55 protein-coding genes and 2 tRNA genes (2 of these 57 cut by a window edge) are annotated in these 55,706 nt (G+C 63.3%); 25 read left to right on the forward strand and 32 right to left on the reverse strand.

Annotation, left to right across the window (positions count from 1 at the left end; genetic code table 11):
• Positions 1-640, reverse strand: the 5' portion of a protein-coding gene (alr, locus tag LH20_RS12555; RefSeq protein WP_053554489.1) for an alanine racemase. Its footprint begins 404 nt before the window's first position; the window shows 640 of its 1,044 coding nt (coding positions 1-640); its start codon is at positions 638-640; its stop codon lies beyond the left edge, outside the window.
• 46 nt (positions 641-686) lie between these two features.
• On the reverse strand, positions 687-2,294 hold the full coding sequence (locus LH20_RS12560; protein ID WP_053554490.1) for an MFS transporter: 1,608 nt from the start codon (positions 2,292-2,294) through the stop codon (positions 687-689).
• 126 nt (positions 2,295-2,420) lie between these two features.
• Between LH20_RS12560 and LH20_RS12565 the strand changes: the two genes are divergently transcribed.
• Positions 2,421-3,200 carry a cyclase family protein gene (locus LH20_RS12565; protein WP_053554491.1) on the forward strand — a complete coding sequence of 260 codons (780 nt, stop codon included), beginning with the start codon at positions 2,421-2,423 and terminating at the stop codon, positions 3,198-3,200.
• A 19-nt stretch (positions 3,201-3,219) separates the two neighbouring features.
• Here LH20_RS12565 and LH20_RS12570 read toward each other — a convergent pair whose 3' ends face one another.
• Positions 3,220-3,660, reverse strand: coding sequence for a type II toxin-antitoxin system RatA family toxin (locus LH20_RS12570; RefSeq protein WP_053554492.1), 441 nt, complete (start codon positions 3,658-3,660; stop codon positions 3,220-3,222).
• Positions 3,661-3,671: 11 nt separating this feature from the next.
• Positions 3,672-4,637 (reverse strand): lipoyl synthase, encoded by a 966-nt coding sequence (lipA, locus tag LH20_RS12575; protein WP_053554493.1) that lies wholly within the window; start codon positions 4,635-4,637, stop codon positions 3,672-3,674.
• Between the two features lie 39 nt (positions 4,638-4,676).
• Here lipA and LH20_RS12580 point away from each other — a divergent pair, with 39 nt between their 5' ends.
• From LH20_RS12580 to LH20_RS12590, 3 genes are read left to right on the forward strand one after another with little or no spacing between them, the layout of a single operon-like run.
• Positions 4,677-5,315, forward strand: a complete 639-nt coding sequence (locus tag LH20_RS12580; RefSeq protein ID WP_053554494.1) for a carbonic anhydrase — start codon at positions 4,677-4,679, stop codon at positions 5,313-5,315.
• Positions 5,316-5,365: 50 nt separating this feature from the next.
• Positions 5,366-6,808 (forward strand): sodium/proline symporter PutP, encoded by a 1,443-nt coding sequence (putP, locus tag LH20_RS12585; protein WP_053554495.1) that lies wholly within the window; start codon positions 5,366-5,368, stop codon positions 6,806-6,808.
• Positions 6,801-7,511 (forward strand): NYN domain-containing protein, encoded by a 711-nt coding sequence (locus tag LH20_RS12590; RefSeq protein WP_053554496.1) that lies wholly within the window; start codon positions 6,801-6,803, stop codon positions 7,509-7,511. Before putP ends, LH20_RS12590 begins: the two co-directional genes overlap by 8 nt.
• Before the next feature lie 10 nt (positions 7,512-7,521).
• Here LH20_RS12590 and LH20_RS12595 read toward each other — a convergent pair whose 3' ends face one another.
• Complete coding sequence (locus LH20_RS12595) at positions 7,522-7,956, reverse strand: PaaI family thioesterase (RefSeq protein ID WP_235526970.1); 435 nt, start codon at positions 7,954-7,956, stop codon at positions 7,522-7,524.
• Positions 7,957-7,973: 17 nt separating this feature from the next.
• Positions 7,974-9,653: an energy-dependent translational throttle protein EttA gene (gene ettA, locus LH20_RS12600; protein ID WP_053554498.1), complete on the reverse strand. Its 1,680-nt coding sequence runs from the start codon at positions 9,651-9,653 to the stop codon at positions 7,974-7,976.
• A 142-nt stretch (positions 9,654-9,795) separates the two neighbouring features.
• Between ettA and LH20_RS12605 the strand changes: the two genes are divergently transcribed.
• The 3 genes from LH20_RS12605 to LH20_RS12615 all read left to right on the forward strand — a co-directional run bounded on the left by LH20_RS12605 (position 9,796) and on the right by LH20_RS12615 (position 11,863).
• Positions 9,796-11,169 (forward strand): M28 family peptidase, encoded by a 1,374-nt coding sequence (locus LH20_RS12605; RefSeq protein ID WP_053554499.1) that lies wholly within the window; start codon positions 9,796-9,798, stop codon positions 11,167-11,169.
• A gap of 212 nt (positions 11,170-11,381) precedes the next feature.
• Entirely contained in the window at positions 11,382-11,615 is a 234-nt protein-coding gene (locus LH20_RS23540) for a hypothetical protein (protein WP_158501135.1), read from the forward strand.
• A complete protein-coding gene (locus tag LH20_RS12615; RefSeq protein ID WP_053554501.1) occupies positions 11,612-11,863 on the forward strand; it encodes a hypothetical protein in 252 nt (83 codons plus the stop codon). The genes LH20_RS23540 and LH20_RS12615 overlap by 4 nt, the downstream gene beginning before the upstream one ends.
• Here the strand turns inward: LH20_RS12615 and LH20_RS12620 are convergent.
• A complete protein-coding gene (locus LH20_RS12620) occupies positions 11,848-12,066 on the reverse strand; it encodes a hypothetical protein (RefSeq protein ID WP_200905372.1) in 219 nt (72 codons plus the stop codon). The two genes, LH20_RS12615 and LH20_RS12620, sit on opposite strands and share 16 nt — an antisense overlap.
• Before the next feature lie 68 nt (positions 12,067-12,134).
• On the opposite strand from LH20_RS12620, the gene LH20_RS12625 reads away from it, so the two are divergent.
• The gene (locus tag LH20_RS12625) at positions 12,135-13,340 is read left to right on the forward strand and encodes an ISL3 family transposase (protein ID WP_083455397.1); all 1,206 of its coding nucleotides are present in this window, start codon (positions 12,135-12,137) and stop codon (positions 13,338-13,340) included.
• Positions 13,341-13,358: 18 nt separating this feature from the next.
• On the opposite strand, the gene LH20_RS12630 is transcribed toward LH20_RS12625, so the two are convergent.
• The 4 genes from LH20_RS12630 to mutL all read right to left on the reverse strand — a co-directional run bounded on the left by LH20_RS12630 (position 13,359) and on the right by mutL (position 16,217).
• On the reverse strand, positions 13,359-13,532 hold the full coding sequence (locus LH20_RS12630; protein WP_083455398.1) for a PRC-barrel domain-containing protein: 174 nt from the start codon (positions 13,530-13,532) through the stop codon (positions 13,359-13,361).
• Positions 13,533-13,692: 160 nt separating this feature from the next.
• A tRNA-Pro gene (locus tag LH20_RS12635) sits at positions 13,693-13,769 on the reverse strand.
• 108 nt (positions 13,770-13,877) lie between these two features.
• A complete protein-coding gene (locus LH20_RS12640; RefSeq protein WP_083455591.1) occupies positions 13,878-14,243 on the reverse strand; it encodes a glycine zipper 2TM domain-containing protein in 366 nt (121 codons plus the stop codon).
• Between the two features lie 156 nt (positions 14,244-14,399).
• Positions 14,400-16,217 carry a DNA mismatch repair endonuclease MutL gene (gene mutL, locus LH20_RS12645; RefSeq protein WP_053554502.1) on the reverse strand — a complete coding sequence of 606 codons (1,818 nt, stop codon included), beginning with the start codon at positions 16,215-16,217 and terminating at the stop codon, positions 14,400-14,402.
• 195 nt (positions 16,218-16,412) lie between these two features.
• Between mutL and LH20_RS12650 the strand changes: the two genes are divergently transcribed.
• Genes LH20_RS12650 through rodA form a run of 5 tightly spaced genes read left to right on the forward strand, consistent with a single transcriptional unit; the run spans position 16,413 to position 21,902 of the window.
• Positions 16,413-17,459, forward strand: a complete 1,047-nt coding sequence (locus tag LH20_RS12650) for a rod shape-determining protein (RefSeq protein WP_053554503.1) — start codon at positions 16,413-16,415, stop codon at positions 17,457-17,459.
• Positions 17,460-17,470: 11 nt separating this feature from the next.
• Positions 17,471-18,358, forward strand: a complete 888-nt coding sequence (gene mreC, locus LH20_RS12655; RefSeq protein ID WP_053554504.1) for a rod shape-determining protein MreC — start codon at positions 17,471-17,473, stop codon at positions 18,356-18,358.
• Entirely contained in the window at positions 18,355-18,876 is a 522-nt protein-coding gene (locus LH20_RS12660) for a rod shape-determining protein MreD (RefSeq protein WP_053554505.1), read from the forward strand. The genes mreC and LH20_RS12660 overlap by 4 nt, the downstream gene beginning before the upstream one ends.
• Positions 18,877-18,894: 18 nt before the next feature.
• On the forward strand, positions 18,895-20,799 hold the full coding sequence (mrdA, locus tag LH20_RS12665; protein WP_053554506.1) for a penicillin-binding protein 2: 1,905 nt from the start codon (positions 18,895-18,897) through the stop codon (positions 20,797-20,799).
• Complete coding sequence (gene rodA / locus LH20_RS12670) at positions 20,796-21,902, forward strand: rod shape-determining protein RodA (RefSeq protein WP_053554507.1); 1,107 nt, start codon at positions 20,796-20,798, stop codon at positions 21,900-21,902. Before mrdA ends, rodA begins: the two co-directional genes overlap by 4 nt.
• A gap of 57 nt (positions 21,903-21,959) precedes the next feature.
• On the opposite strand, the gene hemN is transcribed toward rodA, so the two are convergent.
• The 13 genes from hemN to LH20_RS12735 all read right to left on the reverse strand — a co-directional run bounded on the left by hemN (position 21,960) and on the right by LH20_RS12735 (position 35,686).
• A complete protein-coding gene (gene hemN / locus LH20_RS12675) occupies positions 21,960-23,264 on the reverse strand; it encodes an oxygen-independent coproporphyrinogen III oxidase (protein ID WP_053554508.1) in 1,305 nt (434 codons plus the stop codon).
• A 59-nt stretch (positions 23,265-23,323) separates the two neighbouring features.
• Positions 23,324-23,551 carry a hypothetical protein gene (locus tag LH20_RS12680; protein ID WP_053554509.1) on the reverse strand — a complete coding sequence of 76 codons (228 nt, stop codon included), beginning with the start codon at positions 23,549-23,551 and terminating at the stop codon, positions 23,324-23,326.
• Positions 23,548-23,700: a cbb3-type cytochrome oxidase assembly protein CcoS gene (gene ccoS, locus LH20_RS12685; protein WP_053554510.1), complete on the reverse strand. Its 153-nt coding sequence runs from the start codon at positions 23,698-23,700 to the stop codon at positions 23,548-23,550. Before ccoS ends, LH20_RS12680 begins: the two co-directional genes overlap by 4 nt.
• Entirely contained in the window at positions 23,697-25,817 is a 2,121-nt protein-coding gene (locus tag LH20_RS12690; RefSeq protein WP_053554511.1) for a heavy metal translocating P-type ATPase, read from the reverse strand. The genes ccoS and LH20_RS12690 overlap by 4 nt, the downstream gene beginning before the upstream one ends.
• Positions 25,814-26,284, reverse strand: coding sequence for a FixH family protein (locus LH20_RS12695; protein ID WP_053554512.1), 471 nt, complete (start codon positions 26,282-26,284; stop codon positions 25,814-25,816). The genes LH20_RS12690 and LH20_RS12695 overlap by 4 nt, the downstream gene beginning before the upstream one ends.
• Positions 26,281-27,738: a cytochrome c oxidase accessory protein CcoG gene (gene ccoG / locus LH20_RS12700; protein WP_053554513.1), complete on the reverse strand. Its 1,458-nt coding sequence runs from the start codon at positions 27,736-27,738 to the stop codon at positions 26,281-26,283. Before ccoG ends, LH20_RS12695 begins: the two co-directional genes overlap by 4 nt.
• On the reverse strand, positions 27,725-28,660 hold the full coding sequence (gene ccoP / locus LH20_RS12705) for a cytochrome-c oxidase, cbb3-type subunit III (protein WP_053554514.1): 936 nt from the start codon (positions 28,658-28,660) through the stop codon (positions 27,725-27,727). The genes ccoG and ccoP overlap by 14 nt, the downstream gene beginning before the upstream one ends.
• The gene (locus LH20_RS12710; RefSeq protein WP_053554515.1) at positions 28,647-28,811 is read right to left on the reverse strand and encodes a cbb3-type cytochrome c oxidase subunit 3; all 165 of its coding nucleotides are present in this window, start codon (positions 28,809-28,811) and stop codon (positions 28,647-28,649) included. The genes ccoP and LH20_RS12710 overlap by 14 nt, the downstream gene beginning before the upstream one ends.
• Positions 28,808-29,584, reverse strand: a complete 777-nt coding sequence (gene ccoO / locus LH20_RS12715) for a cytochrome-c oxidase, cbb3-type subunit II (RefSeq protein ID WP_053554516.1) — start codon at positions 29,582-29,584, stop codon at positions 28,808-28,810. Before ccoO ends, LH20_RS12710 begins: the two co-directional genes overlap by 4 nt.
• Before the next feature lie 13 nt (positions 29,585-29,597).
• Positions 29,598-31,256, reverse strand: a complete 1,659-nt coding sequence (gene ccoN, locus LH20_RS12720; RefSeq protein WP_053554517.1) for a cytochrome-c oxidase, cbb3-type subunit I — start codon at positions 31,254-31,256, stop codon at positions 29,598-29,600.
• A gap of 217 nt (positions 31,257-31,473) precedes the next feature.
• Positions 31,474-32,163, reverse strand: coding sequence for a Crp/Fnr family transcriptional regulator (locus LH20_RS12725; RefSeq protein ID WP_200905496.1), 690 nt, complete (start codon positions 32,161-32,163; stop codon positions 31,474-31,476).
• A 62-nt stretch (positions 32,164-32,225) separates the two neighbouring features.
• Positions 32,226-33,425 (reverse strand): NnrS family protein, encoded by a 1,200-nt coding sequence (locus LH20_RS12730; protein ID WP_083455399.1) that lies wholly within the window; start codon positions 33,423-33,425, stop codon positions 32,226-32,228.
• Positions 33,425-35,686 carry a nitric-oxide reductase large subunit gene (locus LH20_RS12735; protein WP_053554519.1) on the reverse strand — a complete coding sequence of 754 codons (2,262 nt, stop codon included), beginning with the start codon at positions 35,684-35,686 and terminating at the stop codon, positions 33,425-33,427. The genes LH20_RS12730 and LH20_RS12735 overlap by 1 nt, the downstream gene beginning before the upstream one ends.
• 327 nt (positions 35,687-36,013) lie before the next feature.
• Here LH20_RS12735 and LH20_RS12740 point away from each other — a divergent pair, with 327 nt between their 5' ends.
• Together LH20_RS12740 and LH20_RS12745 are read left to right on the forward strand one after the other, a co-directional pair.
• Positions 36,014-36,715, forward strand: a complete 702-nt coding sequence (locus LH20_RS12740; RefSeq protein WP_053554520.1) for a Crp/Fnr family transcriptional regulator — start codon at positions 36,014-36,016, stop codon at positions 36,713-36,715.
• Between the two features lie 169 nt (positions 36,716-36,884).
• Positions 36,885-36,960, forward strand: a tRNA-Lys gene (locus LH20_RS12745).
• Between the two features lie 289 nt (positions 36,961-37,249).
• Here LH20_RS12745 and LH20_RS12750 read toward each other — a convergent pair.
• Together LH20_RS12750 and LH20_RS12755 are read right to left on the reverse strand one after the other, a co-directional pair.
• Positions 37,250-37,792 carry a hypothetical protein gene (locus LH20_RS12750; RefSeq protein ID WP_053554521.1) on the reverse strand — a complete coding sequence of 181 codons (543 nt, stop codon included), beginning with the start codon at positions 37,790-37,792 and terminating at the stop codon, positions 37,250-37,252.
• 168 nt (positions 37,793-37,960) lie between these two features.
• Complete coding sequence (locus LH20_RS12755) at positions 37,961-39,445, reverse strand: acyl-CoA synthetase (protein ID WP_235526971.1); 1,485 nt, start codon at positions 39,443-39,445, stop codon at positions 37,961-37,963.
• Positions 39,446-39,621: 176 nt separating this feature from the next.
• Here LH20_RS12755 and LH20_RS12760 point away from each other — a divergent pair, with 176 nt between their 5' ends.
• From LH20_RS12760 to LH20_RS12780, 5 genes are read left to right on the forward strand one after another with little or no spacing between them, the layout of a single operon-like run.
• Positions 39,622-39,930, forward strand: coding sequence for a hypothetical protein (locus LH20_RS12760; RefSeq protein WP_083455400.1), 309 nt, complete (start codon positions 39,622-39,624; stop codon positions 39,928-39,930).
• A gap of 8 nt (positions 39,931-39,938) precedes the next feature.
• Complete coding sequence (locus LH20_RS12765) at positions 39,939-41,444, forward strand: class I adenylate-forming enzyme family protein (RefSeq protein ID WP_053554524.1); 1,506 nt, start codon at positions 39,939-39,941, stop codon at positions 41,442-41,444.
• A gap of 9 nt (positions 41,445-41,453) precedes the next feature.
• Positions 41,454-42,446: an enoyl-CoA hydratase/isomerase family protein gene (locus LH20_RS12770; protein ID WP_053554525.1), complete on the forward strand. Its 993-nt coding sequence runs from the start codon at positions 41,454-41,456 to the stop codon at positions 42,444-42,446.
• On the forward strand, positions 42,443-43,408 hold the full coding sequence (locus LH20_RS12775) for a CoA transferase (protein WP_053554526.1): 966 nt from the start codon (positions 42,443-42,445) through the stop codon (positions 43,406-43,408). Before LH20_RS12770 ends, LH20_RS12775 begins: the two co-directional genes overlap by 4 nt.
• Entirely contained in the window at positions 43,405-44,742 is a 1,338-nt protein-coding gene (locus tag LH20_RS12780) for an amidohydrolase (RefSeq protein ID WP_053554527.1), read from the forward strand. The genes LH20_RS12775 and LH20_RS12780 overlap by 4 nt, the downstream gene beginning before the upstream one ends.
• Here the strand turns inward: LH20_RS12780 and LH20_RS12785 are convergent.
• Both LH20_RS12785 and LH20_RS12790 read right to left on the reverse strand, forming a co-directional pair.
• Positions 44,739-45,923: a thiolase family protein gene (locus LH20_RS12785; protein WP_053554528.1), complete on the reverse strand. Its 1,185-nt coding sequence runs from the start codon at positions 45,921-45,923 to the stop codon at positions 44,739-44,741. The genes LH20_RS12780 and LH20_RS12785 overlap by 4 nt on opposite strands.
• Entirely contained in the window at positions 45,920-46,324 is a 405-nt protein-coding gene (locus LH20_RS12790; RefSeq protein WP_053554529.1) for a Zn-ribbon domain-containing OB-fold protein, read from the reverse strand. Before LH20_RS12790 ends, LH20_RS12785 begins: the two co-directional genes overlap by 4 nt.
• Before the next feature lie 103 nt (positions 46,325-46,427).
• Between LH20_RS12790 and LH20_RS12795 the strand changes: the two genes are divergently transcribed.
• The 5 genes from LH20_RS12795 to LH20_RS12815 are packed head-to-tail and all read left to right on the forward strand — an operon-like array spanning position 46,428 to position 52,921.
• Entirely contained in the window at positions 46,428-47,741 is a 1,314-nt protein-coding gene (locus tag LH20_RS12795; protein ID WP_053554530.1) for an amidohydrolase family protein, read from the forward strand.
• 3 nt (positions 47,742-47,744) lie between these two features.
• Positions 47,745-49,025, forward strand: coding sequence for a cytochrome P450 (locus LH20_RS12800; RefSeq protein ID WP_053554531.1), 1,281 nt, complete (start codon positions 47,745-47,747; stop codon positions 49,023-49,025).
• 10 nt (positions 49,026-49,035) lie between these two features.
• Positions 49,036-50,511: an aldehyde dehydrogenase family protein gene (locus LH20_RS12805; protein WP_053554532.1), complete on the forward strand. Its 1,476-nt coding sequence runs from the start codon at positions 49,036-49,038 to the stop codon at positions 50,509-50,511.
• Between the two features lie 21 nt (positions 50,512-50,532).
• The gene (locus tag LH20_RS12810; protein WP_200905373.1) at positions 50,533-51,765 is read left to right on the forward strand and encodes a CaiB/BaiF CoA transferase family protein; all 1,233 of its coding nucleotides are present in this window, start codon (positions 50,533-50,535) and stop codon (positions 51,763-51,765) included.
• A gap of 13 nt (positions 51,766-51,778) precedes the next feature.
• On the forward strand, positions 51,779-52,921 hold the full coding sequence (locus LH20_RS12815; RefSeq protein WP_053554533.1) for a Gfo/Idh/MocA family protein: 1,143 nt from the start codon (positions 51,779-51,781) through the stop codon (positions 52,919-52,921).
• 92 nt (positions 52,922-53,013) lie between these two features.
• On the opposite strand, the gene LH20_RS12820 is transcribed toward LH20_RS12815, so the two are convergent.
• The 4 genes in view from LH20_RS12820 to LH20_RS12835 are tightly spaced (at most 10 nt apart) and all read right to left on the reverse strand, a layout consistent with a single transcriptional unit that may run on beyond the window.
• A complete protein-coding gene (locus tag LH20_RS12820; protein WP_053554534.1) occupies positions 53,014-54,183 on the reverse strand; it encodes a thiolase family protein in 1,170 nt (389 codons plus the stop codon).
• Positions 54,180-54,575, reverse strand: coding sequence for a Zn-ribbon domain-containing OB-fold protein (locus LH20_RS12825; RefSeq protein WP_053554535.1), 396 nt, complete (start codon positions 54,573-54,575; stop codon positions 54,180-54,182). Before LH20_RS12825 ends, LH20_RS12820 begins: the two co-directional genes overlap by 4 nt.
• A gap of 10 nt (positions 54,576-54,585) precedes the next feature.
• Positions 54,586-55,335: an SDR family NAD(P)-dependent oxidoreductase gene (locus LH20_RS12830; RefSeq protein WP_053554536.1), complete on the reverse strand. Its 750-nt coding sequence runs from the start codon at positions 55,333-55,335 to the stop codon at positions 54,586-54,588.
• A gap of 1 nt (position 55,336) precedes the next feature.
• Positions 55,337-55,706 carry the end of an MFS transporter gene (locus LH20_RS12835; RefSeq protein WP_053554537.1) on the reverse strand. The gene runs 1,052 nt beyond the window's last position, so 370 of the gene's 1,422 nt are visible here — the last part of the coding sequence; its start codon lies beyond the right edge, outside the window — the gene reads right to left on this strand; its stop codon occupies positions 55,337-55,339.

A 55,706-nucleotide genomic window follows, 5' to 3' on the forward strand; every position in this document is an offset into this window, starting at 1 on the left:
CCCCGCCATAGAGCGCCAATCCGGGGCGCGTCAGGTCAAAACCATAGTCGGAGCCGAGGCAAATGCCCGCACTGTTTGCCAGGCTATACCGGCGCGCAGGGATCGCATCGCGGATCGCTGCAAAGGCTTCAAGCTGGCGCTCGGTTTGCGGACTATCCTCGTCGGCCGACGCGAGATGACTGAGCAGGGTTTCGACCATGATTCCATTGAGCGCGCCGCCGCGCGCCTCCTCGACACGCACGCCGAGCCGGTTCATTCCGGTGTCGATCATCACGTCGCACGCTCGCCCCTCTCCGGCCGCGCGCCAGCGAGCGACCTGTTCGACGCTGATCAATACAGGGCGGACCGGCAAGGTCCGCGCCGCGATCATGTCTGCATCGCCCACGCCGTGAAGTACCGAGAGGGACACGCCGGCGGGCAACGGCATGAGCGCCGCCGCCTCCACCCAGTTGGCGACAAAGAAGAAGCGGCAGCCTGCGTCGGCCAGATGGCTCATCACCTCGCGCGCACCGAGCCCGTAACCATCGGCCTTGATCGCGGCGCCCGCTTCTGCGCCGCCCGCCTTCGCCAGCCAGCGCCAATTGTGAAGAAGCGCTGCAGAATCGAGACGAAGCCGGAGGGGGGATGCGATGTCGATCATTTCCCCTGCCCTAGCTGCGAACGCGAGCAAGGCCAATGCCCGTGCATCAGGCGGGAGGTGCCTTGCCCCACTGCCCCTCGACCGGTTCCTTGAGCATGAAGACGGTGACGAGGAAAGCGGCGAGCACCACCCCCCATGTATACCAGAGGCCCGCATATGCATTGCCCGTCTTCGCAACGATGAAGCTCGCGATGAGCGGAAGAAAACCGCCAAAATAGCCGGTGCCGAGATGATAAGGGATCGACAGGGACGAATAGCGGACATGCGGCGGGAACATTTCCGCCAGCAGCGCAGCGACGGGGCCATAAGTGAACCCCGAAAGCGCGCTCAGCCCCAGCAGCGCAAGAAGGATGACGATGACACCCAGCGGGCCAGGAATCTGCTTTTCGAAACTGTAGCCCATCGCCTCGAGGGCGGGCTGGAGAAGCGCGGGATCCTCGCTCGCGACAGCGCGGCCACCGATGTGAATCTGGACGCTATCAAAGCTGCGATCGCTCGCCGCCACCTTGTACGGCACGCCCAGCCTGGTGAGCTCGCCAAGGGTCTTGCCGCAGGCAGTGGGCTGCTCCTTGGCGAAGGGGTCGAAGCTGCATTGCGACCCAGTGACGACAACGGGTGCGCGCGCGGCCGCGGCCTCGAGGGCGGGATTGGCCACGCTGCCCATCCACCAGAAAAGCGGAAAGAGCAAAGCGAGCGTGGCGGCATAGCCCCAGACGATCGGCTTCTTGCGCCCGATCCGATCCGATAGGCGTCCCGCAATCACGAAGAAAGCCATGCCGAGCGCCGCCGCCACGCCCACGATGATTTCGGCGGCGGTGTCGTCCACCTTCATCGGCCCCTTGAGGAAGGAAAGCCCGGAGAACATCGCGGTGTACCATATCACCGTCAGCCCTGCCGCAATCCCGATCATCGCGACGAAGATGCGGCGGCCATTGCCTGGATAGGTGAAGCTTTCCTTGAGCGGATTGCGCGCAATCTCACCTTCGGCCTTCATCGCCTGGAAGACCGGACTTTCGGACAGCTTCAATCGCATCCACAGCGAAATCGCGAGGAGCAGGAGCGACAGGAGGAAGGGGACGCGCCATCCCCAGGCGTTCCAAAGATCCTCGGACATCACCGCCTTGCAGGACAGGACAACGATGAGGCTGAGGACGAAACCGCCGACGACACTCGCCTGGATGAAGCTCGTGTAATAGCCGCGCTTTTCCGGCGGCGAATGCTCCGCGACATAAATGGCTGCACCGCCATATTCGCCGCCGAGCGCGAGCCCCTGCAGGATGCGAAGCCCGATAACGATGATTGGCGCCGCGATGCCGATCGTCGCCGCAGGCGGAATCATTCCGACGCCCGCGGTCGCAATTCCCATCAGCGTGACCGTGACAAGAAAGGTGTATTTGCGCCCCAGGCGGTCGCCGAGAAAGCCGAAAAGGACCGCTCCAAGCGGCCGGAAGCCGAAGCCGACCGCGAACCCGGCCCAGACGAGCAAAACTTCCAGCGTGGTATTGTCGCTAGGAAAAAACGCCTTGCCTATGATCGCCGCAAGCGTGCCGTAGATGAAAAAATCATACCATTCGAAGATGGTACCCGCCGACGAAGCGGCGATGACCATGCGGATATCCTTCGCGGTCGGCTGATAGGTCGCAGCGTTGCTCATCCGTGCCTTTCCCCCAACTCCATTCTGTTCTGAGCAAACCCAGGCCCATGGGCTGTTTTGCGGCGTTCGTCATAAACGCTCTTCACCCTTGCACAAGCGACGACGTAAAGGCAGCATCCCCGGGCCATGACCCGCTTCATCGATCTCTCGATCCCGATCACCAACCATGTCGTGTCAGATCCGCCCGTGATGCGGCCGCAGATCAGCTACATGACCCACGAAAACACGTGGGAACAGATCGCGATGTTCTTTCCTGGACTGACCCGCGAGGACCTTCCCGATGGCGAAGGCTGGGCGGTCGAGAGCATTACTCTTTCGACGCACAACGGCACGCATATGGACGCGCCTTGGCATTTCCATTCGACCACTGACAGCGGTGCGAGCGCGGCGCCAAGCATCGATGAAGCCCCGCTCGACCTTTTCTTTCGACCGGGTGTGAAGCTCGACTTTTCCGACCGTCCGGCAGGCCATGTCGTGAGCGGCGCCGAAGTCGAGGCGGAGCTAGCGCGCATCGGACACGCGCTGAAGCCGCTCGACATCGTCCTCGTCCAGTCGGGCGCGGTCTACGGCACCGACAATTTCACCGACCAGGGCTGCGGCATGGGCGCTGAGGCCACGCTCTATCTGACCGAGCACGGTGTCAAAGTGGTCGGTACCGACGCCTGGAGCTGGGACGCCCCCTTCAGCCATACGGCAAAGCGGTGGGAGGAGACGCGCGATCCTTCGATTATCTGGGAAGGACACAAGGCCGGACGGATCCGGCCCTACTACCAGATCGAAAAGTTGACCAACCTTGCCGCCCTACCCCCCACGGGGTGGACGCTGAGCTGCTTTCCCGTGAAGATCGAGCGCGCAAGTGCCGGATGGATCCGCGCGGTGGCGCTCCTCGATTGCTCCTCCGACTGACCGTCCGCCCGCGCAGCCTCTAGGCTGCGACCCCATAGAGTGCGGCCGCGCGTTCCTCGAACGCTGCGATCATTCGGCGGAGCGCCTTGTCGAACATCTGCCCCGCAAGCGTCTCGAACAACCGGTTGCGAAACGAGAAGTCGACCATGAAATCGACCCGGCATCCGCCGCCTTCGAGCGGGGTGAAATGCCACTCATTGTCGAGGTGGCGCATCGGCCCATCGATATAATGGACCGCCACGTGGCTCGGGCGGCGCTTTTCGACCCGACACGAAAAGCTTTCGCGCAGTCCCTTGAATCCGACGATCATGTCGGCCACCGCCTCGCTCTCATCCTCACTGCGGACCCGCAGGGCAACGACCCACGGCAGAAATTCGGGATAGCGCGCGATATCGGTTACGAGCGCGAACATCTGCTCGGCGCTGTAGGGCAGCTCGCGGGTCTCGTGGTGCCGGGGCACGGCGTCTTGGGTCAGCTAGCGGCCGCGCGGGCGAGCTGCGCCTCGCGCGCCGCGCGCATCCGCTCGAAATCGTCACCGGCGTGATAGCTCGAACGGGTCAAGGGCGAGGAGGCGACTTGAAGGAAGCCCTTCGCGCGGGCGATCTGCGCATAGGCGTCGAAGGCCTGCGGGGTGACGAAATCGATCACCTTGGCATGCTTCGGCGTCGGTTGAAGATACTGGCCCATCGTCATGAAGTCGATGTCGGCGCTGCGCATGTCATCCATCACCTGATGGACTTCCATCCGCTCTTCTCCCAGTCCGAGCATTATGCCCGATTTGGTGAAGATCGAGGGATCGCGGCGCTTGACCTGCTCGAGAAGGCGCAGCGACGCGTAATAGCGCGCGCCGGGGCGGATCGTCGGATAAAGCCGCGGGACGGTTTCAAGATTATGGTTGTAGACGTCCGGGCGCGCATCGACGATCGAAGCCACTGCGCTTTCGGGCTTGTTGCGGAAATCGGGGGTCAGGATCTCGATCGTCGTCGACGGGGTCTCGCGGCGCAGCGCCTCAATAACCCTGACGAACTGACTCGCGCCGCCGTCGGGCAGGTCGTCGCGGTCGACCGAGGTGATGACGATATGCGTCAGGCCCATCTTCGCCGCCGCGAGCGCTACATGCTCAGGCTCCAGCGGGTCGACCGGGCGGGGCATCCCCGTCTTGACGTTGCAGAAGGCGCAGGCGCGCGTGCAGGTATCGCCAAGGATCATCACCGTTGCATGTTTTTTCGTCCAGCATTCGCCGATGTTCGGACAGGCCGCTTCCTCGCATACCGTGTTGAGGCTGAGATCGCGCATCAGCTTGCGGGTTTCGGCATAGCCAGGGCTGGTCGGCGCCTTGACGCGGATCCAGTCAGGTTTGCGGACACGGTCGGACGGCTTGAGTGCGGGAGCGTTCATCGGGCCCACATAGGCAAGCGCGCGCGGCTTCTCAACCATGCTGTTGTGCAAGGAACAGGATCAGCGTAGGTCGCCGCGATGACTCACTTCGATGACCTGCTCGCCGGCTATGCCCGTTTCCGCGCCAATGGCTGGAAGCAGCAGCGCGAGCGCTGGGAGGAGCTGGCGGAAGGCCAGTCACCCAAGGTGATGATCATCGCCTGTTCCGACAGCCGCTCCGAGCCGGCAGACATATTCGATACCAACCCGGGCGAAATCTTCGTCGTGCGCAACGTCGCAGCGCTCGTCCCCCCGTTCGAGACCAGCCCCGGCCGTCACGGCGTTTCGGCGGCACTCGAATTTGCCGTGCAATTTCTAAACGTCGAGGAAATCGTCGTCATGGGGCACGGCATGTGCGGCGGATGCCACGCGGCTCTCCACCGCACGATGGAGGGCGCCGAGCCCGGTCGCGGCGGCTTTATCGCTGACTGGATCGCAGTGCTGGACGAGGCAAGCGCAGAAGTGCGGGCGAATTTTCCTGACCACGCCAGCCGCGAAGCGGGTCGCGCAATGGAACTGGCGGGCGTGAAGGTCAGCCTCGCGAACTTGCGCACCTTCCCTTGCATCCAGGAACGCGAGAAGCGCGGAAGGCTGACGCTGCGAGGCGCCTTTTTTGCGATCAACGAAGGGGTACTGCACCTCCTCGACGAAGCGACCGGCGCGTTCGCACCCGCCTGATCGTCCATTCGAGCTTCCCCTTGCGCTGAAAGCCGCTACACCCGGCGGCCATGAACAACGCGACCCTTTTTGCCATCGGCGCTTATTTCGTGCTGATGCTGGCTATCGGCGTTTACGCTTGGCGCAAGTCGACTTCTGACAGCAGCGAATATCTTTTGAGCGGACGCAGCCTCGGTCCCGCAGTGACCGCATTGGCTGCAGGCGCGTCGGACATGTCGGGCTGGCTGATGCTGGGGCTTCCAGGCGCCCTCTATGCCTCGGGCCTCGTTGAAAGCTGGATCGCAATCGGGCTGTTCATTGGCGCCTGGGTCAACTGGCTGGTCGTCGCGCCGCGGCTGCGCGCGCAAACCGAAAGCTACGGCAACGCGCTGACGATACCTGAATATCTCGGCAATCGCTTTGGGGACCAACGCCACCGGCTGCGCCTCGTCGCGAGCCTCGTCATCGTCATCTTCTTCGCCGTCTACAGTGCCTCGGGCCTCGTGGCGGGGGGGAAACTCTTCGAGACCGCCTTCGGGTTCGACTATCAGGCTGGGCTTTGGATCACGGCGACGGTCGTCGTTGCCTATGTTGTCCTTGGCGGTTTCCTTGCTGTGAGCCTTACCGATTTTGTGCAGGGCACCATCATGATGGTCGCGCTGATCGTGGTGCCGGCCGCAGCGCTTCTCGGATTGCCCGAGGGAAGCAGTGCCCGCGCGACGCTTGACGCGATCGACCCCGACATGACGAGCCTGCTGGGCGGCACCACGGCGCTCGCCATTGCCTCAGCGGCCGCCTGGGGACTCGGCTATTTCGGGCAGCCGCACATCATCGTGCGCTTCATGGCGATCCGGTCGGTGAAGGATATACCCACCGCCCGGCGCATCGGGATGAGCTGGATGGGAATATCACTCCTCGGCGCGATCGCGGTCGGGCTCATCGGGCGCGCCTTTGCCGAGAGCAACGGAATGGCGGTCGCCGACCCCGAGACGATTTTCATCCTGCTTGGCGAAACGCTGTTTCACCCACTCCTCTTCGGCTTCCTGCTCTCCGCCATCCTCGCCGCGGTCATGAGCACGATTTCGGCGCAGCTTCTCGTCACCGGTTCCTCACTGACCGAGGACTTTTACCGCCTCTTCATTCGCCGCGCGGCGAGTGAGCGCGAAATCGTCACGGTCGGCCGCCTGTCGGTCGTGGGCGTGGCGGCCATAGCGATGCTGCTCGCTCAAGACCCCGACGGCAGCGTCCTCAAGCTCGTCAGCCACGCCTGGGCGGGTTTCGGCGCCGCCTTTGGCCCGCTGATACTGTTCGCGCTGACGTGGCGGCGAATGACGCTCGCGGGCGCGCTCGCGGGGATGATAACCGGGGCGGCGGTAGTGATGATCTGGATTCGACTCGGCTGGGATAGTAGCCTCTACGAACTGCTTCCCGGCTTCATCGCGGCAGCGCTTGCCATCCTGGTCGTCAGCCTGGTGACAAAGCCCCCGCTCGCGGAGACGACACCCCATGGTTGATGGCAATGTTGCACTGTTGATTGACGCCGACAATGCGCGCCCGGCCGGGCTCGATCCGGTGCTGACCGCGCTCGCTGAGCTCGGCACGGTGAATATCCGCCGTGCCTATGGCAATTGGCGCAAGCCGGCGCTGAAAGGATGGGTCGACCAGCTCCATCGCTTCGGGATCGAGCCGCAGCAGCAGTTTGATCTCACCAAGGGCAAGAACGCCACCGACATGAAGCTCACGATCGATGCGATGGACCTCCTCTATCGCGGACGCCTCGACGGGCTGGGCATCATGTCGAGTGACAGCGATTTCATGCCGCTAGCGATGCGGGTCCGGCAGGACGGTATTCCGGTCTATGGCTTTGGTAGCGCCAAGACGCCCGAGGGTTTCCAGGGCGCGTGCACGCGCTTCATCGACGTCGATGTGCTGATTGACGCTGAACGCCAGCCTGCAGGTGCCGCGGTGAAGGCAAGCCTGAAAAAGGACATCGATCCCGCGGTCGTCGAACTGCTCGGCAACGCATGGAAGGCGGCCAAGCGTGACGAGCAAGGCTTTGCGCCGCTGAGCGAAGTGGGACAGATCGCAGGCAACCGCTCAAGCTTTGATGTTCGCAACTATGGCTATGCCCGCCTGTCGGACATGATTGCCGACATCCCCAATTTCGTCACCGAACGTCCAGGCGGCGGGCCGATGCGCGTGAAGCGGGTTCGATAGTCGCCGCTGATCACGGGATCGCGTAGGTTACATTGGCCTGACCCACGGGCCTTTCGGCATCGTCGGTAAAGATTCGGATATCCATGACCGCGAGCCGCTTGCCGAGGCGCAGCATGTGCGCATCGGCGAAAAGCGGCCCCGGGCGGCACGGGCGCAGGAACTGATAGTTGAGCGCGCTCGTCACGGCCATCGCGACCGGGCCGATATGCGCCAGAACGAGCGCATAGGCGGCCATGTCGGCAAAACCCATCTGGACCGGACCCGATATCAGGCCGCCGGGACGCAGCGCCTTGTCGTTCGGGTCCATCCGCGCCTGCACATGACCCGGGGCAGCCGAGACGACATAGCCGCGCGAACCCGGTTCGGCGTGCGGGAAAGCCGATTTCATGAAGGCGTTGAGCGCATCCGCGTCCATGCGGATCGCGTTCGACGAAACCGGAGCCACCTCCTCCGCCATAGCGGTCAGCGCGACAACTTCTTGTAGGTCGTCGCGTGCGGGCGGGTCGCTCCCTCGCCGAGACGGCGGATCTTGTCCTCCTCATAGGATTCGAAATTGCCCTCGAACCACTCGACGTGGCTATCGCCCTCAAACGCGAGGATGTGCGTCGCGAGGCGGTCGAGAAAGAAGCGGTCGTGGCTGATGACCACCGCACAGCCTGCAAAATTCTCGAGCGCTTCCTCAAGCGCGGCAAGCGTTTCGGTGTCGAGGTCGTTGGTCGGCTCGTCGAGCAGGAGGACGTTGCCTCCCGCCTTCAGCATCTTGGCCATATGGACACGGTTGCGTTCGCCCCCCGACAGCTGGCCGACCTTCTTCTGCTGGTCGGTGCCTTTGAAGTTGAACGCCCCGACATAGGCGCGGGTCTGCATCTCATGCTTGCCGATCGTCATCATGTCGTGACCGCCCGAAATTTCCTCCCAGACATTCTTGTTGGGATCGAGGGCGTCTCGGCTCTGGTCGACATAGCCGAGGCGGACGGTGTCACCGATACTGATCGTGCCGCTGTCGGGCTCCTCCTGCCCCGTGATGAGCTTGAACAATGTCGACTTGCCCGCACCGTTCGGCCCGATAACGCCGACGATACCGCCCGGCGGCAGCGTGAAGGAAAGGTTCTCGAACAACAGCTTGTCGCCATAGGCCTTCGAGATATTGTTGACCTCGATGACCTTTCCGCCCAGGCGCTCGGGGACCTGAATGACAATCTGCGCCTTGCCGGGAGCCCGGTTTTCCTGCGCCTCGACAAGCTGGTCGAAGGATTTGATACGCGCCTTCGACTTGGCTTGGCGGGCCTTTGGCGACTGCCGGATCCATTCAAGCTCGTCCTTGATCGCCTTCTGACGCCCGGCATCCTCGCGTGCTTCCTGCTCGAGACGCTTGCCCTTCTTCTCGAGATAGGTCGAATAATTGCCTTCGTAGACAAAATAGCGGCCGCGATCGAGCTCGAGGATCCAGTTTACGACATTGTCGAGAAAATAGCGGTCGTGGGTGACCAGGATGACATTGCCCGGATAGTCGACGAGATGCTTTTCGAGCCACGCGACGCTTTCAGCGTCGAGATGGTTGGTCGGTTCATCGAGCAGCAGGATCGACGGTTTTTCAAGCAGAAGGCGGGTGAGCGCGATACGGCGGCGCTCGCCGCCCGACAAATTCTCGACGCTCCAGTCGCCCGGAGGGCAGCGCAGCGCTTCCATCGCAATTTCAAGCTGGTTGTCGAGCGTCCAGCCGTCGACCGCGTCGATCTTCTCCTGAAGCTCTCCCATTTCGGTCATCAGCGCATCGAAATCGGCGTCCTCCGGCGGGTCGGCCATCAGCGCGCTGATCTCGTTGAAGCGGTCGAGCATGTCAGCGACGGGGCGAACGCCGTCCATGACATTCTCCTTCACCGTCTTCGCAGGGTCGAGATGCGGCTCCTGCGCCAGATAGCCCACACTAATCCCCTCGCCCGGCCAGGCTTCGCCCGTGAAATCCTTGTCGATGCCGGCCATGACCTTCATCAGCGTCGACTTGCCCGTACCGTTTGGGCCGACGATGCCGATCTTGGCGTCGGGATAGAATTGCAGATTGATATTGTTCAGCGTCGGCTTCTGCGCGCCGGGATAGGTCTTGCTCAGACCCTTCATGACGAAACTATATTGGGCGGCCATGAAAATGCTCCGAAAGCTGGCGGACCGCGCAGGCTCGCGGCGGTCGGGAAAGAAGAGGGAATCGAGGGCCGGTTAGCGAATGGGCGCTCGCTTGGCAATCGACGCTTGCCCCGCGCAAGGCTTGCTGGCTAGGACAGCGCCCATGACACAGCACCCTACTCTTGCCCGCCTCGCGGTCTTCGCCGCTGCGAGTCTCGCCGCTACCAGCGCCTTTGCGCTTCAACAGACGAGCGCCGTCGATCTGGCCCAGCAGGGCGACGACCCCGCTTGGACCATTACCGAGGGGCTCACGACCGAAATCGGCCCGCGCCCCGCGGGCAGCGACCGCGAGGCTGCAGCGCGCAAGTGGGCGGTGGCCACGCTGCAGAATATGGGCTTCGCCAATGTGCGCGACGAGCCCTATCAAATGCCCGTCTGGCAGCGCGGGGAAGAAAAGGCGTGGCTGACCAGCCCCTTCCTGCCGCAGCCGCTTGCGATCACTGCGCTTGGCAACAGCGGTTCGACGGGCCCCAAGGGGATCGAGGGCGAGGTCGCCTATTTCGCGAGCTTCGACGCGCTCGCTGCCGCACCCGACAGCGCCGTGAAGGGCAAGATCGTTTTCATCGACCATCAGATGGAGCCGACACAGGACGGCAGTGGCTATGGACTTTACGGGCGCGGCCGTTTCATGGGACCGACTGTGGCGGCCCAGAAGGGGGCGATCGGCATTGTCATTCGCTCGATCGGCACCGACAACCATCGCAACCCTCACGCGGGAGTGACCAACTTCGCCGAGGGCGTCGCGCCGATCCCGGCGGGCGCGATTTCCAATCCCGATGCCGACCAGCTTGTCCGTCAACGCAGCCGAGCGACGGCCCCCCTCAAACTCAAGCTTATGCTCACCCCCAAGATGATCGGCGAGCAAACCTCGGGCAATGTCATCGCGGAAGTTCCGGGTCGCGACCCGGCAGCCAGCCCGGTGATCATCGCCTGCCATCTCGATAGCTGGGACCTTGCAACCGGCGCGATCGATGACGCGGCGGGCTGCGGCATCATCACCGCCGCGGCGAAGCATGTCATGACCGCGGGGCAGCCGCGCCGCACCATCCGCCTCCTATGGGCAGGAGCCGAAGAAGTTGGCGTATTTGGCGGCCAGGCCTATTTCGACGCGCACGGCAAGGAAAAGCACGCGGTCGCGCTCGAGTCCGACTTCGGCGCCGATCGTGTCTGGCGAGTCGACTTCAAATTGCCCGAAAGCGCCGCGGATCTTCAAAAGCGCATTGGCGGAGCCCTCGCTCCATTCGGGGTTGTGACCGGACGCGGCGAAGCGCACGGCGGCGCGGATGTGGGCGCTCTCATCCAAGCCGGGGTTCCGGCGGTCGATCTGCAGCAGGACGGCAGCCGCTATTTTGATCTCCACCACACGCCCGACGACACGCTCGACAAGATTGACCCCGCACAATTGCGTCAAAATGTGGTTGTGTGGGCCGCGACTCTGTCGTTGCTCGCGAACTCCAGTGACAGCGAATTGCCGTAGAGGAGAAGCCGCGAGCGGAAACCTCCGATTCCTGCCGCACTGCACCATCTCAATTATTTTTGTTGACGATCCACGCGGAAGAGCTAAATCCCGCGGCTCGCGGGACGGGAAAGTTTCCCCAGCGCGGAAAGGCATTTTAGGGAGCCCACACATCATGAAGAAGTTTGCTGCTATCGCCGTTGCTGCCAGCATGTTCGCCCTCGCCGCTTGCGGTGAGAAGGCTGCTGACGAAGCCACCACCACCGAAGCTCCGGCTGCTGACGCAGCTGCTGAAGCTGGTGCCGATGCCGCCGCTGCTGGCGCTGACGCCGCCGCTGCTGGCGCTGAAGCTGCTGCCACCGGCGCTGACGCCGCTGCTGCTCCGGCCGACGCTGCCGCTGCTCCGGCTGATGCCGCTGCTGCTCCGGCTGAAGAAACGAAGTAAGTCGCAGCCCTTCGGGGCATGACTGAAACGAAAAGAGGCGGCTTTCCATCGGAAAGCCGCCTTTTTCGCGTTGTCTATCAGAGCGGGCTGCTAAGGGCGAACCATGCTGCGATCAGCCCCAATAGCGCCGATGCGACGAGCCCGCGCGAGGAAGGTACGGCTCCGGCGGCGCATCTCAAGAATGATCTCTGCGCCGCCAACGTCGCGCGGCTGATGGACGGTATCCGCCCGGTGTTTCTCGCGGCTTTTCATCGTCAAAGAATCGGGTAGCTCAGACCGTAATATCCGTAGATTGTCCGGCCATAATCGTCGGTATACTCGGGCGACTCTTCGCGCGCATAACGCGGCGCTTCAGTCAATTGCTCCTTCGTAAGATGGACGACATAGCCCCCCTGGTCGGTGTCGTAGGTCAGCATGTCCCACGGAATGGGATAATGATCGGTTCCGAGCCCGAACAGGCCGCCGAATTCCATCAGGCTCTTCCTCGTGAACGGGGGATGAGGGAAATTGGGTTAGACTTGTCATAGGAAGGACAAGTCTGATGAAGAAGAAGGCTGATCAGGGAATCGACGGCATATTAGGGCTGTCGGATGTTGAGATTGTCCGTGTCGAGCGGCGACGCGACATTCGTGTGTGGGCGCGGCCAACGAAGCGGCCTGTTTGCCTTTATTGCGGCCACGGGGGGCTGCGGATCAAGGCGACTTATGAGCGCGATCTCAAGCACACGCGTCAAGGCAACCAGATCCTGATCGTGCACCTTGCGGTGCCCAAATATCATTGTGCCGGTTGCGGCCGCTATTTCCGTCATCGCTTTTCGGGCATCCGTCCGCGCTATCGCGCGACGGAGACGTACCGTCTTGAGGTCTTCGACGGTCACCACGGAGGCATCAGCCAAAGCCAGTTGACGAGCACCCATGCGATCGGCAGTGCAACCATCGAGCGCTGGTATCATCATTTCATCGAACAGCGCGTCTCGGAGCTGTCCGGTCGGCCCTGCCCGCAGGTCCTGGGGATCGACGAGCATTTTTTCTCGCGCAAGAGAGGCTATGCGACGACATTTGTCGATCTGAAGAATCACAAGGTCTACGATGTCGTCCCGGGACGCTCGGAAGACAGTTTACGAAGCTATTTGCGAAGGTTGCCAGGGCGCGACAAGGTCAAGGTCATCGTGATGGACCTGTCGGAAACCTATCGCGCAATCGCCCGCAAATATTTTCCGAACGCGAAGATCGTCGCCGATCGCTTCCATGTCATTCGGCTGCTCAACCAGCATTTCCTCGAAGGATGGAAGCGCTTCGATCCCGAGGGCCGAAAGAATCGCGGGCTGCTCAGTTTGATGCGGCGCCATCGATGGAAGCTAAGCGAAGAACAGCGCAAAAGGCTGGCCGTCTACCTGAAAGCCAATCCGGTGCTCGAAGCCCTCTACACTGCCAAGCAGGACATGGCCCTCCTGCTGACGCAAAAATCCCTCAATGCCAAAAAGGCCAGCCAGCTTATCCCCGACCTGCTCAGGCTGATCGATCAGTTCGCCGCCAGCCCCCTCAAGTCCCTCGCCGATACCCTGACCAGCTGGCTCGAGCCCGTCGCCCGCATGTGGCGCTTTTCCAGGAACAATGGAATCACCGAGGGCTTTCACACAAAGATGGAGATGATCTCGCGCCGCGCGTTCGGCTTCCGCAACTTTCACAACTACCGCTTGCGCGTGCTCGCTCTTTGCGGTTGGAATGGCGTCATCAATCGGGTCTGATCCACCCTCATCCCCCGTTCACGGGGAAGAGCCTTCCATCACGGCATATTCGCTTTTGCCCGACCTTTTATCGATCATGACATTCGCGATCGTGCCGAGCCGATCGCCTTCGGGGTTGTAAACCGCGGTTCCTTCCACCTTGTCAGAGGCGATGAGGCGGTTCGTTTCGGTTGTTTCGAGAGTGTCGGTCATGGCTCCGTCTCCTTATGGGCAAGAGGACGGCGACACAGGAGGCGGCACCGCCCCTGCTTGAGCAACGAGCGATGATCGCGCTTGTTCCGTAACCCGCCTCGAATAGCCGCGCTCTTCAGCTTCGATGCGCCGCCATCAGGCGGCTCTTCCGGCGGAGAAGTGGTCGGGGAGACAGGATTCGAACCTGCGACATCCTGCTCCCAAAGCAGGCGCGCTACCGGGCTGCGCTACTCCCCGAGCCGCTGCAGCCATTAGGTTTCACGCCCGCCGAGAGCAAGCAGAAAGCGTGCGACGCCCAAATTGGGCGAACGCACGGGGGCATGGCCCCCCCGCGCGCTCCCCTATTTACCGGCAGCGCCCGCCGCGGTCGATCTCGCGGCCCAGAAGCGCACCTGCCGCCGCGCCGACGATCGTACCCGGCGTACGGTCACCATAGCGGTCGACCTCACGGCCGAGGAGAGCCCCAGCCGCACCGCCAACGATCATCCCGGTCGTGCCATTCGACCGGCGACACCGATAATGATTACGCGACTGATAATAGCGGCGCCCGTCGCGATAATATTTACGCCGATAATCGTGTCGGCCGTCCCATCGATCATGATCACGGTGGTGATAGGAATGGCGGTGGTGCCGATCGCGCGCCTCTGCATCGGCGGGCAGCGCAGCCACCGCGCTGATGCCGATGAGCGCGGTCAGAGCCAACTTCTTCATCGAAAACATCATACAGACCTTCCATCCTGCCCCCCTTCGCCCAAATTAGGGAGCGCAAGATGGCGCTCAGGTGAACGCGCGCACCGTACCATGCTGCTCACCGACGCTAAAAGGCGGTTCGTCGCGCGCCCTCAGAATCGGGCCGGTCGCTTGTCGTTACTTCCTCCCAAACAGCCTCTCGACATCCTCCATAGCGAGTTTCACCCAGGTTGGTCGGCCATGGTTGCACTGCCCTGAATGCGGTGTGACCTCCATCTGGCGAAGGAGCGCGTTCATCTCCGCCACGCTCAGCGTCCGCCCTGCGCGAACGGACCCATGACACGCCATTGTGGCTGCAACGAGTTCGAGCCGCTCGCTAAGGCCGAGCGCGGCGTCGTAGCCCGCAAGATCATCCGCGATGTCGGTGACGAGCTTGTGGCAATCGATGGGACCGAGCATCGCGGGCGTCGCGCGGACCATCACTGCGGCGGGACCGAAACGCTCAAGTTCGACGCCGAGCGCTGTGAGCTGCCCCGCCGCCGCTTCGAGCCGGTCGCAGGCGGGCTCGTCAAGCTCGACGATTTCCGGGAGCAGCAGGCCCTGCGAGGGCACAGCCTGTCCCGACATGCCGCGCCGTAGCGTCTCCAGCACCAGCCGTTCGTGCGCCGCATGCTGGTCCACGATGACCAGACCGTCCGCAGCCTCCGCCACGATATAGGTCTTTGCTATTTGTCCGCGTGCGATCCCCAGCGGATGCTCGTCCGCTTCTGGCGGCGGTGCTTCGGCAATTTCGGCGCGGCCCGCAAGCGGCGCCGGCGCGAAAGGGGTCATGCGATCATAGACACGCGCCGTCGTCGCTTCGGCTGGCGGGACGGTCTCGGCGCCGAAGAGTCGCGCGGCAGGCGCCTCCTGCACGGAAGCACGGAACAGGAAGCCACTCGAGACCTTGGGGACCACAGGTTCCTGCTGCCAGGCCGCGAGCGCAGCCTCTGCGGGGCGCTGGACGCTGCGAAAGCCATGCTCGTCGAGGGCACGGCGTAATCCGCCGACGATCATTCCGCGAATGAGCTGCGGGTCGCGAAAGCGCACTTCGGTTTTTGCCGGGTGGACATTCACGTCGACCTCGCTCGCTGGAACATCGAGGAAGAGCGCCACGACGGGATGGCGGTCGCGTGCAAGCAGGTCGGCATAGGCGCCGCGCAACGCCCCCACGAGAAGCCTGTCCTTCACCGGGCGCCCGTTGACAAACAGATACTGATGGTCGGCAATGCCCCGATTGTATGTCGGCAGGCTGATCACACCGCCCAGATGTACCTCCCCTCGATCCAGATCGACCCCGATACTGTTGGCGGCAAGCTCGCGGCTTGTCAGCGCAGCGACGCGCGCCAGCCGGTCCTGACCGCCTTGCAGATCGAGAATGCGCCGTCCGTCATGCTCGAGCGTTACGCCTATGTCGGGGCGCGCCATCGCGAGCCGCCGAACGACGTCGAGGCAGGAGGCATATTCGCTGCGAGGACTGCGCAGGAATTTGCGCCGAGCCGGAACCCGCGCAAACAGATCCTCGACGACAACGCGCGTGCCCTTGGCGAGCGCTGCGGGTCCCTCGCTTGTCAGCGCGCCATTGTCGACGACGCGCCGCCAGCCGTCGGTATCTGCCGCCCGGCTTTCGAGTGTCAAACGCGCAACGCTGGCAATCGAGGGCAGCGCCTCGCCGCGAAACCCGAGCGTCGTGACCGCTTCGATCGCTTCGTCAGGCAACTTCGACGTTGCATGTCGCTCAAGCGCGAGCGCCATTTCGGGCGGCGTCATCCCGCAGCCATCGTCTTCGACTTCGATGCGCGCGATTCCGCCTTCGGCGAGTCGCACCGAAATCCGATTCGCCCCCGCATCTATCGCATTTTCCACCAGTTCCTTGAGCGCAGCGGCAGGTCTTTCGACCACTTCGCCCGCTGCGATCCGATTTACGAGCTTTTCCGGCAGGCGGCGTATTGACATGGAGCCTCTCCTAGCGCAGTCGAACGCAAATCGCGACCCACCCGCACAGCCTGATCATTTTGTCCAGCAAGCCCCTCGCGGACGAGCCGGAATCTTCCTCCTGATTGGTCCTGTCGCCGCCGGGCACGCGGATGCACATCACGACAGGGGGCGTGTCCGTCGGGGGCGCGGCTTCGTTGACAGGAAGCAGTATCGATGTCCTTCTTTTCCCGCTGGTTCAAATTCAATTCGCAAGACATGGCAATCGACCTCGGCACCGCGAACACGGTGGTCTATGTTCGCGGCAAGGGGATCGTGCTCAACGAGCCCTCGGTCGTCGCGGTCGAAACGCTCAACGGCATCAAGCGGGTAAAGGCAGTCGGTGACGATGCAAAGCTGATGATGGGCAAGACCCCGGACAGCATCGAGGCGATCCGCCCACTGCGCGACGGCGTCATCGCCGACATCGACGTCGCCGAGCAGATGATCAAGCATTTCATCACCAAGGTTCACGGCGGCAAGCCCAACGCCTTCCGCAGCCCCGAAATCGTGATCTGCGTGCCTTCAGGCTCGACCAGCGTCGAGCGGCGTGCGATCCGGGACGCTGCGTCGAATGCGGGCGCGAGCGAGGTGTGGCTGATCGAGGAGCCAATGGCGGCTGCAATCGGCGCCGACATGCCGGTGACCGAACCGATCGGCTCCATGGTCGTCGACATCGGAGGCGGCACCACCGAGGTCGCGGTGCTTTCGCTGCGCGGTCTCGCCTACACCACCTCGGTCCGCGCGGGCGGTGACAAGATGGACGAGGCGATCGTATCCTACGTCCGCCGCCACCACAATCTCCTGATCGGTGAAGCGACCGCTGAGCGGATCAAGAAGGATTTCGGCATCGCGCGCATTCCGTCGGACGGCGTCGGCCTGACAATCCACATCAAGGGCCGCGACCTCGTCAACGGCGTGCCGAAGGAAATCTCGATCAACCAGGCTCAGATCGCCGAGGCGCTGTCGGAGCCGATTGGCACGATTGTCGAGGGTGTGCGCATCGCGCTCGAGAACACCGCACCCGAGCTCGCCGCCGACATCGTAGACCAGGGCATAGTGCTGACCGGTGGCGGCGCGCTGATCCGGGAACTCGACGAACTTCTTCGCGATGCGACCGGCCTGCCGGTCACCGTTGCCGAAGACCCGCTGACCTGCGTTGCGATCGGTACGGGCCGCGCAATGGAGGACCCCGCTTTCCGCGGCGTGCTCCAGCAAGCCTGATACGGTAGGCCATGGTCCGCCCGGCACATCGGCGTCCGGGGCAATCCCGAAAGGCCCAGTACAGCCTGTTCGTCGCCTATGTCATTGCCGTGACAGGGGCCGTGGCCGGGTTGCTGCTGGCAGTGCTTTCGGTGGTCGATCCCGTGGGTTTCGCTCAGCTTCGCGTCGCGAGCCAGGAACTCGCGGCGCCCGTTGCGCGCGTCACCCGGTCGGTGACGGGCTCCATTTCGGGTATCGACGACAATGTTTCGGCCTATGTGAAAGCGGGAACGCAGAACCGACGCCTGCGCCAGGAGCTCGCGGACACGCGGCGAAAACTCGTCGCGACCAGTTCGCTTCAGGAAGAAAATCGTCAACTCAAAGCGCTGCTGCAGCTCCAGCAGATCGACAAGGCGGCGCTTGCCCATGGCTATCTGCTTACGTCGACCTCGACGAGCAGCAAGCGCATCGCGCTGCTCAGTATCGGCCGCAAGGTGGGCGTTGCTGCAGGTCAGCCGGTCCGAGGCGCCGACGGACTGATCGGCCGTGTGCTGAGCGCGGGTCCCTCGGTGTCGCAGGTGCTATTGCTGACCGACGTTGAAAATATCGTCCCCGTCCGCCGCGCGCGCGATGGGCTCCCGGCGCTTTCGTCGGGGCGCGGCAACGGCTATCTCGATGTGCGAACGCTCAATATCGCGAACAATCCGTTCAAGCCCGGCGATATCCTTGTTACCTCCGGCACTGGCGGCCTCTACCCGCCCAATATCCCTGTTGCGATCGTGGTCCGCCGTCAGGACGACGGCGCGCTCGCCCGTCCCCTCGCCGACCCGGCCAAGGTCGACGCGGTTTCGGTGCTGCGTCCCTACACGCCCGACAATATCGAGGCGGCGCCTGCCCCCGCCGCTGCACCAACGCCATGAACCGCACCGGCCCGCGCCTTGGCGAGCCTGCGTCACTCTGGCGCATGCGGATCGTCCCGATTGCCACCGTCATGGTCGCGTCGGCGCTCCCGCTGATGCTGCCGCTCGTTGCAAGTTCACCCGTTCTGCCGCCGTTCGGACTGCTCTTCTTTCTCTGCTGGCAGCTCTTGCGGACCGAGATGTGGCCCGTATGGATCGGCCTCCCTCTCGGCCTTTGGGACGATCTGTTCAGCGGCTCGCCTATCGGCACCGCCATAGGATTATGGACAATTGCCAGCATCGCCATCCATTATCTCTCGCAGCGCATTTACTGGCGCGGCTTCTTTCACGATTGGGCAATCGCGGCCATCCTCATCGCCGCTGTCCAGGCGCTTTCGGCGCTGATCGTTCATCCCCATGCTCCTGGGGGGCGCGTTCTCGGCCTCGTCGTGCCTCAGATCGTCATATCGATGCTGCTCGTTCCGCTGTTTCTTCGCCTGACCGGCAAGTTTGACAATTTCCGCCTGAAACGCCGATAAACCGAATTCTGGCCCCTCATGAAGCGCAGACAGCCGCCCATCACCGAAGCCTGGCGAGGCCTTACCTTTACGCGCCGCGCACTTGTCGTTGGCGGTGCGCAGGCGGCTGTCGGTGTCGCGCTCGCGGCGAGAATGGCCTATATCTCGGTCGTCGACAATGATCGCTATGTCCTTGAGTCGGAAAGCAATCGTGTCAACCTGACGCTTGTCCCGCCGCGCCGGGGCTGGATTGTCGACCGGAACGGGAAGGCTCTTGCGAATAATCGTGTGTCGCTCCGCATCGACATCATTCCCGACCGTCTGCACGACAGGGATGCGGTGCTTGCACGCCTGCGAACCTTGCTGCGGCTCGACGGCGACACGATGGAAAGGATCGAACGCGACCTCAATGCCGCCTCGGGATTTCAGCCCGTCGCGGTGAAGGAAGATGTGAGCGAGGCGGACTATGCCTCGGTCCTCGTCCGCCTGCCCGATCTTCCGGGCATCGCGCCGGCTCGAGGCTTCGCGCGCAACTATCCAACCGGCGCCGCCGTCGGCCATCTGATCGGCTATGTCGGCGCGCCGAACGCCGAGGAATATGAGAAGGTCAAAGACCCGCTCTACATCACTCCGGGCTTCAAGATCGGCAAGGACGGGCTGGAGAAATATTTCGAGCCGATGCTGAAGGGCAAGCCCGGCGCGCGGCGGGTCGAAGTCACGGCGCGCGGGAAGATCGTTCGCGATCTCAACACCAAGCCCGATGTGCAGGGCAAGACGGTGCACCTCACGATCGATGCGGACCTTCAGGAATATGCCGCACGGCGCATGGGCCGCGAGTCGGGCGCGGCGATCGTGATTGACTGCGAGAGCGGCGATATTCTCGCGTTCATCGCGATGCCAAGTTTTGATCCGAACAGTTTTTCCGACGGAATCAGCAATTCAGAATATGCCTGGCTGCGCGCCAATGACCATCAGCCCTTGATAAACAAGGCGACCCGCGGCCTCTATCCGCCGGGCTCGACGCTGAAGCCGATGGCTGCGCTCGCGGCAATGCAGCACGGCGTAGATCCGGGGGAAAGGCACACCTGTATCGGCGGCTACCGGCTGGGCAGCCGCTTCTTTCGCTGCCTTGGCACCCACGGCACGATCGACATGCAAACCGCGATAGAAAAAAGCTGCAACAGCTATTTCTACTGGCTCGGCCACCGCCTCGGCTATGACGCGATCGCGCCGACCGCGAGGCTGTTGGGGCTTGGCGAAGAATATAAGCTTGCGGGGAGTAACCAGCGCTATGGCACGATCCCCGACAGCGCTTGGAAGATGCGCAAATATGGCCGTGAATGGTCAGCCTCCGACTCGCTGAACGCCATCATCGGCCAGGGTTATGTTCTGGCAAATCCGCTCCAGCTGGCGGTCATGACCGCGCGCATCGCCTCGGGGCAAACCCTTTATCCGCGCCTGATCAATCGTCACTTCGAGCATCACGCTCTCCCCTTCACCGCCGAGCAGCTCGAGATCGCACGCCGGGGCATGTGGCGGGTCGTCAATGGCGCCGGCACGGCAGGGCGCAGCCGCCTCCCGTTCGACGACATCCAGATGGCAGGCAAGACGGGGACGGCGCAGGTGCGTGGCCTCTCCGGCGGAAATGGCAAGGGCGGCGACTGGAAATATCGCGACCACGGCCTGTTCGTCGGTTTTGCCCCATATGACAATCCGCGCTACGCCATGTCAGTCGTCATCGAACATGGCATGGGTGGCTCGCGCGCGGCTGCGCCGGTTGCGAAAGATATTTTCACATTCCTGTTCGACCGCGACAAGGCGATGAAAGCGCTCGAAGAACTCGAAGGTGGCTGGGGCGGTACGATCAAGGAGCGGATGGACCGCGATTACGCTGCCTGGAAAGCAGGGGCGGCGAGCGACCCCGAACCGGGAGTGCCGCGATGATCCCTGTTCCGCCCGCCGTCCAGCGCATCCCCTGGAAGCTGATTGCCCTTCTCAGCGCGATCACGGGTTTTGGCCTGCTCGTCCTCTATTCCGCCGCGGGGGGCAGCCTGTCCCCCTGGGCATGGCAGCAGGGCGTGCGCTTTCTCGTCTTTCTCATCGGCGCCTTGATCCTCGGGCGCCTCCCGCTGCGCCTTTATGAGGATTTCGCCTATATTGCCTATATCGGCGTCGCGATCCTCCTCATCGCCGTTGAGCTACTGGGATTTGTCGGAGGCGGGAGCCAGCGATGGCTCAACCTCGGCTTTCTCAACCTTCAGCCCTCCGAGCTGATGAAGGTGGCGATCGTCCTCGCGCTCGCGCATTTCTACACGCAGTTGCCGCCCGGCAACACGCGCACCTTCACCGCGCTTTGGCCGGCGCTCATAATGATCGGGATTCCAGCTTCGCTCGTGATGTTGCAGCCTGATCTTGGTACTGCGCTTGCCATCTGCGCAAGCGGTGCCGTCGTCATGTTCCTCGCCGGGCTGCCCTTGTGGTGGTTCGGCAGTGCCGCGCTCGCGGGCGCGGCGTCGCTTCCCATTCTCTTTTCCTTCCTCCACGACTATCAGCAGAAGCGCGTCCTCATCTTCCTCGATCCGGAAAGCGATCCGCTAGGCGCCGGGTATCACATCAGCCAATCGAAGATTGCGATCGGTTCAGGCGGCATCGGGGGCAAAGGTTTTCTCAATGGATCGCAAAGCCACCTCGACTATCTTCCCGAGGGGCATACCGACTTCATCTTTGCGACCATGGCCGAGGAATGGGGGCTTATGGGAGGTGTCGCGCTGCTCTTCGCCTTCTTCCTCCTGCTGCGATGGTCGACCCGCGTCGCGCTCAAGGCGCGGACGCGCTTTGGCCAGCTCACCGCCGCCGGTCTCACGATGACGATCTTCTTCTACATCGCGATCAACCTGATGATGGTGATGGGTCTTGCGCCGGTGGTCGGCATCCCGCTGCCCCTCTTTTCCTACGGCGGGTCGTCAATGCTCACGATCATGACCTGTGTCGGCATCATCCTTGCGGTCGAAAACGACAGCAAGACCGGCAGCCGCCGCTTTTACTGAGGAGCGGGCGGCCCGAATACTGGCGGGTTCCACCGCGCGTGGTTCGAAACCGCCTTCTCAGACTGCCGCGATTGCTCCCCTGATGCTGTCGAACTGCGCCGCGACGTGCCGGGCGTAAGGGAGCCCGCATTCGCGGATCAGGAGCGTGTCGCCTTCCCATGCGATGATCCCGCGCTGCTCGAAATCGAAGAGGGTGTCTCGCGCCGGGGCAATGGCCGCGGCATCAAGACGGGCGCGCCCGTTGCACAAAAGATCGCGAATATGCTCAGCGCGCCGCCTTTCCATGGCATCGATCCGGACGCCTCTCGTTGCCGCGAGCCGTTCGGTGCCGACGAGGTCGCGATAAGGGCCCGAACGCTTTTCGTTCTGGACGATCAAGTCGGGGAACTTGCTGATCGCGCTCGCGCCGAAGCCGAGCAGGACCGGCGCATCATCCTCGGTGAACCCTTGAAAATTCCGGTTTACGCGACCCTCTCCCGCCGCCACCGCGAGCGGATCTTCGGGCCGCGCAAAATGATCGAAACCAATAGGGGTATAACCAGCGGCGGTGAGACGTTGATAACCCAGCCGAGACTGTTCAAAGCGCAGCTCAGGACCGGGCAAGCGGCTGGCGTCGATGCGCCGCTGACGCGCGATCATCTGGGGAAGATGCGCATAGCCGAAGAATGCGATGCGGCTGGGCGCAAGGGTCAGCGCTTCGTCGATCGTCGATTCGACGTCGGCGAGTTCCTGCCCCGGCAGCCCGTACATCAGATCGAAATTGATCGCCTCGATGTCCCGCAGGCGCAGCGCGGCGACGACGCGTTCGATGTGCGAGAGCGGCTGGATCCGTCCGATTTCCTGCTGGACGTGCGGCGCAAAGGTCTGAACCCCGAGACTGACCCGCGTGACCTGTGCCGCCGCGAGAACCAAAGCCCATTCGGGCGAGAAACCGCGCGGATCGAGCTCTATCGAGATATCGGGCCGGTGCGCGTCAAAGACAGTGAGGAGGAGGTCGAGAAGGCGCACAAGCTCGACCGGTGCGATCGCGTTCGGGCTGCCGCCACCAAAGGCAATGCGGCGAATGCGCCCTCGCCCACCCAGCCGCTTCGCAACGAGCGAGATCTCGGTCGACAGTGCGGTCAGATAATCATCGAGCCGCTGCTTTCTGCCCGCGGCCCCCGTATTGCAGCCACAATACCAGCAGATGCTCTCGCAAAAGGGAATATGGACATAAAGGGAGACAGGGGTCGCGGGCTCAACCGCGTCAAGCGCGCGCGCATAATCGTCAGCGCCGACGCCTTCGGTGAATTCCATCGCGGTGGGGTAGCTGGTATAGCGCGGCACCGGCTTTGCGAGCAGATCGGGGTGATAGGACCACATGCCCGCACCTTATGCGGGGAGCCCCCGCGCGACATTGACCGGGATCAACGGGGCCAAATTCAGCAGCCGTCTTTGACGCGCGCGCGCTTGCCGCGGCGCTCGCTGAACGCATGGCAGCCCTTCGCACAGTCCCGGCGCTGCTTGGGATCCTCCGGATCGCCTGGCACGATCATCAGGTGCGATGGGCCGCCACACGCCGGGACGGTCAATACCAATGCTTCGGCTGCGGCCGGGGGCTGCATCAGCGCCGCCGCACCCAGCATCAAGGCGAGGTGACGCAAGGTCACCCCCCATCCTCCTCGTCCTCGATGAAGATGCGCAGCGCCGCGCCGTCGAGATCATCAAACTGCCCCTTGCGCAACGACCAGAAAAAGGCCGCAAGGCCGATGAGACCAAGTCCGAGGGCAACGGGGATCAGGACGAGCAGGCCGTTCATCGCGCTGCGCCCCTCAGCCGTAGCGCGTTGCCGACGACGATCAACGAAGATCCCGACATGGCAATGGCCGCCACCAGCGGGGTCACGTAGCCAAGGAAGGCAAGCGGGACCGCGATGATATTGTAACCGATGGCAAGCGCAAAATTCTGCCGGACAATCGCCTGGGTCCGTCGCGCGACGCGGATGGCCTTGAAAGTGGGCATCAGCCGGTCACCCAGGAAAATGCAGTCAGCCGCATTCTTGCCAGCGTCGCTCGCCGAGCCGGGCGCAATCGAGGCGTGACCGGCAGCGAGCGCGGGACCATCGTTGAGCCCGTCGCCGATCATGAGCACCTTGTGCCCAGCTGCTGTCTGCCGCGCGATCGCAGCGAGCTTGTCTTGAGGACTCATCCCCGTTTGTGCGGTGAGACCAAGCGCGCGCGCCACCGGCGCGACCGCGGCCGCGCGGTCGCCAGACAGAATGCTCGGTTCGACGCCCGCCGCGCGTAGCGCGGCGATCGTCTCGAGAGCATCAGGCCGAAGGGAATCGGCAAAGCGAATGGTGATTACCGGCACGCCGTCGATCGCGAGTTCGGTTGCAAGGGTGCTGTCGGTGAGCGGCTGCGTGGGCCGCCCGAGCGTCACCTTTCGTCCCTCCCATCGTGCCTCGACGCCAAAGCCGGGCGTCTCCTTGACTCCCTCGACCGGCATCGGCGTCACCCCTGATGCGGCAAGATCGCGGGTCAACGCCTCGCTGAGCGGATGGCGGCTCGCGCGCGCCAGCGCGAGGAGCAACGCGCGCGCCGTCGAATCGGCTTCGCCGAGGTTGGCCGCGACGGGGCGCCCCAGCGTCAGCGTTCCCGTCTTGTCGATCATCGCGCGATCAACCTCGGCCAGCCGCTCGAGCGCAGAGCCGTCCTTGACGAGCACCCCGATGCGCATCAGCGTGCCGGCAGCGACGATCTGCGCCGCGGGCACCGCGAGGCCGAGCGCGCAGGGGCACGTAATGATGAGCACCGCAACAGCGATCAAGAGGCTGTGATGCCAGCCCGCGCCCGCGATCATCCAGCCGGCGAAGGCGAGCAAGGCCAGCGTATGGACCGCGGGCGCGTAATAGCGCGCCGCGCGGTCGGCAATACGGACGTAGCGAGACTTCCCCTGCGCCGCCTCGCCCATCAGCCGGGCGATATCGGCGATCGCGGTATCGCCGCCTGTCGCGGTCACACGCACCCGGATCGGCGCATCGATATTGAGCGTTCCTGCATGGACCGGATCCCCCGGTCCGACTGCCTGAGGCGCGCTTTCGCCCGTCAGCAGCGAGAGATCGAGCTGGCTGGTACCGCCGATCATGATGCCATCGGCGGGCAATCGTTCGCCCGCTGCAACGAGCATCACCATCCCGCTCTGAAGCGCGGTCGCATCTACCCAGCGGCTCGTCTCATCCTCGTCGACGACCATCGCACCGGTACCCATGTTGCGAAGCAGCGACGTGACGCCGCCGCGCGCGCGGTCACGCATGACGCTGTCGAGCCAGCGCCCGCAAAGCAGGAAGAAGAGCAGCATCACAACGCCGTCGAAATAGGCATGCGGGCCGTGGGTCGCGGTTTCGTAGAGGCTGAGCGCGGTTGCAATCAGTACCCCGATGCTGATGGGCACATCCATGTTGGTGTGCCCGTGGCGAACTGCGCGCCAGGCCGAGCGGAAGAAGCTCTTTCCAGCATAGGCCACCGTTGGCAAGGCAATCGCGGCAGAAAGCCAGTGAAACAGGTCACGCGTCGCGCCGTTCGCGCCGGACCAGACCGACACCGACAAGAGCATGATGTTCATCATCGCGAAGCCCGAGACCGCGACGGCGCGCAGCAATGCGCGGCTGTCGGACGCTCCAATGTCGACGTCCGCCGGGCCATCCCCGATCGGATGCGCCTCGAAGCCGAGCAGCGAGAAAGCACCAATGAGCTCGGGCGTATCCGCATCCGGTGTGCAGGAGATATGCACTCGCTTTTCGGTGAAGTTGACCCGCGCCGCCGCGATCCTCCGATCGCGCACAAGGCCCTGCTCCAGTTTCGCGATACAGCCCGCGCAGCGGATGTCAGGCACCGCAAAATCGCGCTCGATCAGCGGCGTGGCGGTCTCGGTCATTGGAGGTCGACCCGGTATCGCGCTTCGTTGGCGCCGCGGCGCACCGAGAGGTCGATCTGCCAGCGTCCGGCGGGCAATGGCTCGACCGAACGCAGCGTGCCATCAACATCGGGTGCAAAATCCATCGCTCGTGCAGGCGCCTGACCGAGCGGGTGGCGAAGTGTCGCAATGACGCGCAACCCTTGTAGCGGCGCGCCCTCCTCGAGGATCGTCAGCCGGACGTGGCGGCTTTCATCGACCGCGACGCTCTCCTCCCAGCCAAGCCGATCCTGCGCCTCGGCGCGTGCGAGCCATTCGTTATAATGCTGGCTCGCGACGTAGCTGTTGTCGACGACAGTGCCCCCGAACGTCGACAGCGCGAAACTCGCCATGACCATGTTGACGCCGATGACAACGCCGAAGAAGGCGACAAGGATGATCGCGGCATGGCGTCCGGTGAAAGGCTTTCGCTCAGGCGTTCCGCTCATGATTCGCCTCCTGGACGATCGAACTGAATGGTCTCGCTGTCGCCGCGCGGATCATCGTCGAGCGGGCGCACTGCGATGGTGAAATCCTGACGCTCGGGACCAGCGCCTGGCGCGACGACGAACAACCGCGCGCTCGTCACGCTGTCGGCCGCGAGCGGCATGTGAAGACTCTGCCGCGCCGTCTCCCGGGAGCCGCCGTCGATCCACAGCCGCGCGCCCGGCAAACCGCTGACGCTTATTTCCACCGTGCGGGGACGAAGTTCCATGTTGCGCAGCTTCAGCGTGTAATTATTGCGGATCGCGCCGTCGGAGAGCTGGACATAGAGCGGGCTGCGCGCGGGCTGGACGGCAAGATCGAGCCGTGTGCGCTGGCCGAGGGTAAAGAGCATGGCGAGCCCGATCGCCCCCCAGAGACCGAAATAGATGAGGGTCCGCGGACGGAAGAGCGTCTTGCGGATCGGGGGCGCTACCCCGCCCGCCTTTTCGGTCGCGGCGTCGTCGAGCGTGCAATAGTCGATGAGCCCGCGCGGGCGCCCGACCTGCGCCATCACGCTGTCGCACGCGTCGATGCACAGCGCACAGGTAATGCAACCGATCTGCGGCCCTTCCCGAATGTCGATGCCAGTAGGGCAAACGGCAACGCATTGGTTGCAATCGATGCAGTCGCCGAAGGCGCCTGGATTCTTCTCGGCCTTCTTGACGCTGCCGCGCGGCTCGCCCCGCCAGTCCTTGTAGGTAACCAGCAAGGACTTTTCGTCCATCATCGCGGTCTGGATGCGCGGCCAGGGACACATATAGATGCAGACCTGTTCGCGCAGGAAACCGCCAAGTATAAAGGTGGTCGCGGTCAGCACGGCCACGGTCACATAGGCCACCGGCGCCGCGTCCCCCGACCAGAAGTCGCGCGTCAAGGTCGGGGCGTCCGCGAAATACATGATCCACGCGCCGCCGGTCCAGAAAGCGACGGTCAGGTAGATCGCATATTTGACCGTCCGTTTGGTGATCTTCTCGGCCGTCCAGGGACCGTTGGCGAGACGGATCTGCGCGTTGCGGTCGCCATCTATCAGCCGATCGACGTGCTGGAAGAGGTCCGTCCACACCGTCTGCGGACAGGCATAACCGCACCAGGCGCGTCCGACCGCGCTGGTGACGAGAAACAGGCCGACCCCGGCCATGATGAGAAGGCCAGCGACATAATAGAATTCATGCGGCCAGATTTCGATCTGGAACATGTAGAAGCGCCGGTTGGCGAGATCGACGAGCACCGCCTGGTCGGGCGCGTGCGGGCCGCGGTCCCAGCGGATCCACGGCGTTCCGTAATAGATCGCCAGCGTGACCGCCATGATGGCCCATTTGAAGCGCCGGAATGGGCCGTTCACCTTCTTGGGGTAGACGCCCTTGCGCGCCGCATAGAGCGATGCGTGCTCGCCGGTGATGTCTTCAGGGCTGGCCATCGGCTCCCTGTCCTTCCACGGCCGCAGCCGGGTTTGGCGCAGGCGTTTTTTCACCACCGCCCAGCGAATAGACATAGGCAGCGAGCATCTTGATCGTCACCGGATCGAGCCGACTGTTCCAGCGCGGCATTACGCCATTGCGGGGCTGGGTCACGGTGGCGGTGACACTGGCACGGTCGCCGCCATAAAGCCAGATCGCGTCGGTGAGCTTCGGAGCCCCGAATTCGCGCCCGCCCTCGCCGCTTGCACCGTGACAGACAGCGCAGTTCGTCTCGAAGACGGCAGCACCGCGCGCCGAGGAGGCACTTTTTTTCTCCTGGCCGCTGATGACGCGAACATGGCTTACGACATCGGCGATCTGCCCCGCGTCGAGAATGCCGTCGCGTCCGAAGGCGGGCATCAGACTGGTGCGCGTTGCCTTATGGTCGGGATTCCGGATCCCGTGGGTGATCGTATATTCGATGGTCGCAAGGTCACCGCCCCACAGCCAGTCATCATCGGTCAGGCTCGGGTAAAGATTCCTGACCCCTGCACCCCCGGCGCCGTGGCATTGGATGCAATGGACCCGGAATGCGGCCGCTCCGCCCTGTACGGCGGCTTGCATGAGTTCCGGCTTCGCCGGAAGGTCCGCGATCTCAGTGGCCGCTATCGCGTTTACCACCGGGGCGCGGCGCTGCGCGTCAGCCCGCATCTCCGCCTCGAGCTGCCCGCGGCTCGTCCACCCGAGCACACCCTCGGTCGCGCCGTGGATCATCGGCCAGGCCGGATAGAGGATGACGTAAGCGATGCCCCAGACGATGGTCGCATACAGCGACCAGAGCCACCAGCGCGGCATCGGCGTATCGAGTTCCTCGATGCCGTCCCATTCGTGACCGGACGTGCTCGTCCCCGTCACCTCGTCGATGCGCTTATGATCGGCCATTGTCGTCTTCCTTGAAGATCATGTTTGCAGCTTCGTCATGGTGACGGCGGGCGCCCTTTCGAAAGGGCCAGGCGATGAACAGGAGGAACATGGCCACCATCACGATGAGCCCCCAGCTGTCGGCAAAATGCCGGACTTCGTCGTAGGTCATCGCGCCGCTCCCGAAACCGCGGCGGGTGCATGCGCCTGTTCCTGAGGGGCCGCCTTTTCAACGTCAACGAGAGTCCCGAGCATCTGGAGATAGGCGATCAGTGCGTCCATCTCTGTAACCCGGGCAGGATCGCCGTCGAAGTCGCGCACCTGCGCCTTGGGATAGCGTTTGACGAGGTCCCCCGCCCCCGCATTGGGGTCGGCCTGCGCCCGCAGATCCTCGTTCGCCCTCGCAATATCCGTTTTCGTGTAGGGCACACCGACCCGGTAGAGCGCGGTCAGGTCACGCGCCATGTCGCCGGCCTCCAGATCACGATCTGCGAGGAAGGCATAGGGTGGCATGATCGATTCGGGCACGACGCTGCGCGGGTCGATGAGATGCGCCTTGTGCCATTCGTCGGAATAGCGGCCGCCGACGCGCGCCAGGTCGGGCCCGGTGCGCTTCGACCCCCATTGGAACGGGTGGTCGTACATGCTTTCCGCGGCAAGGCTATAGTGGCCGTAACGTTCGACCTCATCGCGAAATGGACGGATCATCTGGCTGTGACAGGTGTAACAGCCTTCGCGGATATAGATATTGCGCCCGGCGAGTTCGAGCGGCGTATAGGGCCGCATCCCCTCGACCTTCTCGATCGTGTTGTCGATCCAGAACAGCGGCGCGATCTCGACAATGCCACCGATCGCGACGGCGATCAGAGCAAAGAAGCCGAGCAGGCTCACATTGCGTTCGAGCTTCTTGTGGCTGAAGCGCTTTTCGGCGGTTTCGCTCGGCATTGGCCTTGGCTCCTTATTCGGCGGGAACGGGCGCCAGCGGACGATCCGCGGCGGCGTTGTAGGGGGTTTCGGTCATCGGCTTTTCTTCGCGGAACTTGCCTGCGAGCGTTGCCCAGACGTTGAATACGAGCAGCAGGAAGCCGGCGAGATACATCGCCCCGCCCGCAGCGCGGATCAGGTACATGGGATGCATCGCCGCGACGCTTTCGGCAAAGCTGTAGACGAGGTAGCCGTCCGCACCATATTCGCGCCACATCAGGCCCTGCATGATGCCCGCGACCCACATGGAGGCGGCGTAAAACACGATCCCGAGCGTCGCGAGCCAGAAGTGCCAATTGACCATGCGCAGCGAATAGAGGCGCGGCCGTCCCCAAAGGCGCGGCACCAAATAGTAAACCGCGGCAAAGGTGATCATGCCGTTCCAGCCGAGCGCGCCGGCGTGAACGTGCGCGATCGTCCATTCGGTATAATGGCTCAGGCTGTTGAACGCCTTGACCGAGAGCATCGGCCCCTCGAAGGTCGCCATGCCATAAAAGGCGAGCGCAACGACCATCATGCGGATGATCGGGTCGGTGCGGATCTTGTCCCACGCGCCATTGAGCGTCATCAGACCGTTGATCATTCCGCCCCAACTCGGCATCCACAGCACGACGGAGAAGACCATCCCCAGCGTCTGCGCCCAGTCGGGCAGCGCGGTATAATGAAGGTGGTGCGGACCCGCCCAGATATAGAGGAAAATCAGCGACCAGAAGTGGATGATCGACAGGCGATAGCTGTAGATCGGCCGTTCGGCCTGCTTCGGCACAAAATAATACATCATCGCAAGGAAGGGCACGGTCAGGAAGAAGGCGACCGCATTATGCCCGTACCACCACTGCGTCAGGGCATCCTGTACGCCGGCGAAGGCCGAATAGCTCTTCGACCCAAAAATCGTGGCCGGTACCGCAAGGTTGTTGACGATGTGGAGCATCGCGATGGTCACGATGAAGCTCAGGTAGAACCAGTTTGCCACATAGATATGAGGCTCGCGGCGCTTCACGATCGTGCCCACGAAAACGACGAAATAGACCACCCAGACAATCGTCAGCCACAAGTCGACATACCATTCGGGTTCGGCATATTCGCGCGCCGCCGTGACTCCCATGACATATCCGGTCGCAGCCAGCACCAGGAAGAGCTGATAGCCCCAGAAGACGAAGCGAGCGGCCGCGGGAAAGGCGAGCCGGGCGCGGCAGGTGCGCTGGACGACGTAAAAGCTCGTCGCGATCAACGCGTTGCCGCCAAAGGCAAAGATGACAGCCGATGTGTGGAGCGGACGGAGACGGCCGAAACTTGTATATTCCAGCCCGAGGTTCAGCGCGGGAAATGCGAGCTGCAGCGCGATATAGAGCCCAACAGCCAGGCCGGCGACACCCCAGAAGACGGTGGCAAGGACGCCCCAGCGTACCGGATCGTCATCGTAAACGCCCTCGTCGGGCGGCATCTTGAGCAGCCCCCGTGCCATGGCCCCGTAATCGGCGCGCGAGACACGGTTCCAAAGCAGGATCAGACAAGTCATCGATACAATGACCATGTGCACCGCAAAGGGCGTGTCGACGGCCAGCGCCGCAAACACCAGCGCCAGAAGGGCAAGCGCCAGCCAGCCCCCCGCCTTGAAAACCAGATCGTCCATCATCGCGAATCCCCGCTGAGCGGCTCCATTGGCCGCGTGATCCAAGGCCCATGACCGCCTGCGCGGCCCGGAACATTGACCTGGATCAACGAAAAATGTTGCAGCGCGTCAATGGGACGAAATGTCCCAGGTCGCGGGAGAGAAGCGCCACTTTATGGGCGAGTTTTATTGAAATCCCCACCCCCGTCCGGCAAGGGAGCTTTGCTCGCCGAGCCGTTCAGCCCGCGATCGCCTCCATCGCCGCCCGGTCGTTGATCACAATCTCGCGGCGCGACGGCAAGTCGAGCAGACCTTCAGCGCGCATCCGGGTGAGCTGACGACTTGTCGTCTCGATCGTCAGCCCCAAGATGTCGGCGATCTGCTGGCGACCAAAGGGCAGCTCGAAGCCGCTGCGCGCGCCCGAGTTGTACCCCTCCCCCGACAACCGTTCGGACATTTCGAGGAGAAAGGATGCCACTTTCTCTTCCGCCGATTTGCGGCCGAGGAGCATCATCCAGTGGCGCGCCCGGTCCAGCTCGTCGAGGGTGCGGCGCAGCAGCTTGTGCTGCAAATCGGGATGCGCGCTTGCAAATTCGTCGAAGCTCTTGCGGTTAAAGATGCAAACCTCGGCGTCGGTCATGGCGGTGACGCTGTAGGGGCTTTCCTTCCCGAAAGGCCGCCCGATGAAATCGGAGGGAAAGACGACGCCCACAATCTGCTCGCGACCATCTGCAGTCGCAACGACGAGCTTCAACACGCCTTCAAGAACATTTGCAACGACCGGAGCGTCGTCGCCTTCCCATAAGAGGGTGTGACCCGCTTTCACTCGCTGGCGGCGTCCCAGCCTGCCGAGCAACGCAAGCTCTTCGGCATCGAGGCTTGCGCAGATCGCCCGGTTCCGGACGACGCAGGATGCACAGTCGGTCACCGCTTTGCCATACTCTACCGCAGCGTCGCTGGAAAGAGACGATGGATCGAAGGAAGCGTCCGTCATGCCGATTTTTCACCGGGCGCCGGACGCACCGCCATCGGGACATAGACGAGGAGGAAAAGGAGGAAGGCGGATGCCCACAAACCTCCTGCAGCGGCGATGATCCCCATATAATCGAATGGCAGGAGCGGCGCGAGGACGCGCAGCAGCGCGCCTGCATGAACCAGGATATAGATGTGGAGAGTGGCGCGGTCGGCTTCGAGCACGCGCCCGGTGTGACCGCGGGTCGCGCGTGTCATCACTGCAAGCGTCATTGCACCCATTGCTCCCGCGCCCAGCGCATGCACGGCGCTCGTGACCGGCAGTAACGAGAACAGCGCCGCGCAGCCGAGAAGGATGAGACCAGCGGGAAGCCAGGCGTATGAAAGGTGGAGGACGAAGACGAGCGGGTCGTCAAACGCCCGTAACCCTTCCCAGCGCATCAGCCGAACCAGCTGGAGCCCCCCCGCCCCGATCAGCAGGACTCCAGCGCCGGGGTAGGCGGGTCCTGCAACCCACGACGCGAGCGCGGCTGCAGTGAGCCCGCTCACCACCATGTCGAAACGGTTCGGCAGGACCGGCAGTCTCTCGCTCCGCCCCTGCCGCACCAGCCAGTTGCGCGTGAAAGCCGGCGTAATGCGGCCGCCGATAAGAACGATCAGAAGCAGGATCAGCGCAAATCCCAGACGCATGCCCAGCGCCGGATCGGCAAGTATCCCCATTATCGCAGCATGGTCGAGCGCGCAGGCGGCTGCAAAGAGGAAGAGGATGGCGAGGATCGGCTTGTTCCGATTGCCCGAGGCGAAGATTTCACGGGCTGCATAGGCCAGGAGCAGAAGAAGATAGACGGTGTCGAGCGCCGCGCCCACGACTGGTGGCACCAGCGCTGAAAAGAGAATGGCGAGCCGCGCCGCGAGCCATAGCCCGGCGACCGCCGCCACCCGCCATCCCATCACCGTCGGCCGCCCCGTCCAGTTGGGAATCGCGGCGCTTACGAACCCGCCGATGATTGCACCGAGATAGCCGAACAGCATCTCGTGCTGGTGCCAGGCGAGCGGATCTATCGTGAGCGGCAGCGTCCAGCGCCCGCCAATCGAGCCGATCCACAGGACGACGACGATGATAGCCCACAAAGCGCCGCATCCGAAGAGGACACGATAACCACCGCGCAGCCACAGCGGCGACTTTGCGAGGGAACCCCCTGTCGTGTTGGCCACCATCACCACACTTGCCGCCGCGCGCCCTTGCGCCACAAGCCGAGAATCACGACCTGCCACGCGACCGCAAGCGCACCGAGGATGAAAACCACGTCGCCGAAGGTCCGAACCCAGCGCAGCGCTTCGAGGAAACCCTGCTGGAGGAACGCGTCGCTGCGCGCGTACCACATGCCGGAGGTCACGCTTGCTTCGAACTGGAAAAGCCCCACCGGGAGCAGACTCGTGAAGATCATAAGCACCAACCCCGCGTTGAGTCCCCAGAACCCCAAGCGCATCAACCCTTCGTTGAGTCGAATTTCGGGCCGGATATAGCGCAGCACCAGAAGCGTGAAACCAAGGGCGAGGAAACCATAAACCCCAAACAGCGCCGCATGTGCATGGACCGCGGTGGTGTTCAGTCCCTGAAGATAAAAGAGCGCGACTGGCGTGTTGATCATGAAGCCGAAGACGCCGGCGCCGAGCATGTTCCAGAAGGCAACGGCAACGAAGCACATCAAGGGCCAGCGCAGCGCGCGCATCCACGGCGCGCGGTCGCGCAGGCTCCAATGCTCCCAGGCTTCATAGCCGAGCACGATGAGCGGCACGACCTCGAGCGCACTGAACGCAGCGCCGACGGCCATTACCGGAGTGGTCGTTCCAGAGAAATATAGGTGATGAAAGGTGCCCGGCACCCCGCCGACCATGAAGAGCGATGCGGAGGCAAGGCTCGCGGCCGTCGCGATCCGTTTCGACACCAGCCCCATCGACGCGAAGATGAAAGCGATGGCGGCGGTGGCGAACACTTCAAAAATGCCCTCAACCCACAAGTGGACGACCCACCACCGCCAATATTCCATGATCGTGATATGGGTGCGTTCGCCATAAAAAAGGCCGGAGCCGTAGAAGAGTCCGATTGCAACGGTCGAAACGGTAAGGAGCAGAAGCAGGCTCCGGTCCCCGCCTTTCTCGCGCCGGAGAGCGGGCATCATGCACCGCAACATCAGGACCAGCCAGAAGAGCAGTCCCGCGAACAGTGCAATCTGCCAAATGCGGCCGAGATCAAGAAATTCATAGCCTTGGTGCCCGAGCCAGAATCCGAGGCCGTCGGGCATCACCTGCGCGATCGAAAGATAATTGCCGGCGAACGACCCGGCGACGACCAGGATCAGCGCCCAGAAGAGCAGGTCGACCCCTGCCTTCTGATACTTGGGATCGCCTCCGTGAATAACCGGTCCAAGGAACAGACCGGCGGCTAGGAAGGCCGTGGCAATCCATAGCACTGCGCTCTGCACGTGCCAGGTGCGAGTGAGCGCATAAGGGAACCACTGCGACACGTCGATGCCGTAAAAGCTCTGACCCTCGATCGTATAGTGGGCGGTGAACCCTCCGATAAAAACCTGAAAGACGAGCAGCGCCAGCACCACAAAAAGATATTTGCCGAGCGCACGCTGCGAGGGGGTCAGCGCTGCAAGGGTCAGCGGGTCCTTGTCGGCGGTGACGAGTGGGGTGTCGTCATGACGGCGCAGAAAGGCCCAGCCCCAAATCAGCGCGCCCACGCCAGCGATCAGGATGACCACGCATGCGAGAGACCAAAGGATATTCTCCGGTGTCGGTTGATTGCCGATCAGGGGCTCGGGGGGCCAATTATTGGTATAGGTGGCTATCGTTCCGGGTCGTTGGGTGGATGCAGCCCACGCCGTCCAGAAGAAGAAATCGGCCAGCGCCGCACGCTTGCCAGCGTCGGGCAGCGTTCCCTCCTTCATCGCATAATTGTCGCGCATCCCGCGTAGCGCGGGATCGCTGCCATAAAGCCTGTCATAGTGAGCAGCCGTGAGGGCTATTGCGGCGCCGCGGCGCTCGGAGACGGTGACGATGCCGGTCGATGGCTCGAGCCCATTGCTGCGATATTCCTGTTTCAGCCGATGAACGAGCGCCGCTTTCTGTTCGACGTCGAGTTCGTCGAAGGGCCTGTCATAGGCCTCCAAAGCCGCGAGCGTCAGCCACGTGGTCAGTTCGCGGTGCAGCCAGTCGGCGGTCCAGTCGGGTGCCTGATAGGCGCCATGCCCCCAGATCGAGCCGAGCTGCATACCGCCGGTGCTTTGCCACGCGGCCTGCCCGGCCATGATGTCTTCCCTGGTCATCAGGGATTTGCCTGACGCCGTGACAACCTCGGTCGGGATCGGAGGTGCCTTGCGATAAACCTCAGCCCCGGAAATGCCGAGGATGAGAAAGGTGACCGTGAGGACCGAGATCAAGGTCCACCAGAGTTTGCGATACTCGCCCATCAGCCCCCCTCTTGTTTTCAAGGTTCCTTCTGCCCGCCGGGACGGGCAGCGGCACGCTCAATGGCCCCGAGGCCACACCCGGCGAGCAACAGCGTGAACCCACCGACCGAGCGCTTTCAAAGTGCCGGAATCACGGACATGGCGCGCGCTCCGCGGGTCGAGTGGCCCCCATCCCATGACCTCGCCGCATTCCGGGCAGAACATCGTCGTCTCCATCAAGAACGGTCAGGCCCCGCCCGCGTCCCGGCAATAGCAGAGTTGGGTCCAATGAATTTGCGCTGGATCAAACTTCTCCTCTTTTGCTCGCTAGGCGCCTAGGAGGTCATCATGACCCTTCGCCCGTCGATCGAGCCCCGCGCCCTCGCTGGAATCGGCATTTTTGCCGGCCTTCCGCTCGCCGTGCTCGAAGAGGGAGCAGCGATCGCACATCGGCGTTCACTGGCCCGCGGCGTACGCGTTTTCGATCAGGGCGAGATCGCCGGCCGGGCGCACGCCCTGCTTTGCGGCTGCGTGCGCATCACACAGGCGGGCAGCGACGGCGAGGAAATCCTCGTCCGCCTCATAGGCCCCGGCGAAATCTTCGGATGCGTCCCCATATTGACCGATGGCCTCTACCCTGCGGATGCCACGGCCCTTGTCGATGCGGTCGAACTGAGTTGGGATCCTGCTGATCTGGTCGCGCTGATGAAACGCCATTCGCAGATCGCGCTCAACATGATCGCCATTGTTGGCGGCCGGCTTGGCGAAACGCAGGAACGCTTGCGTGAACTGGCGACGCAAAGCGCCGAGCGCCGCATCGCGCGCACGATGTTGCGGCTGCTTGACCAGGCCGGACATCCGGCCAGTGACGGCATGCGGATCGCCTTTCCGCTGCGACGCAAGGATATCGCCGACATTGCGGGCACGACTCTTCACACAGCGAGCCGAACCCTCTCGGCGTGGGAGCGCGAGGGCATGCTGACCAGCGATCGCCGGCACCTGATCATAAGGTCACCGCCAGCTTTGCGACGCATCGCGGAGACGCCATGAATTTTGTCCGTGCGAAAGGCCTGATACGGCTCAATCTGCGGGTGGCAGCAGCGTCGCGAAAAATTTTACTGGAAAGCCGTTGCAATGCGAGATTGAGCGTGATAGCTGGCCGCTCGCTTCGCAGCCAAGAGGGTTTTGCCCCGCTGCCGGCGGTGCCGAAATGGCAAGTGGACGCATAGCTCAGTTGGTAGAGCAGCTGACTCTTAATCAGCGGGTCCTAGGTTCGAGCCCTAGTGCGTCCACCATTTCCTTCCCGTCAGGCCGACAGCTCACGAACTTGCCGAGGCGATATTCGCTGGCTCCTTTTATTATCGCCGTGCGTAATTGGCATGGGATGAATATTGGCGCCCCGTCGGCTCCAATTTTCGTCCAAGCGCCTGGCAGATGCGCGTCGAACATCTTTTCCCGTAAAAGGCTCGCACAGACAAAGCGCTAAGGATGCGAGCGGAAAGCGTCCTTTTCGCGCACGCTGATCGTTTGGCTGCGCTCGCCCTGACCGAGCCCACCGGAATGAGGCGAAGGCGACATTGGTAATCACCCCTTGAGCGCCTTTCGCACTGCGTAAAGGTTGGCCGCCCCGAAAGCGAAGAAGAGCGCGGACAGGTACAGCCAGTGCAGCCAACGCCGCGTAAGCTCGCCGCCATTCCAGACGACCCCAAAGCGAACGAGTTCGCCGTCGTCAGGAAGCCGCCGCAGTACAGGGAGGTCGCCCGTTCGGTCCGACGGCAGCACCCGCTCAAGCTCGCTCGGCAACGCAGGGTTCGCGCTCCCTGCCGCGAACCGCTCATCCGCTCGCGCTTCGGCCGCCAGGCTTAGCCTGAGGATGCAGTCCCAGTTTGAGTAGCCAAAGCTGTGCCGTGAGGGTGACGGGGTTCCATAACGTTGATGAGTGCAGGATACCTCGGACACTTTGGGCACACCCTCCCCGCTCCCTGCGCCCAGCCAGGCCCGACTGTCGTCGATCAGGCCGGCTTCGTCCCCCAGAGCCAGCTCGACGAGGGGATAGGCAAGACACATGAGACCCATGGGCAGGAAAAAAAGCGCCAAGAAGCGCCGCAGCACATTTCGCCCGAGCATTGTTGGTTCTTCACCGCCCATCCCCGGTCCCCCGCCACCGTGGCTGGCGCCCCGGCTTCACAAAAGAATTGCGCAGGGTGAGAGCCATGTCAAAGCGAAAGCGCCAGGGTGTCAAGCGCGTCTCGACTATGTTCGCTAAGCCACATGGTTCGCATGTTACCCGGCAAGTCACGGCCAGTAGCGGCGCCGGATTTCCTGTTTATAGAGCTTGCCAGTGTCATGGCGCGGCAGCGCGCGGTCGAAATCGACCGACCGCGGACATTTGACGTGGCTGAGGCGGGCTCGGCAATACTCAAGGAGACGCGCCTCAAGTTCGGGCCCGGCTTCCTCCCATGAGCGGGGCTGGACGACCGCCTTCACTTCCTCCCCCATTTCAGGGTGCGGAACGCCGACGACCGCCACATCTGCGACCGATGGATGCAGGATCAGCAGATTTTCGATCTCCTGCGGATAGATGTTCACTCCGCCCGAGATGATCATGAAACTCTTGCGGTCAGTAAGGTAGAGATATCCCTCCGCATCGACATGCCCGATATCACCAAGCGTGCTCCAGCCAGGATGCGCGGGATGACGGGCCTCGCGCGTCTTTGCGGGATCGTTGAGATACTGGAAATCCCAGCCACCCTCGAAATAGACGAGGCCGTCGGTGCCGGCCGGCACCTCTTTGCCCTCCTCGTCGCAGATGTGCAGCGTTCCCCAATCGGCACGCCCGACCGACCCGGGGCGCTCGAGCCACTCCTGCGGCGTGATGAAGGTCGACCCATTGCCTTCCGATCCGCCATAATATTCATAGATGATAGGTCCGAGCCATTCAATCATCCGGCGCTTGATCTCGACCGGGCACGGCGCCGCGGCATGGACGATCTTTTGAAGCGAGGACAAATCGTAACGCGAACGCACATCCTCTGGCAGCGCGAGCATCCGCACAAACATCGTCGGAACCATCTGCATGAAGGTTACGCCGTAGAGTTCCACAAGGCGCAGGACGGTCTCGGCGTCGAAGCGCTCCATGACGACAAGGCTCGCCCCCAGACGGTGCGCCGCCATGCCATATACAAGCGGTGCAGTGTGATAGAGCGGTGCTGGCGAAAGCATCACGCTTCCTTCGCCGACCCCGTAGCGCCCCGATATTCGGTCGGCCAGCATATGCGGTGCGTCGGCTGGCTCGCCGCTCAGCGGCAGCCGGATTCCCTTCGGCCGGCCCGTCGTTCCGGAGGAATAAACGAGGTGATATCCCGCCGTTTCGTCGCCGATCGGTTCAGCGGACTGGCTCTCGGCCGCAAGCGACCATGAACGTGCGCCCTCAAGCGCTGAGCCGATGTCGAAAATTGTCTCGACATGGGGCGCGCGCTCAGCCCGTTCGCGCAAGAGCGTCGCAGCGGCAGGGACCTCGGCATGGGTGATGAGGAGGCGCGAGCCGCTATCGGCCAGGATATAGGCGGCCTCTTCAGCCGTGAGCTGGGTCGAGATCGGGCAAATATAGAGCCCCGCGCGCTGCGCTGCCCAGTAAAGGATATAATATTCGGGACAATTCTTGAGCCAGATCGCAATCGTGTCTCCCGTCGCCATCCCAAGCGAGCGGAAGAGGTGGGCACCGCGGTTCGCTGCCGCTTCGAGTGACGCGTAGCTCGTCGCACTACCGTTGGCTGCCATGATAATGGCCGCGCGATCGGGCGCGGTTCGCGCGAAATGGCGTGGATACATGCCTCTCCCCATTTTCTGTGCCGAGTTGTATAACTACGTTTACTTTCTATGTCGATTGACATAATGGCTTTCCCATGCCGAGACGACGGCACGCCCAACAGGCAATGGGAAAGGATCGAAAGACAATGGACCTTAAACCGGGTTCTCGCTGGAAAAGTGCGGTGTGCGATGCGCAGCTAGTCGTCGTGCGCCCCCCAAAGGTCGCCGGCGAGCTTCAATGCGGCGGAGTTCCCGTTCTCCCCATCGACGATGGCGCAGCCCCGACAGGTGACGTCAGCCCCGATTTCTCCGACGGCGTGGCGATCGGCAAGCGCTATGTCGACGAAGAGACGGGGCTTGAGGTTCTTGGCGCAAAGGCAGGAAAGGGATCGCTCGCGTTCAATGGCATCGCGATGACGGTGAAGGGCGCCAAGCCGCTTCCAGCCTCGGACTGATCTGAACCATGCGCACGCCGCTTTTGCTCGACATTGCAGCAGACGCCTGCCCAGAGCGTCACGCCCTCGGAGCCGGGAAGCAAGTCCAGGATTTTGGAACCTATCGCGCCCGCGCGAGCCGCGTCGCAGCTTGGCTTTCGTCCAAAGGGATGCCCAACACCGCCTTTTTGGGCATGAACGGCGACGCCCTGCCCGTCCTGCTCTTTGCAAGCGGCATGGCCGGAACGGCTTTCGTGCCGCTCAACTACCGTCTGGCCGACGCCGATCTCAACAGGCTCGTCGCCCGCAGTGCCCCCGCGGTGCTGATCGCGGACGACGACATGTTGCCGCGCATCGACCCCGTCGAGGGTGTTGCGCTGGTCGCGCGCAGCGCGTTCGAGGAGGAATTTCTGCGCAGCGCTGCCCCCGAACCGGCTGAACTTACCGAGACCGATAACGATATCGCCGTCCTGCTTTTCACCAGCGGCACGACAGGCGAACCAAAGGCCGCGGTCCTGCGTCACGCCAATTTGACTTCCTACGTGATGTCGACCGTGGAGTTCCTCGGGGCGAGCGAAGACGAAACGGCGCTGATCAGCGTTCCAGCCTATCATATCGCAGGTGTTTCGGCGATCCTCACCGCAGCCTATGGGGGGCGCCGGATCGTCTATCTGCCTGCCTTCACCGCCGAGGACTGGGTGAGAGTGGCCGCGGCGGAAAAAATCACCCATGCCATGGTGGTGCCGACCATGCTCGGGCGAATTCTCGATGTGATGGAGAAGACGGGCGAGACGCTGCCGGCGCTTCGCGCCTTGTCCTATGGTGGCGGAAAGATGCCTGAACCGGTGATCGCGCGCGCGCTCGCCCGGCTGCCACATGTCGATTTCGTCAATGCTTACGGCCTCACCGAAACCAGCTCGACCATCGCACTGCTCGGTGCCGAGGATCACAGGGCCGCTTTTGCATCATCCGACCCCGCCGTCAGGCGGCGTATCGCGTCAGTAGGACGGCCGCTGCCCAGCGTCGAACTTGAAATTCGCCGCGAGGACGGGTCGCCCTGCGCTGTCGGTGAACATGGCGAAATCTATGTGCGCGGCGAGCAGGTATCGGGCGAGTATCTGCACAAGAAGGCGATTGGCGACGACGGCTGGTTCGCAACCAATGACGCGGGCTGGCTCGACGGAGGCGGCTACCTGTTCGTTGAGGGACGCCTCGACGATGTCATCGTGCGCGGCGGTGAGAATATCTCGCCGGGCGAGATCGAGGATGTGCTGCGGACGTTCGACGATATCGCCGATTGCGCAGTGCTCGGCGTTCCTTGCTCGCAATGGGGCGAAAAGGTCATTGCGGTCATTGTGTCGCGATCAGGATCGCCCGACACCGACAAAATGGCATCGGTCATCCGCGAACGGCTCCGGTCGACCAAGACGCCGGAACAATGGTTCGTCCGCGACGAGCTGCCTTATAACGAAACCGGAAAGCTGCTCCGCCGCGTCCTCAAGGCCGAACTGGCGAAAGAGGTCTGCGCCGGATAGGAAGGCGCGATGACTGCCGCCGACCATCTCGACGCCGACCGCCTTTCCGCCCCAGGCGGCGAGCCGGTCCTGGTTGTGGAGGCAGCCTCGTGGACGCGACCCGCCGTGCCGATCCAGGCGGCGGTGATCGGCATCGATCGCGGCGGCGCCCTTCCCGAGGTTTCCATCGACGACTTCGATCTGCTTCTGACGGCCGCATCCAATCCGCCGCGGCCATGGGTTTGCGCCGGTCACCTTGCGGTCGAGGCCGCCGCGGACGTGCTCGCCGATGCGGTGCGCGCCACTCCCCTCGCCGCCACGATCGCCGCTCAGCTCTTGCGGCTGACCGAGCGCCTGTCGCTCGACGACGCTCTGATCGCAGAATCCCTCGCTTACTCCGCCCTGCTTGGTGGAGACGAGTTTAGGCGCTGGAGGCAAAGCGCCTCCCCATCGGGCGAGACGCCGCCGCCTGATGAGCCCGTTGCCGCCGATCGGCGGGACGATCATCTGACGCTGACCCTCAATGATCCTGCCACCCGCAACGCGATGACTGCAAGGATGCGCGACGCACTTTATGAAGCGCTCGCCAATGCCCTCGATGATCCAACCCAGCCAAGTGTCACCTTGCAGGGCAGCGGGCGCTGCTTCTCGACCGGCGGCGCACTCTTCGAGTTTGGACGCGCGAGCGACCTTGCAGAAGCGCATGCGGTGCGGGTGCTGCATAGCTGCGCGCGGGCACTCGACGCCCTTCGCGAACGGGCACGCGTCCGTCTCCATGGCGCCTGCATCGGTTCGGGATTGGAAGTTGCTGCAGCCGCCCACAGGCGTATCGCTGCGCCTGGCGCCTGGTTTCAGCTTCCTGAGCTCTCGATGGGACTCGTTCCAGGCGCGGGAGGCACCGCAACCGTGCCGCGCGCTATCGGGCGGCATCGCACCTTTTGGATGCTGCTTTCAGGTCAGCGCTTAGGCACCCGGGTCGCTCACCAATGGGGTCTTGTGCATGAAATCGAGGCGCGAGCGTGACGGTGCTGCTCGAAGCCGTGGCTGCGGCGGGTGATCGGTTGGTCGAGGCTTCGCGCGGAAAGATCGATTTTGACGTCCCGCGCGCCTTGTCGCGCAGCGAGGACCTCAGCCTTGGCAAGCCCGGGCTATGGTCCCCGAACCGGAACAGCCGGCTGATCGCATGCCGCGATGGGTGGATCGCAGTCTCGCTCGCGCGGGACGATGACCGCGATCTCGTTCCGGCGTGGACCGGTGCTTCGTTTGATACCCACCCGTGGGACGCCGTGATCGCCGCCGCGGCCCGCCGCAGCGCGGAAGAGATGGCCGCTGCCGCCATCGCCCTTCATCTTCCCGTCGCTGTCGTCGGAGAGACGCGTCACCTGCCGCAGGCACAGCTATCGCTCGGCGGCGGCGGAGGGAACAAGGTCATCGATCTTTCGGCGCTGTGGGCCGGCCCCTATTGCGCCGGGCTGCTCGCCGAAGCGGGATTTGACGTCGTGAAGATCGAAAGCCCTGCCCGTCCCGACCCCACAGCTCGCCATACGCCCGCACTCGATGCGCGGATCAACGGCGCGAAGCGGCGGGTGACGATGGCGCTCGAAAATCCGAGGCTGATGGCGGCGGTCAGCCGGGCACGCGTGCTGGTAACGAGCGCGCGGCCACACGCATTGGCGCATTTGGGCCTTGATGAAGCGACCGTGTTCGCGCGCAACCCGGGCCTCCTTTGGATTGCGGTCACCGCGCATGGCTGGCGCGGGCCAGCCGCGATGCGCGTCGGATTTGGCGATGATTGCGCAGCCGCCGGCGGACTGGTCGAATGGCGCGGCGCCGGGCCTTCCTTCATGGGCGATGCGCTCGCCGACCCGCTGACGGGAATGACCGCGGCGATTCTTGCGCTCGAGGCGCTGGCCGAGGACCGCTGCGGATTGCTCGACGTGCCGCTTGCCGGATCCGCCGCCCGCTTTGCAGAGGCGATCGCATGAGCGCAGCGTTCGACCTCGTCATCCGCAACGCCCGGGACGCTGAAGGCCGCCCGCTCGCGGTCGCGGTGCGCGGCGGACGGATCGCGGCGCTGGGAACAATCGAGGCCGCCGCCGGACCCGAGTTCGACGCGCGCGGCCGAACCGTCGGACCGGGTTTTCACGATCACCATATGCATCTCCTGGCGACCGCGGCGCGGCTTGAGTCGGTCGATCTATCAGGCCTCCTCCACGCCGACGCGATCATTGCAAAGCTGCGTGCCCAGCCGAGACAGAAAGGCAAATGGGTACGCGCAGTCGGCTATGATGAGCGCTCGGCAGGACTGCCCGATCGCAGGCTTCTCGATGCGTGGCTGCCCGACCGGCCGCTGCGCCTGCAGGATCGCACCGGCCGCTACTGGATCCTGAACAGCCCCGGGCTCGAAGAGCTTGGCGATGTCCCTTTTCCTGCGTGCGTCGAACTTGGGCCCGACGGTCAGCCGAACGGGCGAATCCGGCGCGGCGATGCCTGGCTTCGCGAGCGAATCGGTGGAGCGCTGCCCTCGCTCGCACGCCTCGGCGAGCGGCTCGCCCAAACGGGGATCACCGCAGTCACCGACGCGGGCGCGTCCAACGGCGCCGAGGACGCCCTGCTTCTCGCAGGCTCCGTGCCGCAGCGCCTCACGATCATGGGGAGAGAAGCGCTTGCGCCGGGCGACGCCTACACCCTCGGGCCGGTCAAACTCCTCCTCGATGAAGATGATTTGCCGCCGATTGCCGCCGTCGCCTCGAGGATTACCGCAGCCCGCCAGCTCGGTCGCGCGGTCGCAGCGCATTGCGTCACCCTGGGCGAGCTTCTCTTCTATCTTGAAGCGCTGGCAATCGCGGGAGGCGCGCGCGCGGGCGACCGTATCGAGCATGGCGGAATGATTGCCGAAAGCCTCATCCCCGACATTGCCGCGGCGGGGCTGATCGTCGTCACGCAGCCGAACTTCATTCACGACCGCGGCGACCGCTACCGGGAGCAGCTCCCCGCCTATGAGCTTGACGACCTGTACCGGCTCGGATCCCTGCTGCGCGGTGGCGCTGAGGTCCGCGGAGGATCGGACGCCCCCTATGGCGATCTTGATCCCTGGGTGGCCCTGCGGGCCGCGACGAACCGCCTGACCCGTGGCGGGCACCCGATCGGACCGAGCGAAGCGATCGGCCGCCAGGCCGCGCTCGCGCTCTATCAGGGGGCACCGCTTGCCGTGGGATCGGCCGCCGACCTCATCCTCTACGACTGGCCGGAGGCTCCCGACGCGCTCGGGACGGTCGATCTCACGTTGATCGGCGGTCGGATCGTCTGGCAGGCCTAGTCGCGCACGAGCAGCATTGCTCCCGCAAGCGGGCCTCCCGACGTCGACGTCGCGCAGACCTGCGGGGTGCCCGCCACCTGCCGCTCGCCGGCCCGGCCCCAGAGCTGCGTGCAGGCCTCGTGTACCGCGCCATAGGCATGGAGCCGTCCCGCCGACAAGGCGCCGCCACCGGTATTGACGGGAAGTTCGCCGTCGAGCGCTATCCGCTTTCCTCCCTCGATGAAGTCTTTTGCGCCATAGCGCTCGCAAAAGCCGAAATTCTCGAGCCAGTTGATCGTATGAAAACTGAAACCATCGTAGAGCTGCGCGATATCGACGTCGGCAGGTTTGAGGTCGGTTCGGCCCCACATCATTTCAGCGACCTTCGGCTGCGCCTGCGTGTCGAGTTCGGCAAGCTGCGTCCAGCTGTTGCGGTACTGCATCGACGAGCCGATCGCCTCAATGCGGATCGGCGGATTCCTGAGCGAGCGCGCAACATCCATCCGCGACACGATAATCGCCGCCGCACCATCGATTGGCACGTCGCAGTCGTAGAGCCGCAACGGTGTCGCGATCAGCGGCGAGGCGAGATAATCATCGATAGTGATCGGTGCCTTGTAGATCGCATTGGGGTTGAAGGCGGCGTTGCGGCGCTGGTTGACGGCGATCTGTCCCACCTGTTCAGCCTTTATACCGCTCTTGTGGACATAAAGGTTGAAGTAGAGCGCCTGCTGGAGCGCCGCTGCGTAGGTATAATAGGGCGCGTACCAGGCGAAGGGTCCGGCCTGCCGCTGGCCCTCGCGTAGCAGCGAATTGGCGTAAGCGGTCTTGCGCGCGGTCGCTTCATACATGGTACGGAAGATCAGCACATTGCGGCATAGCCCAGCCGCGATTGCGCCTACCGCGTTGAAAACCGCGCCATATTGCCCCGGTGCCTCACCCCCGCCGCTGTACCAGCCAAGCTCGAGCCGCAGAGCATCCTGGAGAGCAGCGCAGCCAACTGGCGAAAAGCCCGAGCCGTCGGCGCGCTCGCCTGGCCATGTCGCGAGCCCGTCGATGTCGGCGCGGGTGAGGCCGGCATCGGCAATCGCCTCGAGCGCTGCATCGACGGTGAGCGCGAGCGCAGACTTGGTAGCTCCTCGCGACACCTCGGACATGCCGACCCCGGTGATCGCGGTATTCTTCTCAGCAAAGCCGCTCATGCGCGCACCGGGCGAAAGAGGGGCACAAAGATGTCCTCTGCCTGCACAAATTCGACCTCGACCTCCATGCCGAACGCGACGGAGTCTGGCGGGCAGCCGATGATATTGCAGGCGAGGCGAACATCGTCCTGTTCCTCAATGGCAACGAGCGCGAGAACATAGGGCACCGCAAGGCCCGGCACCCAGGCCTTGTGATTGACCGTAAAGGTCACGACCCTGCCGCGGCCCGAAACGGCTTGCGGGGCAACATCGCGGCTTTCGCATCGGGGACAAAAGGGAAGCGGCGGATGAACAAAATACTTGCAGGACCCGCAGCGATAGATCGCGAGCTTTCCCTCGCTCCCCCATGTCCAATAGGCTTCATTGTCCCGGTCGATTACCGGCAGTGTCCGCGCGGCCATATGCCTCCCCCACTTATGTAACTACGTCATAATCCAAGAGTTGACACATCGTCAATTTTTAGGATGATGTGTGCAACGAGAATGACATGAGAGGAGAGTCGCCATGCAGATGGACGACATGATCATTATCAGCGTCGACGATCACGCGATTGAGCCGCCCGAGGCGTTCATCCGCCACTATCCCGAAGGCAAGAAAGACCGCGCACCGCGTATCGTGCGGGAGAATGGCAAGGACATCTGGCTCTGGAACGGGCAGCGTTTCCCAACGATCGGCCTCAACGCGGTCGTTGGCCGCCCGCGCAGTGAATATGGCATGGAGCCCAGTGCCTTCGATCAGCTCCGTCCAGGAACCTATGATCCCAAGCTGCGCGTCGACGACATGAACGCAAATGGCGTCCTCGCTTCACTCAACTTTCCCACTATGCCAAGCTTCGCCGGGGGAACATTTGTCGGAATGGCGCAAAAGGACCCCGAAGAGGCCTTGCTCGCTTGCCGGGCCTGGAACGACTGGCATGTGCAGGAGTGGTGTGCAGCAGCGCCAGGCCGCTTCATTCCCATGTGCCTCATTCCGATGTGGAACATGGACGACACGCTCGCCGAACTGAAGCGGATGAGCGATCTCGGCGTCCATGCCGTGAGCTTCTCCGACAATCCGGCGAATATCGGCCTGCCGAGCATCCACAATGAATATTGGGAACCCTTCTGGAAAGCCTGCAGCGACTACAAGATGGTGATCAACTGCCATATCGGCACTGGCGCCCGCGCGATGCACCCCTCGAGCGAGAGCCCGATCGATGCGTGGATCACCGCCATGCCGATCTCGATCGCCAATTCGGCTGCCGACTGGACCTTTGCCACCTTCTGGCAGAGGTATCCGGATCTGCGCATGGCCTTGTCCGAAGGCGGAATCGGATGGATACCCTATTTTCTCGAGCGGGCCGACTTCACGCACGAGCATCACCACGAGTGGACCTTCACCGACTTCAAGGGTGAGCGCCCATCAGATCTCTTCAAGCGCCATATCATCTGCTGCTTCATCGACGACCAGTTCGGTGTGAAAAATCTTGAATATATGAACGAGGACATGGTCGCCTATGAGTGCGACTATCCGCACTCGGATACGGTGTGGCCCAATGTGCCTGAATATCTCTGGGCGTCGGTCAATGGGCTTCAAAAGGAGACGATCGACAAGATCACCCACCTCAATGTCATGCGTGAATATTGCTTTGACGCCTTTACGCTGAACGGCGGACGCGAAAATTGCACGGTCGGGCATCTGCGCGAACTTGGCAAAGACGTCGATGTCAGCCCCCGGCACAATCTGGGGGGGCTCAAGGCCGACAGCATGGATGCCGTTGGAAAGGCCCGCCGCCCGGTCACTTCGGGCGACATCGAACGCATGTTCGCGTCGGCCTGAGCCATGACAAGTCTTGCTGAACGGTGCCCGGTCGCCCGGGCGGGGGCCGATGCCCCGCCGGCCCCCGCGCATGTGCCGCCCGAGCTGGTGCTCGACACGCGGTTTGCCGCGGGCATTGTCCCCAACGATCTGATCGAACCCTATCGCCCCGTCGATGTGGTGCGAGGAGACGGGTTTCCGCGCATCCATTACTATCCCTGGCCGATCAGCGGAAACCGCCACGGCGCATGGGTCGTCACGCGCTATGAGGACATTCGCCGCGTCTACGAGGACAACGATCTCTTCTCGACCGAAGGGGTGGCACAGTTCCAGCTGCTGGCGGGAGAAACATTCCCCTCGATCCCGCTCGGCATCGACCCACCCGACCATGGCAAGTACCGCAAGTTTCTCAATCCATGGTTCACGCCCGTCGCGATGAACGAGCGCGAGCCGCGCATCCGCGAAATCATCGGCAGCATGATCGACCAGTTCGCGACCAGGGGCGAAGTCGACATCGCCTATGATTTCGGGCGCGTTTTTCCGGTCCGCGTCTTCCTCGATCTCATGGGCTTCCCCTTCACCATGTTCGAGCAATTCCTCGACTGGGAGTGGAACATCCTTCACGAGGAGGATCTGGAAAAGAAGGCCAACGCGCTGCGCGGCGTGCTGGCCTATTTGCGTGGTTTTATCGCTGAGAAGCAAGCGGCTCCCGACGATGCGCTCGGCAGCTATATTGCGAATGGTTCAGTCGACGGCCGCAAGCTCACCGATGATGAAATTATCGGAATGACCTGGTTCTTGTGGCTCGGCGGCCTCGACACCGTTGCATCGACAGTCAGCCAAATGTTTCGCCGCCTTGCGATGCACCCCGAGCTTCAGGCAGAGATCCGCACCAACAAGGGCCTCATCAACTCGGCGGTCGAGGAGTTCCTGCGCACCCAGCCGCTCGTCAATTCGGGCCGGAAGGTGAAACGCGACTTCGAGTGGCACGGCGTCGAAATCAAGGCGGGCGACTGGGTCACCGTGTTCAACACCTCGGGCAATTTCGACGAGCAGCAGTTCGAATGCCCGCACCAATTCAACCCGGCGCGCAAGAACAACCGCCACTTCACCCTTGCCGGCGGCGTGCACATCTGCCTCGGCGCGCATCTCGCGCGGCGCGAATTGCGCGTTCTGCTCGACGAATGGTTCGACCGCATCCCCCAGCCTTTCCGTGTCAAGCAAGGCGCCGACACGACCGTTGTTCCCAGCCTGCTCTCGATCCGCAACCTGCCGATCGTCTGGGACACCGGGGCCGCTTCTTGAGGACTATCCTATGGCATATTTGAAATATGACGACGCCATCTATGTCGGCGGCGAATGGCAGAAGACCGACCAGCGCGAGGCCGTGATCAACCCCGCAGACGAAAGCCTCCTCATCGAAGCTCCTGTCGGGAGCTCTGCCCAGGTAGAGGCTGCGATCGGGGCAGCGCGCACCGCGTTTGACAAGGGAGACTGGCCGCAACTTCCGGTGGCCGAGCGTCAGGCCGTGCTCACCCGCTTCCTCAACGCAGTTGAAGGCCGCAAGACCGAAATCGTCGACATGATCGTGGCCGAGGCGGGCGCGACGCGCATGCTTGCCGACTTCCTCCAATATGGCATTCCGATGAAACATGCGCGGCGCACGGTCGAGCTTGCTGCGCGCGCACCGGTGACCTCGCTGCCGGTCGAACTGACCCCCAACGCGCAGGGCCGCACGACGCTCGGCACGGGGGTCGTAAGCCGCGAGCCCGTCGGGGTCGTAGCGGCAATATCCCCTTATAATTTCCCGTTTTTCCTTAACATCGGCAAGGTCATCCCCGCCCTCGCGGTCGGTTGTACCGTCGTGCTGAAGCCATCCCCCTACACACCAATGCAGGCCTTGATCCTTGGCGAGATCGCCGATGAGGTCGGGCTGCCCAAAGGGGTGCTGAGCATCGTCACTGGGGATGTGGATACCGGAAAGCTGCTGACTACCGACCCGCGCGTCGACCTCGTTCACTTTACCGGATCGGACAAGGTGGGATCGATGATCCAGGCGCAGGCGGCGCCAACACTGAAACGCATCGTGATGGAGCTTGGAGGCAAGTCGGCGCTCATCGTTCGCGCCGATGCCGATATCGGCAAGGCCGCCGCAGCGGGGATCATGGGTTTCACGACGCACAGCGGCCAGGGCTGCGCTCTCACCACGCGCCATATCGTCCACAACAGCATCCGCCCGCAGTTCGTCGAAGCGATGAAGGCGATGCTCGGACATCTCAAGATCGGCAATCCTGCTGATCCCAGTGTCAACTACGGCCCGCTGATCCGAGAAGTCGCGCGCAAGCGGACCGAGGATTATGTCGCGATCGCCCAGGACGAAGGCGCAACCCTCGTTGCGGGCGGCAAACGGCCGGAGGGCCTCGACAAGGGCTATTATTACGAGCCGACGCTCTTCGACAATGTGAAGAACGAAAGCCGCATCGCGCAGGAAGAAGTGTTCGGTCCGATTGGCGTGGTGATCGGGTTCGAGGACGATGCCGAAGCGATCGAAATGGCAAACGCCAGCGAATTCGGCCTCTCGGGCGCAATCTATTCAGCCGACGCGGGGGAGGCCTATCGCATGGCCCTCAAGATCCGCACAGGCGGCGTGTCGATCAACGGCGGCGCCGGGACGATGCAGTCCGACGCGCCTTTCGGCGGCATCAAGCGATCAGGCTACGGCCGCGAATATGGCGAGGATGGCCTCAATGAATTCACCTATCAAAAGGTGATCAGTTTCCACGCCGAATAGGACTGACAGGGAGAGACGGCGATGACAAAGGTCATGGAGGGCATTCGCGTCCTCGAAGTAGCACAGTTCACCTTCGTGCCCGCCGCGGGCGGCGTGATGACCGACTGGGGCGCCGACGTGATCAAGATCGAGCATCCGGTGCGCGGCGACGCGCAGCGCGGCATCCAGATGCTGCAGCGGCTTGCGGTCAATCCGCAGCGCTCCTCGCTCATGCAGCACCCGAACCGCGGCAAGCGCAGCGTCGGGATCGATATCTCCACCGAGGAAGGCCGCGAGCTGCTCTACGAGATCGCGAAGACCGCCGATGTGTTCCTCACGAACTACCTCCCCTCGGCAAGGCAGAAGCTCATGATCGACGTTGAACATATCCGCGCCGCCAACCCGAACATCATCTATGTGCGCGGCAGCGCCTTTGGCGACAAGGGCCCCGAACGTGACAAGGGCGGCTTCGACAGCACCGCCTATTGGGCGCGCGGCGGATCAGCGGTGCTCGTGACCCCGAAGGCGCTCGAGGGACCGCTCACCCAGCCGGGCCCGGCCTATGGCGACACGATCGGCGGGATGAATATAGCCGGCGGCATCGCAGCAGCGCTGTTCCACCGCGAGCGCACCGGCGAGGCCACCGAGGTCGACGTGTCCCTCCTGTCGTCCGGCGTCTGGGCGACCGCCTGTTCGATCGATGTGGCGATGGAACTGGGCACCGACCCCTTTGAAAACCTCATGCCGGGAAGCGGCCAGGCGGTTGGGACAAATCCCTTCATGGGCGTCTTCAGGACCTCCGATGGCAAGTTCATCAACCTGACCGTGCTCTCGCCAGGCCCCTATATCGAAGATGTGTTCAGCCATCTCGGCATTCCCGAGGCCGCGAAGGACGAACGCTTTTCGACCGCCGAGGCGATCATGGCGAATGCAGCGGAAGCCTATCCGCTTGTCAAACAGGCGATCGCATCGAAACCCTTCGATTACTGGACGCAGCATCTCAAGACGATGAAGGGACAATGGGCTGCCTATCAGTCGGTTCATGACGTTGCGAGCGACGAACAAGTGCTGGCGAACGATCTGATCTTCGAAGTCGAGAGCGCCGATGGCGGCCCGCCAATCCGGCTGGTGGCGAACCCGGTTCAGTTCAATCACGAAGGCGTCGAGAACACCCGCGCACCCGAAGCCTCCGAGCATACCGAACTTGTCCTGATGGAACTCGGCCTCGATTGGGACCGCATTGAGGAATTGAAGAACAAGAAGGCGATCGCCTGAAGGAAATAGACGCATGAGCACCCCTCCCCTTCGCGTCGGCATCATCAGCGCCGCGTGGGGCGCAAGAGCGCATCTTCCTGCTTGGCGAAGCCTTGAAGGGGTGGAGGTGACGGCGATCTGCACGTCGCGGCCCGAGACGGCAGCGAGGGCAGCCGAGGATTTCAAGGTCGCGCGCGCCTTTCACGATTTTCGCGCGTTGGCGAGGGATCCCGATATCGACATCGTCGATTGCGGAACGCGTCCGCCGCTGCGCTACGCGATGGTGATGGCAGCGCTCGCATCGGGCAAGCATGTCTATAATGGTATTCCCTTCGCGAAGGATATGGCCGACGCTGAAGCGATGACCGATGTCTGGCAGCAAACGGGCACGATCGCCCTCGTCGACGCTTTCATGCAGGCGGTCCCCGCGATGGTCCAGATGAAGGCAATGATCGACGCGGGCTGGGTCGGCGAGGTCTTTGGAGCCGAAGCCGCGTTCGAGGCGCCGCTTTTCAGCGCGGCGCAGACCAATGTCCCGGGCTATGTCTGGTTCGCTGATCCGTCGAATGGTGCGAGCGCCGCGCGCAATCTTGGAAGCCATTTGCTGCACCTGCTCGTGCATTTCTTCGGCCCCGTCGCGTCCCTCGCCGCCGACCAGTCGCTCGCACTCAAGGCATGGCCGCTCGGCGATGGGACAGTTCATCCAGAAGTCCCCGACCGGGCGTCATTGCTCCTGCGACATGCGTCCGGAATCCCCACGCGTCTGGAAGCTAACTGGTGCAAGATCGGCGGTGATGGCTTTCGCTTCTCGGCCTGGGGATCGAAAGGACGGCTTGAAGCGCGCGCGCCGGTCTTCCCGATGGCACACGATACCCAGTTGTTCGGCACAAAGGATGCAGGGCTCGGCGGCATCGCCCTCGATGGCATCCCGATCGAACCGGAATTTCTGGCCGTTCCGGGGTGCCGCGCGGTCGCCGACCGCCCCGAAACGGGGCTGCTGGCTCTTGCTTCGATTTTTGCCCGAATGCGCGATGCGATCAACGGCAAGGCGGTCGCCGCGCCCGATTTTGCGCAGGCACTCCACGTTCACGGCGCGGTCGAGGCGGCCGTCGTGGCAGCCGAAGAGCGCCGCTGGGTCGATATCGCGGCCCCGGGCGAGCGGGCTCGCTCGCGCTGAGCCAGTCCGTGCACCGCCCAATCTTTCACTGACGAAAAGACGAACGGTCCACCGTCGGGGGCAACACGAGGAGGGTTGTCGGGCTTTCCGGCTTATCCGCGACGAAGCAGCATTGAGCCTGCAATAAAGCCACCCCCCATCCCGCACGCACCGACCCGCGCGCCCTCGATCTGACGAGCGCCGGCATCGCCCCAGAGCTGCGTGCAGACCTCGTGCAACAGACCAAAGCCATGGAGGCGACCGCCCGACAATTGGCCGCCCCCGGTATTGACCGGAAAGCGCCCGCCGGGCCCAATGTTTCCCTCTGCAATGAAATCCTTGGCCTCGCCATGACCGCAAAACCCCATCGCCTCGAGCCACAGCGGCACGAAAATGCTGAAGCCGTCGTAGAGCCCGAGCACGTCAACATCGGACGGCTTGAAGTCGGTGCGCGACCACATATGGGCGGCGCTGTCGTGCGCGCCCATCGTGGTGAGGTCCGCGCGCTGATCCCATGTCTCCTGCGACCCGAGTGCCGACCCCATCGCCTCGATGGTCAGCGGCGGCCTGGCACAGTCCTTCGCGGCATCGGCCGCCGAGACGATCACCACGCAGGCGCCGTCGATCGGCACGTCGCAATCGAAGAGGCCGAGCGGCGATGAGATCATGCGCGCGCCAAGATAATCCTCCATCGTGAGCGGCGACGTCATGATGGCCGTGGGATTGTCTTGCGCAAAAGCGCGCTGACCAGTGGCGACAAGGCCGAGATGCTCGCGCGTCATGCCGAACTCGTGGAAATAGCGCATCGCCATCCAACCCGCCCAGTTCGACGCCGACATGGCGTTGGCTGGCACGAGATAACTGTACCAGCCGCCGAGCCGCGCCCGCCCTGCGCCCGGAATACTGGCGCGGCGCGTTGCGGTCTGCGAACTGCTTTCGGTGAGCGCGCGGAAACAGAGAATATGGCGAGCCTGGCCCGTCGCAGCCGCCATTGCGGCCACCTGAATCGGGCCCATTTGCGACGGACCATCGGGGACCGCGCTGTGCCAACGCGTCTTGAGCCCCAGCGCGTTGCGGACTTCACCGGTTCCCAGCGGCGACATGCCAGGCGAATTGTCTGCCTTGCCCGGATAGGTCGAGATCCCATCGATATCGTCGCTGGTGAGCCCTGCACATTCGAGCGCCCGGCGCGCAGCTTCGGCGAGATGGAGGATTGCAGGACGGTTCGTCTTTCGTCCGATGTCGGACATGCCGACACCCGTGATCGCCGCTGCGAGGCTCATTGGTCAGGCTCCCACCGGGGGAACCAGACATCGTCGCTGTTGACGAACGAAACCTTCATTTTCTGACCGATGGCGACCTCCTCCGGATCGGTGTTGACCACTTCTGCTGTAACCCGGACGCCGGGCGCACCATCGACATCGACGACCGCGAGCGCAAAGGGTACGGGCATGTCGGGCATCCATTGCTGGTAGTTGACCGTATAGCTGTACACCGTGCCCGTTCCGGCCACCGGCTTGAATGCAATGCTTTGCGACCAGCATGCCGGGCAGATGAGTTGCGGCGGGTGGATCGCCTTCTCGCAGTCGCTGCAGAAGGCGATCATCAGCTTGCCCTCGGCGCCGCCGGTCCAGAAAGCGGCATTTTCGGGCGTAAGTTCGGGAAGCGGTCTCATATCCTCTCAATCATATCTGGAGCGTCGCGCCGCCGCTGACGCGGAGCGTTTCGCCGGTCACAAAACTGGATGAAGGCGACACCAGCCACAGCATGGCCCCCACAATGTCCCTCACCTCGCCCTCGCGCTCGAGTATCTGCATTTTCTTTACATGGTCGACCAAAGGCTGCGGCAATTCGGCGCGGATCGTGTCGGTCAAAATCAGGCCGGGCGCGATCGCGTTGACGCGGATGCCGTCGGGCGCAAGCTCATGGGCAAAGGAGACGGTGAGGCCGCGCACCGCAAGCTTGGTGACGCCATAGGCCTTTTGTGAGCCATAGGCGGCCATTGAAGCAATGTTGACGATTGAGGCCCCATCACGCCCCGCCATATGGGGCCGCGCCGCGAGCGTGCAGTGGATGACGCCCCAGACATTGACGTCGAACATCCGGCGCGTGCGCTCGGTCCCAAGCTTGCCGATGAATTCATTCGCCTCGGCCGAATGAATGCCGGCGTTATTGATCAATATGTCGATGCCGCCGTGGCGGGCCGCGACGTCGTCCATGGCCCTTGTCACCGCATCCTCGACCGCGACATCGGCATGAAAGGGTGCCGCCCTTGCCCCGATCTTTGCGGCAGCACCGCGCACGGCGCTTTCGTCGATGTCGAGGAGAGCGACCCGCGCTCCCCGCTCGGCGAGCGCCTCGCCGAACGCCCTGCCAAAGCCGCGCCCACCGCCCGTCACCACCGCGAGTTTGCCGGAGAGATCGAGCGATTCCATATCAGCCTCCCCTGCCCGCAAACCCGTCGCCTGGCGTCGAGGCGATCCCCTTGGGCAAAGCCAGAGCCGTGAGCACCGCGAGCGAGCAAACTCCTGCTATCGCCGCGACTGCAAGATCGTAGGCGAAGGCTGAGGGATAAATCTCGGCGCCGCGGCGAACGACGTCGACGGCGAGCAGCGTCGTCACCATTTGGGCCCCGATACCCATGAACAGGCCGCGAATGACCGAGACCAGCCCCGAAATCTCGCTGATCCGTTCAGGCGGTGAGGCCTGCGCAATGATCGTCGGCGCGACCGAGAAGAGCATTGTCGTGCCGAAGCTGATGATGATGAGCTGTGCGACGATTTTCGGAAAGCTGTCGATATCGACG

It is taken from the genome of Sphingopyxis sp. 113P3, from assembly GCF_001278035.1.
Classification (GTDB): domain Bacteria; phylum Pseudomonadota; class Alphaproteobacteria; order Sphingomonadales; family Sphingomonadaceae; genus Sphingopyxis.

Bases quoted from the DNA above. Each gene is read 5' to 3' on its own strand.
- LH20_RS12560 (WP_053554490.1), bottom strand. From the start codon at position 2,294: ATGAGCAACGCTGCGACCTATCAGCCGACCGCGAAGGATATCCGCATG.
- LH20_RS12565 (WP_053554491.1), top strand. From the start codon at position 2,421: ATGACCCGCTTCATCGATCTCTCGATCCCGATCACCAACCATGTCGTG.
- lipA (WP_053554493.1), bottom strand. From the start codon at position 4,637: ATGGTTGAGAAGCCGCGCGCGCTTGCCTATGTGGGCCCGATGAACGCT.
- LH20_RS12580 (WP_053554494.1), top strand. From the start codon at position 4,677: ATGACTCACTTCGATGACCTGCTCGCCGGCTATGCCCGTTTCCGCGCC.
- putP (WP_053554495.1), top strand. From the start codon at position 5,366: ATGAACAACGCGACCCTTTTTGCCATCGGCGCTTATTTCGTGCTGATG.
- LH20_RS12590 (WP_053554496.1), top strand. From the start codon at position 6,801: ATGGTTGATGGCAATGTTGCACTGTTGATTGACGCCGACAATGCGCGC.
- ettA (WP_053554498.1), bottom strand. From the start codon at position 9,653: ATGGCCGCCCAATATAGTTTCGTCATGAAGGGTCTGAGCAAGACCTAT.
- LH20_RS12605 (WP_053554499.1), top strand. From the start codon at position 9,796: ATGACACAGCACCCTACTCTTGCCCGCCTCGCGGTCTTCGCCGCTGCG.
- LH20_RS12615 (WP_053554501.1), top strand. From the start codon at position 11,612: ATGACTGAAACGAAAAGAGGCGGCTTTCCATCGGAAAGCCGCCTTTTT.
- LH20_RS12620 (WP_200905372.1), bottom strand. From the start codon at position 12,066: ATGGAATTCGGCGGCCTGTTCGGGCTCGGAACCGATCATTATCCCATT.
- LH20_RS12625 (WP_083455397.1), top strand. From the start codon at position 12,135: ATGAAGAAGAAGGCTGATCAGGGAATCGACGGCATATTAGGGCTGTCG.
- LH20_RS12630 (WP_083455398.1), bottom strand. From the start codon at position 13,532: ATGACCGACACTCTCGAAACAACCGAAACGAACCGCCTCATCGCCTCT.
- LH20_RS12640 (WP_083455591.1), bottom strand. From the start codon at position 14,243: ATGAAGAAGTTGGCTCTGACCGCGCTCATCGGCATCAGCGCGGTGGCT.
- mutL (WP_053554502.1), bottom strand. From the start codon at position 16,217: ATGTCAATACGCCGCCTGCCGGAAAAGCTCGTAAATCGGATCGCAGCG.
- LH20_RS12650 (WP_053554503.1), top strand. From the start codon at position 16,413: ATGTCCTTCTTTTCCCGCTGGTTCAAATTCAATTCGCAAGACATGGCA.
- mreC (WP_053554504.1), top strand. From the start codon at position 17,471: ATGGTCCGCCCGGCACATCGGCGTCCGGGGCAATCCCGAAAGGCCCAG.
- LH20_RS12660 (WP_053554505.1), top strand. From the start codon at position 18,355: ATGAACCGCACCGGCCCGCGCCTTGGCGAGCCTGCGTCACTCTGGCGC.
- mrdA (WP_053554506.1), top strand. From the start codon at position 18,895: ATGAAGCGCAGACAGCCGCCCATCACCGAAGCCTGGCGAGGCCTTACC.
- rodA (WP_053554507.1), top strand. From the start codon at position 20,796: ATGATCCCTGTTCCGCCCGCCGTCCAGCGCATCCCCTGGAAGCTGATT.
- hemN (WP_053554508.1), bottom strand. From the start codon at position 23,264: ATGTGGTCCTATCACCCCGATCTGCTCGCAAAGCCGGTGCCGCGCTAT.
- ccoS (WP_053554510.1), bottom strand. From the start codon at position 23,700: ATGAACGGCCTGCTCGTCCTGATCCCCGTTGCCCTCGGACTTGGTCTC.
- LH20_RS12690 (WP_053554511.1), bottom strand. From the start codon at position 25,817: ATGACCGAGACCGCCACGCCGCTGATCGAGCGCGATTTTGCGGTGCCT.
- LH20_RS12695 (WP_053554512.1), bottom strand. From the start codon at position 26,284: ATGAGCGGAACGCCTGAGCGAAAGCCTTTCACCGGACGCCATGCCGCG.
- ccoG (WP_053554513.1), bottom strand. From the start codon at position 27,738: ATGGCCAGCCCTGAAGACATCACCGGCGAGCACGCATCGCTCTATGCG.
- ccoP (WP_053554514.1), bottom strand. From the start codon at position 28,660: ATGGCCGATCATAAGCGCATCGACGAGGTGACGGGGACGAGCACGTCC.
- LH20_RS12710 (WP_053554515.1), bottom strand. From the start codon at position 28,811: ATGACCTACGACGAAGTCCGGCATTTTGCCGACAGCTGGGGGCTCATC.
- ccoO (WP_053554516.1), bottom strand. From the start codon at position 29,584: ATGCCGAGCGAAACCGCCGAAAAGCGCTTCAGCCACAAGAAGCTCGAA.
- ccoN (WP_053554517.1), bottom strand. From the start codon at position 31,256: ATGGACGATCTGGTTTTCAAGGCGGGGGGCTGGCTGGCGCTTGCCCTT.
- LH20_RS12730 (WP_083455399.1), bottom strand. From the start codon at position 33,425: ATGGTGGCCAACACGACAGGGGGTTCCCTCGCAAAGTCGCCGCTGTGG.
- LH20_RS12735 (WP_053554519.1), bottom strand. From the start codon at position 35,686: ATGGGCGAGTATCGCAAACTCTGGTGGACCTTGATCTCGGTCCTCACG.
- LH20_RS12740 (WP_053554520.1), top strand. From the start codon at position 36,014: ATGACCCTTCGCCCGTCGATCGAGCCCCGCGCCCTCGCTGGAATCGGC.
- LH20_RS12750 (WP_053554521.1), bottom strand. From the start codon at position 37,792: ATGCTCGGGCGAAATGTGCTGCGGCGCTTCTTGGCGCTTTTTTTCCTG.
- LH20_RS12755 (WP_235526971.1), bottom strand. From the start codon at position 39,445: ATGGCAGCCAACGGTAGTGCGACGAGCTACGCGTCACTCGAAGCGGCA.
- LH20_RS12760 (WP_083455400.1), top strand. From the start codon at position 39,622: ATGGACCTTAAACCGGGTTCTCGCTGGAAAAGTGCGGTGTGCGATGCG.
- LH20_RS12765 (WP_053554524.1), top strand. From the start codon at position 39,939: ATGCGCACGCCGCTTTTGCTCGACATTGCAGCAGACGCCTGCCCAGAG.
- LH20_RS12770 (WP_053554525.1), top strand. From the start codon at position 41,454: ATGACTGCCGCCGACCATCTCGACGCCGACCGCCTTTCCGCCCCAGGC.
- LH20_RS12780 (WP_053554527.1), top strand. From the start codon at position 43,405: ATGAGCGCAGCGTTCGACCTCGTCATCCGCAACGCCCGGGACGCTGAA.
- LH20_RS12785 (WP_053554528.1), bottom strand. From the start codon at position 45,923: ATGAGCGGCTTTGCTGAGAAGAATACCGCGATCACCGGGGTCGGCATG.
- LH20_RS12790 (WP_053554529.1), bottom strand. From the start codon at position 46,324: ATGGCCGCGCGGACACTGCCGGTAATCGACCGGGACAATGAAGCCTAT.
- LH20_RS12795 (WP_053554530.1), top strand. From the start codon at position 46,428: ATGCAGATGGACGACATGATCATTATCAGCGTCGACGATCACGCGATT.
- LH20_RS12800 (WP_053554531.1), top strand. From the start codon at position 47,745: ATGACAAGTCTTGCTGAACGGTGCCCGGTCGCCCGGGCGGGGGCCGAT.
- LH20_RS12805 (WP_053554532.1), top strand. From the start codon at position 49,036: ATGGCATATTTGAAATATGACGACGCCATCTATGTCGGCGGCGAATGG.
- LH20_RS12810 (WP_200905373.1), top strand. From the start codon at position 50,533: ATGACAAAGGTCATGGAGGGCATTCGCGTCCTCGAAGTAGCACAGTTC.
- LH20_RS12815 (WP_053554533.1), top strand. From the start codon at position 51,779: ATGAGCACCCCTCCCCTTCGCGTCGGCATCATCAGCGCCGCGTGGGGC.
- LH20_RS12820 (WP_053554534.1), bottom strand. From the start codon at position 54,183: ATGAGCCTCGCAGCGGCGATCACGGGTGTCGGCATGTCCGACATCGGA.
- LH20_RS12825 (WP_053554535.1), bottom strand. From the start codon at position 54,575: ATGAGACCGCTTCCCGAACTTACGCCCGAAAATGCCGCTTTCTGGACC.
- LH20_RS12830 (WP_053554536.1), bottom strand. From the start codon at position 55,335: ATGGAATCGCTCGATCTCTCCGGCAAACTCGCGGTGGTGACGGGCGGT.